The following is a 54,293-nucleotide window of genomic DNA, read 5'->3' as shown; positions in this document are numbered from 1 at the left end:
CGCAAACGCGGGCCCGGCGGTCACGAAGCGCCTGCAGCGCATGGTTGCGCTCGTTCTGGCTGTGCTCGCCCGACAGGGCGACGGCTGCAAATCCGCGATTGACCAGCCGCGCGTGAAGCCGCCGGACATTGTCGCGGGTTGCGCAAAAGAGCATTGCTGTATCGGGCTCATGAAGACGCAGAAGGTTGATCACCGCGCCTTCGATATCGGCGGGAGCGACCGTAACCACCTGATAGGCGATGTCGCCATGCCCGCGGTCTTCGCCTACGGTCGAGATGCGCAGCGCGTCGCGCTGGTAGCGCTTGGCGAGCTGCGCGATCGGCTTCGGGATCGTTGCGGAAAAGAGCAACGTGCGCCGCGACTGGGGCGTGGCGTCGAGAATTTCTTCAAGATCCTCGCGAAACCCCATGTCGAGCATTTCGTCCGCCTCGTCGAGCACAGCGACCCGCAGGCTTTCAAGGTCGAGCGCACCGCGCTCGAGATGATCGCGCAGTCGTCCCGGCGTGCCGACGACGATGTGCACGCCCTGATTGAGATTGCGGCGCTCGCGGCTCGCATCCATGCCGCCGACGCAGGTCGCGATGCGCGCGCCGGCCTTCGCATAGAGCCAGCCGAGTTCGCGGCTGACCTGCAGGGCCAGTTCGCGCGTGGGTGCAATGATCAGCGCGAGGGGGGCGGCGGCGAAGGTAAGGCGGCCGCCCTCCAGGAGCTCGCCCGCCATTGCAAGACCGAAGGCGACGGTCTTGCCTGACCCGGTCTGGGCGGAAACAAGCAGGTCGCGGCCTTGCGCCGCGTCTTCGGTAACCTGCGACTGCACGGGGGTTAGCGCGTCATAACCGCGCGCGCCAAGCGCCTCCGCGAGGACGGGTGAAAGATGATTGAATGACATGATTCGATAGTTCCATACGGCGCTGCATTGCCGTCGATTAATCACCACCCTGAACTTGTTTCAGGGTCCATGGCCGAAGGTCGCAGCGTCAGGCCATGGATGCTGAAACAAGTCCAGCATGACGCGAAGATGGTGTCGGCCTTTTCCTAAAGGGCGAGGCCCGCCGCGTGTCCGCTGGCCCAGGCCCATTGAAAATTATAGCCGCCCAGCCACCCGGTGACGTCCACGGCCTCACCGACCGCATAGAGACCTGGAAGGCTTTTGGCCATCATTGTTTGCGACGAGAGGCCCGCGGTCGCGATGCCGCCTGCGGTGACCTCGGCCTTGGCGAAGCCTTCGGTGCCATTTGGGCGGAAGGTCCAGCGGCGAAGCCTTGCCTCGGCGTCCGCGAGCCTGCGGTCGGTCTGCGCCCCGAGCTCGCCTGGCAATGCAAGCCGCTCGGCGAGCGCCTGCGCGAGACGGTCGGGGAGGATGCTTGCCAGCGCCGCTGTGAGCGTCGCGCGCGGACGCTCGCGCTTCGCCGCGACCAGCCAGCCCGACGCGGCGCCGGGGGCGAAGTCGATCGTTACCGGTTCGCCGTGCCGCCAATAGCTGCTGATTTGCAGGATCGCGGGGCCGGAGAGCCCGCGGTGCGTGAACAGCGCCGCCTCGCGAAACGCTGCTTTGCCCGCGCGCGCCTCGACCGGGGTCGCTATCCCCGACAGGCTGCGAAAGAGCAGATCGTCGCCGCCAAGCGTCAGCGGGACGAGCGCGGGACGGGGTTCGACAATCTTGAGACCGAATCGGCGCGCAAGGTCGTAGGCGAAGCCGGTCGCACCCATCTTGGGGATCGATGGGCCGCCTGTTGCGATGACAAGACTGGGAGCGGCGAAATGCAAGTTGCCGAAAGCGCCGCGAAACATCGCGTCCCCATGGCTGATTTCTTCGACATTCTCGCCGCAGCGAATATCGACCCCGCCCTTCGTGCACTCGTCGAGCAACATGGTGACGATCTGCTTTGCCGAGCCGTCGCAGAACAGCTGCCCCAAGGCTTTTTCATGATAGGCAATGCCATAGGCATCGACGAGAGCAATGAAATCGGCGGGCGTGTAGCGCGCGAGCGCCGATTTTGCGAAATGCGGGTTCGCCGAGAGATAGGTCTCCGCGCGCGCGTGGATGTTGGTGAAATTGCAGCGCCCGCCGCCCGAGATCAGAATTTTCTTCCCCACGCGATCGGCATGATCGAGCAGCAGCACACGCCGCCCGCGCTGACCTGCAGTCGCGGCGCACATCAGCCCGGCCGCGCCGGCACCCAGCACGATGGCATCATAAGTGGCGATGGTCATGGGGGGTCAGTGCAGTTTTGCGATCGAAAGCCCGTCGGTCTTGGCGCGGATCTTCACCGATTCCTCGCTACGGGTCAGCGCCTTGGCGATAGCCTTGAGCGCCATGCCCTTCTTGGCAAGCGTGTGCAGCTTGTCGATCTCGGCGGCGGTCCAGGGCTGCTTGTGGCGCTCGAAGCGATCTTTCATGCCATCACCTCGGCGTCAGCGGCGGCAGAGAGGATCGTAATGGCGTCATCGCGCCCCTGGAACGCGACGGTATCGCCGGCCTCGGCCCCCATCAGCGCGCGGCCGAGCGGTGCGCTAAAGGCAATGCGGAGCGCCGCCGGGTCGGCCTCGTCATGTCCGACGATCGTGACGCAGCGCTTCGTCCCGCCTAGCTGATAGGTCACGCGGCTCCCGATGCCGACGACACCGTCTTCGGGTGCGGCCTGCACTTCGGCGGTCGCCTTGCGCGTGCTAAAATAGCGAAGCTGGCGCAGCAGCTTCCTGCGCGCCTCCTCGTCACCTGCCGCCGCTACCTCCGCCTCGATGCGCGCGACCTCTTCGGCGAGCAGGCGCGCGCCGCGCGGCGTGACGAGGTTCGCGCCGACCGGGATCGGCAGCTCATACTCGGGTTCCTTATGTTCGTCGTCGCTTTCGCGGCGGAACGCTACGCTCATCGTCTTCTCTCAAAAGGATTCTGGGGAATGGCTGCGTCTACACCTCGAAGGTGGCGACAAGAAGGCGCTGTAACCTTGCGCCCTGTCCCAGCGAAGCAGAAGCGATGCGCACGAGCCCTCGATCTGTCATAAGGACCAGCCGATGAGCCTCGACGAACCCTCGGTCGCGCGGCTTATGGCCGCATCGCAGCGCGGCGACCGCGCAGCCTATCGCGCGCTGCTCGGCGATTGCCATACCTGGCTCGGACGTTATTTCGCCCGCCGCTGCGCGACCTACCAGATTGACGATCTTGTGCAGGAAACGTTGGTGTCGCTGCACCGCAAGCGCGCGACCTGGGACAGCGGCCGGCCCTTTCTGCCATGGCTTGCAGCGATTGCGCGATATCGCTGGATCGACATGCTCCGACGCCAGCGGAACGAGATCGAGCTCGGCGAAGGCGACGTCGCGATCGGGGCACAGGACGAGGCCGTGCACGCACGGCTCAGCCTCGACCGGCTGCTCGCACTTCTACCTGCCGGGCAGGCGCAGGCGATTACGCTGGTGAAGATCGGGGGCGCCTCTATCGCGGAAGCGTCGCGGATCAGCGGCCAGAGCGAATCGCTGGTCAAGGTGAATATCCACCGTGGGCTCAAGCGGCTCGCGGGGCTTGTGGAAAGCGAATGACATGAAAGACGCTTCGATCGATGGCCTGATCGACGGACTGGCGGATGACCTTGAACCCGTGAGGCCGCGCCGCATCACGCGCGCATCACTATGGGTGGGCGCCGGCTGGCTTGCTGCGACTGCGTTGCTCCTATGGTTTTTTGGGATGCGCCATGATCTCGCCGCGATGCCGGTGCTATCCATGCTTTCTTTCTGGCTGATTGCCGCGGTCGCGATCGCCGCGATCTGGAGCGCGCTTCGCATGGGTCTGCCCGGCGTCGGGCGTGACTATGGCGGCTGGCGCTGGACGGCGCTCGCCGCTCTCGCATTACCGCTATCGGCGCTGTTCGTCGGGCTCGGCGGCGAGCGCAGCGCCATCGAAGCGGCACGGGCGGGTGTCTATCCCTGCTTTCCCATGGCGCTGGCCTGCGGTCTGGGCGTCGGCGCAGCGCTTTTTATCTGGTTGCGCGCGGGGGCGCCGACATCGCCAGCGCTCGCCGGCTGGGTGATCGGGCTCGGCTCGGGTGCATCGGGTGCAACAATTGTCGCGCTTCATTGCCCCTTGGACGATGTTATCCACATCGCGCTCTGGCACGGCGGCGCGGTCCTGCTGGCAGCGGTTGCCGGACGGCTGGCGTTGCCGCCGCTCCTGCGCTGGTGAGGATCGTTCTGGACAATCGCCGACCTCGTGTGTTACGTGGATAATACACACAAGGAGATTGGCGATGCGATACGGGACGAGGATGACGCTGCTTGCGCTGATGCTGGCGACCGCGGCGGGCTGCAGCGGGGCCGAAAGGACCGATACCGGTCAGAAGAGCGACACGCGTGCGGAAAGCGCCGGTCCGGCGGCCACAAAATCTTTCGCGCTCAGCGGCTTCACCGGCGTCGAGGCAGCGGGCCCCTATGGGGTGACGATCCGCCGTGGTGACAGCTTCGCGATCAGCGCCAAAGGGCCGCAGGCCGAGCTCGACCAGCTCGAGATCGCGGTCGAAGGCTCGATGCTGGCGATCCGCCGCAAGAAAAGCAGCTGGAGTTTCCGCGATCATGACGATGTCGACATCATGATCACCATGCCGCGGCTCAGCGTGGTCAAGCTGACCGGCTCGGGCACGGTCGAGGCTGACAGCGTCGAAGGCGATGCCGCCGAGGCCGCGGTCACCGGCTCGGGCGAGCTCAAGATCGCGAAGCTCAGCGGAACGCGCGTCAAGCTCGACATGTCGGGTTCGGGCGATCTTGAAGTGGCGGGCGGAAAGGTCGGTTCGGGTGAGATCAACCTCACCGGCTCGGGCGACGTCGACGCCGACGGATTGCTTGCCGACACGCTCGATGTCTCGGTAACCGGGTCGGGCGATGTCAAGGCGCAGGCGACCGGCCGCGCCGAGGTGCGCTTGCTCGGGTCGGGCGACGTCAAGATCGGCGGGGGCGCAAGATGCTCGACCCGCAAGACCGGATCGGGCACCGTCACCTGCGGCTGACCCTATGGCGTCGATCCGTGCGCGCGGCTAAGGCGGGATCATGATGCCGCCCTTCCGATGCGCCGCGCTCGCGGCCTCCGCTCTGCTGCTCCCGGTCTGCGCGATGGCGGCCGAGAAACGCTATGGGCTCACCAGCTTCGAGGCGATCGAGCTCAACGCCGACGTGGCGGTCGAAATTGTCACGCGCGCGCCCGTGAGTGCGGTGGCGACCGGACCGGAGGACGCGCTCGACCGCCTGACCGTCGAGGCACGCGACGGCAAGCTGGTGATCGGCGAGCGCCGCTTCGCGGGCGACGAGCGCAAGAGCAGAAGTCCGGCGCCGGTGATAATCCGTATCAACGCCGCCAATCTGCGCTCGGCGATGGTGGCAGGTGCGGGATCGCTGACGATCGGCACGCTGAAGGGTGCGCGCGTGATTGTCGGCCTGCGTGGGCCCGGCCAACTTGTCGTCAAGCGCCTCGATGCTGACCGGCTATCCGTGGCGATGGTCGGCAACGGCACGATGACGCTGGCCGGTTCGGCGCGGCAGGCCAATATGACATTTTCGGGCGGCGGGGCGGTCGATGCAGGCGAACTCGCGGTTGGCGAGCTTATCAGCGACAGCGAGGGTGCGGGCGATCACCGGCTTCGCGCGATCCGGACCGCGGCGATCACCGCTCGCGGCGTTGGCCGGACCGTGGTGCTCGGCCGGCCCGTTTGTACGGTGCGCAATGTCGGGAGCGGCAGCGTGGAGTGCGGCGCAGGCAAATAGATTTGGGGGAGACGCTATGCGCCTTGGGCTCGGCGCCGAAGCGCAGCGAAGCCAGCCCGAAGCTGCACACGCCGCCGGCTTGCTTCCCCCGACAACGGAAAGCCCGCCCTTCGATCGGAGGGGCGTCCCTGTTGCTTGGGGCCGGGCTCTTCAGCAGACGCAGCGCGGCTTCGGTTTCGGTTTCCACTTCTTCTTGGCGACATGGCGTTTGCGCACCGGCACTGTCTCATAATAGGTCCGGGTCGAGGTTTCGACGCGCTCGGTGACTACGGGCGCACCATGAGTGATGATCGTCGTCACGACAACACCGGGCGTGTACCAGCCATAGCCGTAGCCATATCCATAGCCGTGGTGATAGACGCTGGTACCGCCCGGATAATAGCCGCCGGGATAGTAGCGGTCATGATATTGGCCGCGGCTGGCCCACCAGCTCTCGCAATCTTTGCGGTCGGCCTCGCTGCCGATCGCGGCGCCCGCGATCGCGCCCACGGCGCCGCCGATCGCGGTCCCGGCCGTACGGTTCCCCCGGCCCGCGATGCGGTTCCCCGCGACGCCGCCGATCAGACCGCCTGCGATTGCACCGCCGACCGCGTTACCATGTCCGCAGCGGCGCGCCATTTCGGCGTCGTGATCCGGATCATAGCCGCCACGATATTTGTCCTCATAGACCGGTGGAGGCAGATACCCCACGCCAGGGCGGCCCTCGACACTGCCCTCATAATGTCCTTCGTAGCGACGTCCGTCGGGGGTTTCGTAAATCCCGTCCCACCTTCCGGTCCAGCGCCCCTCAGCCTCATAGGTGCCGCTGTAGACCGCGTCGGGCGGCGGAGCGGGGAAGGCGGGACCGTGGCGATATTCGACCTCGCTCGGAATGCGGTCGGGATAGCCGGTGTAAACCCGCGTGTCGGACGCAGTGGGCGTACCATAATCGAGCTTCGGGTGCGCATCATTCCCGAACGCTGTGCCCTCGATCAAATTTACCGTGCCGTGCGATAAGGGCATCGATGCCTCTGCGCGCGATGCAGGTGCCGGCAGCAGCAACGATCCCGCTGCAATTCCCAAGAGCAAGACTGTGCGCATGGCTAACTCCCTGTTTCAGCGGCTCGCGGTTCAGGGGAGCGGCTGGTTAACAGATGGTTTAGCAAAAAGCAGGGAGACCAGCGAATCCGTTAACCCTCAACAGCGTCTCATTCTGGGTCAGTTTGGCCCGTGAGGGAGAGAGCGATGCGTGCGACCAAGGCCTCGGCGCCCGCCTGGTCGTCAGGGGTGAAGCGCGAGGGCAGCGGGCTGTCGAGGTCGAGTACGCCGATCAGCCGGTCCTGAGTAACGATCGGAACGACGAGTTCGCTGCGGCTCGCAGCATCGCAGGCGATATGGCCGGGGAAGGCGAGGACGTCGTCGACACGCTGGCTCGCGCGCAGCCGCGCTGCAGCGCCGCACACACCCTTGTCGAGCGCGATGCGGATGCATGCGGCCTTGCCCTGGAAGGGGCCGAGGACGAGCTCGCTCCCGTCAAAGCGGTAGAAGCCCGCCCAGTTGAGGTCGGGTATCGCCTCCCAGATCAGCGCCGCCACATTCGCCATATTGGCAATTGCGTCGGCTTCGCCCGCGACGAGCGCCTCGGCGGCGTCCGCGATTTCGGCCCAGCGCTCGACGGGCCGGGTGGCAGTGAAGGCGAGGGCAAAGGACATGGACGTCTCTTTCAGCTGGGGGGGGCGATGCCTAGATGGGGGCAGGAAAGGCCGGCGTCAAATCCCCTTGGGCTCGCTGCAGGGCGGCGGAGCGAAGTGGGCGAGCGACGGGGTGTCGCCGCGCCAGCGCAGTTCGACCACCGCATAGGTCGCATTGTGGTCCGAGAGGCGAGGGCCCCGGGTGCCATCGAAGAGGCTCGTCACCGCCAGCGGCGCGATTTCGACCTTTGCGCCGCTTGCGACACCGATCAGATCCTGGAGCGCCGCCCAAGCGCTCTCGTCGCTCATCGCAGCGGGCCGGGCGGCCATTCCGTCCCCTGATTGCGGGGCGATCAGCCGGAAGCCGATATCGCTTGCAAAGCGGCCGGTGCGATCGCCGGCGCGCCGCATGTTGAAATCGCCCGCCGCGATGATCGGACCCGCCATGGTTTGAGCAAGCAGCCGGTCATTCTCCATTGTCTGGATGCGATGCGCAGCTTCGGCGCGCGCGATCGCAACGCCCGAAGGCTCGCGCGAATTGCGGTGGGTGTTGAAGAGCCGGATCGGCTCGGGGACGCCGGGGATGATCAGGGTCGCCACCATTCCGCCCTTATTGGCGAGGCAGTCGTATCCTGCGCAGGCGCCGGAGCTGAAGGGCGCGGTGTGGAGGACAAGGAGCGGCAGGTCGGTCGCGATATAGAGCCCGCTGTCGAGCCACTTGCCGACACCCTCGCCCTTGAACCACCGCGCTCCAGCATCATAGCCAGCAGGGCGCGGCGCTGCCGCCGCCGGGCTGCGCTTCAGATCGCGCGACGGGCCCGGCAATATCCAATCGTAGCCGCCCGCCGCCGTGATCGCGGAGGCGGCGGGGGTAAAAGCCTTGTGCAAAAACACGATGTCGGGCGCCTGCCCCGCGGCGCGGCGGCGCTCGAGCCAGCCCGCGATGCGGTTCAATTGGCCTTTGCGTTCGAGCCGCGCGGGAAAGGGCAATCCTTCGACATTGTAGAGCAGAATGCTGAGCCGCATCGCCCGCTGCCCATCGCTGCGCTCGATAACCGGCGGCAGACGCGCAGGGTCATAGCATGGAGCGTGCCGCTCGATCCGCGCCGCGTCCCCGTTCGGAAGCATCGCCCACAGCAGGAAGGCCGCGAGCGCGAAGATCGCCGCGGCGCGCGCCAGCGCCGGTCCTATTCGACGTTCAGTCCGGTCCATTTCGCGGCGAAGGCGTATTTATCCGCCGCCTCGGCGATGATCTTGTCGGTCGGCTTGCCCGACCCGTGACCAGCGCGCGTCTCGATGCGTATGAGGTGCGGCTTGTCGCCTGCCTTGGCGTGCTGGAGCGCTGCGGTATATTTGAAGCTGTGCCCCGGCACCACACGATCGTCGGTGTCGGCGGTTGTCACCAGGACCGCGGGATATTCGACGTCGTCCTTGATGTTGTGATAGGGCGAATAGGACAAAATGTTATGGAAATCCGCCTCTTTCGAGGGATAGCCATAATCGTCGACCCAATAGCGCCCGGCGGTAAAGCGGTCGAAGCGCAGCATGTCCATCACGCCGACCGCGGGCAGCGCGGCCGCGAAGAGATCAGGGCGCTGGTTGGTCACCGCGCCGACGAGCAGTCCGCCGTTCGATCCGCCCTCGATCGCGAGCTGGCCTTTGCCAGTGATCCCTTCACGGATCAGATATTCACCCGCGGCAATGAAATCGTCGAAGACGTTCTGCTTCTTGTCGAGGCGGCCGGCATCGTGCCACGCCTTGCCATATTCGCCTCCGCCGCGCAGGTTCGCAATGGCAAGGACGCCGCCCTTGTCGACCCAGGCGAGCTTGGTCGGCGAGAAGGCGGGGATCATCGAGACGTTGAAGCCGCCGTAGCCGTAAAGCAGCGTCGGTGAACCTTTGCTGCGGTCGATTCCCTTCTTCATGACCAGGAACATTGGCACCTCGGTGCCGTCCTTCGAATGATAGAAACGCTGCTCGACCGAGAATTGCTTGGGGTCGAAAGTCAGCTTGGGTTCGGCGAAGATACTGCTCGCTCCGGTCGCCGTATCGAGGCGGTAGATGGTCGTTGGCCGTGCGTAGCTCGAAAAGGAGTAGAAGGTCTCGGGATCCCCCGGCTTGCCGCCGAAGCCCGCGGCGGCGCCGATGTCTGCGAGATTGATATTGGCGACGGGCTGGCCCGCCAGCGTCACCATTCGGGCCTCCGACTTCGCATCGCCGAGATAGGAGAGAATGATGCGGTTTCCGACCTGCGAGGCCCCGACGAGCGTCGCCTCACTCTCGGCGACCAACGGCGTCAGCGCCTTCGGCCTGCGGATATCCATTGCGACGATCCGCTGGCGCGGCGCATCCTTGTTGGTGAGGAAGATGAAGAGCGGCCCCTCGTTGCCGACATATTCCCAGTTATTCGCAAAATCCCCGACGAGCACACGGGGCTTCGCGCCCTTCTTGCCGAGCTGATAAAGCGTCACACCATAGCGTTCGTCGGTTCCCTCCGAGGACGTCACGATGAGATATTGCCCATCATCGGTCACCTGGGCGCTATGGTTGAGTGCGGGCTTGTCCGGTGAGGCGTGGATCAGCACGTCCTCGGACTGCGGCGTGCCGAGCCTGTGAAAATAGATGGCGTGATTTTCGTTGAGCGACTGGAAAGCATCGCGCGCGTCGGGCGCTGGAAATCGCGAATAGTAAAAGCCGCTGCCGTCCTTCGCCCAGTCGAGCGCGGAATATTTTACCCATTGCACCTCGTCGGGCAGGTCCTTGCCGGTCGCAACGTCCATCACACGAACGATGCGCCAATCGGTCCCGCCGTCCTGCACCGAATAGAGCAGATAGGCGCCATCCTTCGACGGCGTCCATTCCGCGAGCGCGGTCGCGCCGTCTTTGGCCCACCCGTTGGGATCGATCAGTACCTTCGCTTCTCCCGTCAGTCCCTCGCGGACATAGAGCACCGACTGCGGCTGCAGCCCGTCATTGCGGGTGTAGAAATAGCGGTTGCCCGCTTTTTCCGGGAGGCCGAACCGCTCATAATTATAAAGCTCGCTCATCCGCGTCGCAAAGATGTCGCGTCCCGGCAATGTGTCCAGATAGGCGTCGGTCACCGCGTTCTGGGCGGCCACCCACTCTGCGACCTTGGGATTGACCCGGACATCATCCTCGAGCCAGCGATAGGGATCGGCGACATCAACCCCGAACTGGGTTTCGACGGTGTCGCCGCGCACCGTGTCGGGATAGGTGAGCGAGGGCATGGGAGCCGCCGCCGCCCTTTCGGCAGCCTGCGCATTGGCGGGGGCCGACATCAGCAGGGCCAGCGCCAGCGGGGCGCGAAAGGAAGGTCGGGACATGGCAAGGCGATCCTCATCGTCGGGTAATAATAATGCGCGGCACTGTAAGGATGGAAAAGGAGCGAGCAAGGGGATTCGGGGCGCTGCGGGGCGTTCTCATCATAACCCGCGGAGCCCGGGGGAAGGCGCTCGCCTCGCGCCCCAACGAAAAAGGGCGGCCATCCTATCGGGGGGCCGCCCTTCATGTCCGTGACCGGAGCCCTTGTCAGGCCTCTTCGAATTCATCCTCGGCGTTCACCGGGCCCGAATCCTGGCCCTTGGCTTCCACGTCGCGGTCGACAAACTCGATGATCGCGATCGGAGCGGCGTCGGAAGCGCGGATACCGGCCTTGATGATGCGCGTGTAGCCGCCGTTGCGGTCCTTGTAGCGCTCGGCGAGCACGTCGAACAGCTTGGCGAGCTGGGTGTCGTCCATCAACCGGCTCTGTGCGAGGCGGCGATTGGCAAGACCGCCGCGCTTGGCGAGCGTCACGAGCTTTTCGACATAGGGACGCAGTTCCTTCGCCTTGGCGACGGTCGTCGTGATCTGCTCATGCTTGATGAGCGCAGCCGACATGTTGCGGAACAGGGCCGTGCGGTGCGCGCTGGTGCGCTGCAGCTTCCGGCCACCCGATTTATGACGCATGATATTTTCCTTCGTTTGTCAATGGGGCCGTGCGAGGTACCCCAAGCCAGGTCGATTTAAGGGGCCGACCCTTTTCCCGCCGCTATAGCAGCCCCGGCTTTCACCGGGGCGAATGCGATCTTTAGCCCAGCAGTTCCTGTTCCAGCTTCTTGGCCATCTCCTCGATGTTCTCGGGCGGCCAGCCGGGGATATCCATGCCGAGGCGCAGGCCCATCGACGAGAGCACTTCCTTGATTTCGTTCAAGGACTTGCGACCGAAGTTCGGAGTGCGCAGCATTTCGGCTTCGGTCTTCTGAACGAGGTCACCGATGTAGATGATGTTGTCGTTCTTGAGGCAGTTTGCACTGCGGACCGAGAGTTCGAGCTCGTCGACCTTCTTCAGAAGGAAGCGATTGAGCTGATTGACGTCCGATTCGTCGCTGGCTGCCGAGGGGGCTGCCATGCCGATCAGGCCGCTGTCGTTCATCGCTTCTTCGAAGTGGACGAAGACCTGCAACTGGTCCTGAAGGATGCGCGCGGCATAGGCGACGGCATCTTCCGGCGTGACCGTGCCGTCGGTTTCGACGGTCAGGTTGAGCTTGTCATAGTCAAGCTCCTGCCCGATGCGGGCATTGTCGACCTTGTAGGCGACCTGACGGACCGGCGAATAAAGCGAGTCGACCGGGATCAGACCGATCGGCGCATCGGCCGGGCGGTTGGCGGTAGCCGGAACATAGCCCTTGCCGGTATCGGCAACGAGTTCCATGTTCAGCGTCGCACCCTCGTCGAGGTGGCAGATGACATGGTTGGGGTTCATCACCTTGATGTCACCCGATACCATGATGTCACCCGCCTTCACCGTCGCGGGTCCGGTTGCCGAAAGCTGGAGCCGCTTCGGGCCTTCGCCTTCCATCTTGAGCGCGATCTGCTTCACATTGAGGACGATGTCGGTGACATCTTCCCGAACGCCGGCGAGGCTGGAGAATTCGTGCAGCACATTCTCGATCTTGATCGAGGTGATCGCAGCGCCCTGGAGCGACGAGAGCAGCACGCGGCGCAGCGCGTTGCCGAGCGTCAGGCCAAAGCCGCGCTCGAGCGGTTCGGCCACGAAGGTCGCCTTGCGCTTGCCGTCGCCGCCGGCCTTGATTTCCAGGTTGCTGGGCTTCTTCAATTCCTGCCAGTTCCGGATATTGACAGTCATGGACTTCCCTTTGCTTTGGCGGGACAGGCGGGGGTCGGCCACCGGTCCAGCGAGAGATTTGGTGCAGGCGGCGCCCCGGCGTGGGACGCCCCCTAAAAAGACGTCAGACGCGGCGGCGCTTGGCCGGGCGGACGCCATTGTGCGGGATGGGGGTCACGTCCCGGATCGAGGTGATGTGGAAACCGACCGCCTGCAGGGCACGAAGAGCAGACTCGCGGCCCGCGCCGGGGCCTTTGACCTCGACCTCAAGCGTGCGGACGCCATGTTCGGCGGCCTTCTTGCCCGCATCCTCGGCGCACACCTGCGCCGCGTAAGGGGTCGATTTGCGGCTGCCCTTGAAGCCCATCATGCCGGCGCTCGACCATGCAATTGCATTGCCTTGCGCGTCGGTGATGGTGATCATCGTGTTGTTGAAAGTCGCGTTGACGTGGGCCACACCCGACGAGATATTCTTGCGTTCGCGCCGGCGAAGGCGCTGCGGTTCACGAGCCATGATGCTGAATCCTACCTAATCCATGAAGCGGGCCGGGGCGCAGCCGAAGGGGCGGCCGCCGGCGCGGAAAAACCGGCTTACTTCTTCTTGCCGGCGATCGGCTTCGCCTTGCCCTTGCGGGTGCGCGCGTTGGTGTGCGTGCGCTGGCCGCGAACGGGAAGGCCCTTGCGATGACGCAGGCCGCGATAGCAGGCGAGGTCCATCAGGCGCTTGATGTTCATCGCCGTGTTGCGGCGAAGATCGCCTTCGACCGTAAGGTCGGCATCGATCGCTTCACGGATCTGCAGGACTTCGGCGTCCGACAGGTCCTGGATGCGGCGGCTGTGGTCGATCCCCAGCTTGTCGGCGATGTCGACGGCGGTCTTGCGACCAATGCCGTGGATGTAGGTGAGCGCGATGATCACGCGCTTGTTGGTCGGGAGATTGACACCCGCGATACGAGCCATTGCAAACTTTCTCCTGCTCCACAGGGCGCGCTGGCAAACGGCCCTATCTCAAAGCGTCTGATTTCCAACGCAAAAAACGGACCACGAATTCGCCTTCTGCGATTCGCCGTCCGGTCAGCCTGTCGGAATGGGGTGCAGCTAAGGAGAGTCGCGCCCGATGTCAAGCGATCGGACCGTATTTGTTGGACGATCGAAGGTGTTCAACACTTCGGCCGATGCGCGATACGCCCGCAAGGTCTGACGTGCAAAATCAGGACGTCAGCGCAACCGCGCGGTCGTGGAGGCGGGCGACGGCGGCATCATGGATGCCGGGCGCGCAGGCGATGACGCCAAAGGCCTGCGCCCGCGGCGTGTTGAAGACGAGCGGCGCGCCAAAGGCGTCGGTGACGGTCGCGCCGGCTTCGCTCGCGATCAGAGCCGCTGCTGCGACATCCCACTCGAACCCCCAGCGCAGCGTCGCAACCAGATCGGCGCGGTCGTCGGCAACGAGTGCCATGCGCAGCGCGATGCTGTTCGGCTTCGTTACCATGATGAGATCGCGGTCGATCTTTGGCAGGTTGTCGGCGGGCACACGTGCGCCGCCGAACTGTGTGCGGCGGCTGGCACACAGCGGCTCGCCGTTGAGTTGGGCGCCCTCGCCGCGCTGGGCGACCCACAATTCGTCGAGCGCGGGGGCGTAGAGCACACCAAGTTCCGGCGTGCCATCGACCACGAGGGCGACCGACACCGCCCAGCCGGGGCGGCCCCGGATGAAATCCCGTGTGCCGTCGATCGGGTCGACGCACCACATGGCGCGCCGTGATAGCCGCGCATCACTATCGGCGGTTTCCTCCGACAGCCATCCCGCCTCAGGGACCATTGCGCCAAGAACTGCCTTCAAACGTGCATCGACTGCGAGATCGACGTCGCTCACGGGATTGTCGTGCGACTTGTGCCAAACGTCGATCGCCTGGCCCTCTCCGCGCCAGCGCGCCATCGCCATGTCGCCGACCTCGCGCGTTGCGGCGATTACCGCTTCGAGATTGCGGCCCGGCACGCTTGCCCCCGTCTAGCTGCTCGCGACGGTCATGCCGTCAATGCGCAGCGTCGGGACGTTGGTGGCGTGGCGAAACTCCAGATCATTCGCCGGTTCAAGCGCTGCGAACATGTCGATCAGGTTACCCGCTATGGTGAATTCGGCGACGGGCCCGGCAATCGCACCGTCGCGGATAAGGAAGCCCGACGCGCCGCGGCTATAGTCACCCGTTACCGGATTGACCCCCTGACCGATCAGCTCGGTGATATAGACGCCCTCCGATATGTCCGCCATCAGCGCCTCGGGGGTGATCGTCCCGGGAGCCAGGTGCAGATTGCTTGCGCTCACCCCTGACGCGCCGCCACCTCGGGTCGCATGGCCGGTGGGGGCAAGACCGAGCTGCTTTGCCGAAGCCGTGTCGAGCAGCCAGCCGGTGATCCGGCCTTGCGCGACGATGTCGCGCGCCGCGGTCGGCAGGCCCTCGCCGTCGAAGGCGCGGCTGCGAAGCCCCCGCAGGCGGTGCGGATCGTCGCGAATGACGATGGCGCTGTCGAACAGCTGGCGATCCTCCTTACCGAGCAGAAAGCTTGTTCCGCGCGCGACGGCCGGGCCGGCGATAGCGCCGAGCAAATGGCCGACCAGGCTGCTTCCGACCCGAGGATCTATGACGACAGGCACCTTGCCGACTGGTGCCTTGCCAGGGTTCAGCCGTGCGACGGCGCGCCTTCCGGCGCGCGTGCCGATGTCCTCGGCGGTTTCTAGGTCGGACAGATGATGGGCACTGTGCCAGCCGTAATCCCGTTGCATCGCCGCGCCTTCGCCTGCGATCACGCTCGCCGAGAGGCTGTGCCCGCTCGCGCCATAGCCTCCCGCAAAGCCGTGACTCGTTACGAGCGCGAAGCGGGTGCGGCTATGGTTCGCGCTCCCGCCCTCGCTGTTCGTGACTCCGGTAACAGCGCGCGCTGCCTCCTCGACGGCGAGCGCTGCCACCCGCAGCGCCTCAGGGTCGGCTTCGCTGCCGTCATCCAGATCAAGGTCGGGGAGAGCCCCCTTGAACAGCAGCTCGCCGGGCGCGAGGCCCGCATAGGGGTCCTCGGGCGCCTCGCGCGCCATCGCGACGCAGCGTTCGACCAGCCCTGCGAGTTCGCTTGCATCCATGTCAGCGGTCGACACGCTCGCGCTTCGCTGGCCGACAAAGACGCGAAGGCTGATGTCCTGGCTTTCGGAGCGTTCGACATCCTCGAGCGCGCCGAGGCGCATCGATACGGAGGTCGCGGCGTGGCAGTAATAGAGCGCGTCGGCGGCATCGGCGCCCGCACGGGTCGCGGCGTCGCACAGCATTTGCGCACGGTCGAGGGCTTCGGCAACGGTCAGCATGGCCGCGCCCTAGACCGGGCGCGACGGGTCGTCAAAATTTTAGTCGAGATTCAGTTCGCGACGGCGGCAAGCGCCTGCGTCGCGGCGAGCGCGCCGCTGACCCAGAGGAAGGGGAGCGCGAGCGCTGCGAGCCACAGGCGGCGGACGTCGCGGCGAAAGCGCGCGTGGAGCCCCCAGCTCGCGAGCGCCTGGCGGCTGAGATGATACCAGCGCCGTTCGGTGATCCGCGCGACCGGAAGCGCCAGAGCGAGCAGCATGACGAGGGCGACGATGGTGAACGCCGATGGCGCGCCAGCAGCGATCGCACTCGACACCAGCCAGATCTGCAGCGCCGCAAAGGCAAGCAGAGCTGCCGCCACGTGGACGGTCATCCGCCGTCCCAGGCTACGCGCCGCAGGTACGCTGGGAGTCGAGCGCCCTATGAGGCGCGGTCCGAACGTCGATGCCATCTTTTATCAGCCTCCCCGGCTGGCGATTCCCAGATGGAACCAGGTTTTCAGCCGTTTTTCCCCGAGTCAAGGCAGGATGACGCCGATTCGTTAATTTTCCGCATCGGTTTGTCGAAGATTCGCAACAAAATGGCGTCGAAGCGCTCTCTATGGGCGAAAAGTCGAGCAATTTACTGGGCAAGACGGGGTCGGTGCGTGCCCCCGGGGCGCTGCCAAGAGACTGGTCGCGCAACAGGGCCGGCCGGCATCAAAATGACGGCCTCGCGCCGTCCAGCAGCGGCTGGTCCCGCTTCAGGGAACAGGGGAAGTCCCATGCGTCACCCCGCTCTCATGGCGGCTCTCGCTTTGCCGCTCACGACTGCTCTGGCACAGGAAGCGGCGCCCGCGGCACGAGCCCCGGCCTGCAGCGGTGCGCAAGAAAGGCGGCATTGCGCGGCATCTCGCCGGCACCAACGAAGGGCACGGCTTCGCAAAGAAGGACAACGCCGACGATCAATTCTGGACCTCGCTGCTCTTCGGGCAGCAATATCTCCTCAATTGATGGAGCCGTCTTGACCCGGGCACGGGCGGGGGCCTAGCGGATTTCCCTTCTTTGATCGAATGGGGACTCGATGCGCCGGCCCAAATTGTTCGACACGATGCGCGACTACAGCTGGCGGCTGTTTCGCGCCGACGCATTGGCCGGCATCAGCGTCGCTCTCGTCGCGTTGCCGCTGTGCATCGCCATTGCCATCGCATCGGGCAGCACGCCCTTCGTCGGGCTCGTCACCGCGATCATCGGCGGGTTTGTCATTTCATTGACGAGCGGCAGCCGGGTACAGATCGGCGGGCCGACCGGCGCCTTCATTGTCGTCGTTTATGGCGTCATCCAGGATCACGGGATGGACGGGCTGATCGTCGCGACGATCATGGCCGGACTGATCCTGATCCTTGCGGGCTATTTGCGCGCGGGGCGGCTGATTGCGCTGATCCCGGAGGCGGTGATCAACGGCTTCACCATCGGGATCGCTGCCATCATTGCCGCGAGCCAGCTGGCCGATGCGATGGGGTTATCGGCGGGTAAGGTTCCCGCCGACATGATCCCCAAGATTGAGGCGCTGTGGGCCGCGCGCGGCTCGTTCAGCGGCACTGCCTTCGCGATCACGGCGGCGACAATCGCGGCCATTCTCCTGCTTCGCCGCTGGCGTCCGCGCTGGCCGGTACTTGTGATTGCCGTGGGTGCCGCCTCGCTCGCGGTCTTGTCGCTCAATCTGCCGGTGGATACGGTGGGCTCGCGATTTGGGGCGCTGCCGAGCGGCCTGCCCGCCCCGCACTGGCCGCAGGTGACGATCGAGCGGCTCGTCGAGCTGCTACCCTCTGCGCTGACCATCGCCTTTCTCGCCGGGGTCGAATCGCTTCTCTCGGCGATCGTCGCTGACCGCATGTTTGGCGGCCAGCACCGGCCAAGCGCCGAATTGCTCGCGCAAGGCTACGCCAATGTCCTCACGCCGCTGTTCGGCGGGCTGCCTGTGACGGGCGCGATCGCGCGCACGGCGACCAACGTCCGCGCGGGCGGGCGGACGCCGGTGGCTGGGATGGTGCACGCGCTTGTAATCCTGTTTGTGCTCCTCGTCGCCGGCGGGCTCGCCGGTGCGCTGGCATTGCCTGCGCTCGCCGCGGTGCTGCTCGTGACGGCCGCCAATATGGCCGAACCCGAAAAATGGCGCGAGCATTGGTCGCTGCCTTGGGACGAGCGGCTGCTCTTACTGCTCACCCTTATCCTCACTGTCTTTGCCGACCTGACGATCGCGATCGGCGTAGGGGTGGCGCTTGGGCTCGTCCTTCGCTGGCGGAAAGGGGGGCGCACCGCCCTCTGGACGCCGCGCGAGCGCTAGCGATCAGCCTTGCGGCAGTGCCGGCAGCGCTTCGGCGTCCGGTTCAGCTTCGTCCGTTGCAGCGGCGCTCGCTTCGCCACTGGCCTGCCGCTCAAGCTCTTCGGCTGCCCTCTGGCGCTCGGCGAGCGCTCGCTCCTCGGCAACCACCGCGGCTTCGACCTCTTCGGCTGCCGCGTCGATTCCCGCGAGCCTTTTTGCGCGTTCGTCGGCGATCATCGCCTGCCAGTCGGTCTTGTCGGCTGCCTGTGCCTCGGCCTTTGCGCCGGAGACCAGCTGCTGGGTACAGCCGGTGAAGCCACCAAGCCCGACCGGTGAGCAGCTATCGGTGCCGAAGCGGCCGACGCGCTCCATAGCGACGACGCGGTTCAGCCATGCCTGGTTGCGCGGATCGAGCGGATCGCCGCCACGGAAAATCTGCGGCACGCGGTAGCGATCCGCTTCGGGCAAGCGGTTGCAGACCACGATCTCGTCAGGGCTGCTCGGCTCGCACTTGTCGTTGCCATAGACGATGACCTGATTGACCTTTTCGTTCGGCGCATCCGCGGCCTCCTGCGCCTGGGCGGGAAGGGCGGAGACGCTGCCGGCAAGGAGCAGCGCGAAAAGGGGCAAGCGGGTCATCATCTTTTCCTTCGTCACTATCGCGGTGCCTGTCACCGCGCCCCTGCATCCACGCTGAACGGGCCAGGTTGAAGAGAGTCTATCAGATACGCTTCGACAGGGCGATGGCTGCGCGGCAGCCCGCCCGGATAGCGAGGCTGAGGAGCGGATAGGCAGGGGCGCTTTCGGCGCCGGCCGCGACCGCCGCCTTCTTGTGCTCGAGTTCTTCCGCGCGGAACTCGGCGACCGCATCGGACAATTCGGGGTCGCTGTCGCCAAGTTCGAAAAGCTGCATTTGGTAGTGGCGGTCGATTTCGGTCTCGACCGCGGCAGTGCATGCCATCGCGGCGCGCGGCCCCATCGCGGCGGTCACCGCGCCGAGCGCGAAGCCTGCGACGTCCCAGACTGGCTGCAAGGCGGTAGGTCGCACGCCCCGGCGCGTGATCATCGCGTCGAAAAATTTGCGGTGACGCTCTTCCTGTTCGGCCATATGCGCGATCTCGCGCGCCATGGGATGGCGGTCGCCCATCACCGCGAGCTGGCCGGCATAGATGCGCGTTGCGCCATATTCGCCCGCCTGGTCGACGCGGATCATCGACGCCGTGCGCCGATCGGCCGGTGGTGAAACGCTCGTCATGCCGCAGATGTGGTCCGGCGGCGGAGCAAGGTCAAGACGAGCGCGGCGGCAGCGAACGAAAAGATCGCATTGAAGCCGGCGAGTGAAATGCCAAGCAGCGTCCATTGCGGTACGTCGCAGCGGATGATGGGGGCCGCCATGATCGTGTCGAGGGTGATCGGGCCGCTCTGACCCGTGCTGCACGTCGTCAGCCCCTCCCAGAAGCCATATTCGACCCCGGCGTGAAAGATGCCGATGGCGCCGCTCACCGCAGTCGCAAGCGCGGCGAGGAGAGTCAGCGTTCGCATCGCTCCTTCATTGCGGCGCAGAAGCAGGGCCAGCGCCGCGAGCACCATCGCCGCCTGGTGCGGCCAGCGCTGCCAATAGCACATTTCGCAAGGGTGGAGGCCGAAGCCATATTGCGACACCAAGGCCCCCCCATAGAGGATGAGGGGAGCCAGTAGCGCCAGCAGCGGCGCAGCGTAACGGCTGTTCAGCATAGGACGACTCCGCCGGCTGCGTCAGTTTCGGCGCGCCGGCTTGGCGGCGGGCTTCGCAGTCTGCGCCATGCGCGCGGACACCGGCGCGATGCGCCCGATCGTTTGCAGCGCATAATGGAGCTGGAAATCCTCAATCCCCTTCGCCTTCAGCTCTTCGGCCGTCGCAGTGAAGCGCGGATCGGGCTTTTCGTCACTCTCGATCAGGCTGTTGTCGACCTTTTTCTCGTTGATCAGGTGGCGGCGCAGGTCGCTCTCGCGGAAGGACGGGCGGTTCTCGTAATCGGGGTCCGAAAGCTGCGGTACGCGAATGTCAGGCTCGATGCCGCCTTCCTGCACGCTGCGGCCTGACGGTGTATAGTAGCGCGCGGTCGTCAGGCGGAGCGCGGTGGTGTCGGTCAGTGGCAGGACCGTCTGCACCGATCCCTTGCCGAAGCTGCGCTCGCCCATCACCACGGCGCGATGCTGATCCTGCAGCGCCCCCGCGACGATTTCCGAGGCTGACGCCGATCCTGCATCGATGAGCACGATGACCGGCGCGCCGCCAGCCTGGTCACCGGGCTTGGCGAAATAGCGTTCGATATCGCCCTTCCGGCGCCCGCGCTGCGAGACGATCTCGCCGCGATCGAGGAAGAGGTCGCTGACGCCCACGGCTTCGTCGAGCAGCCCGCCGGGATTCGACCTGAGGTCGAGCACCCAGCCTCGCGGCGTGTGACCCAGCGACTTTTGCACCGCGATCATCGCCGCCTTGAGATCGGTGGTGGCATCGGCCGAGAAACTGCTGATGGTCAGCACGCCGACCCCGTCCTTGACTTCCCATTTCACGGGTTTGAGGTCGATGATCTCGCGTGTCAGCGAGAGCTCCATGGGCTTGTCCTGGCCTTCGCGGACTACCGTGATATCAATCGTCGTGCCGGGACGGCCGCGCATCTTTTCGACGGCCTCATCGAGCGTCATGCCGAAGATGAGTTGCTTATCGATGTGTGTGATATAGTCGCCGGCCTTGATTCCAGCGCGGTCGGCAGGCGTGTCGGCGGTCGGCGCGATCACCTTGACGACTCCATCCTCCATCGTCACCGAGAGGCCGAGCCCGCCATATTCGCCGTCGGTCTGGGTACGGAGATTCGAATAGTCGCGCGCGTCCAGATAGCCCGAGTGCGGATCGAGACTGGCAAGCATGCCATTGATAGCGCCTTCGATCAGCTTGTCGTCGCCGACCGGTTCGACATAATTCGCTTTCACTTCCATGAACACGTCCATGAAGCGCGAAATCTCGTCGGTGGTCGACGCGTCGACAGTCGCCATCGCGCCGGTAGCCAGCGGCACCAGTGCGAGTGTGCTCAGCGCAGCAGCACCCTGCCAAAGGGCAAAGCGGCGCCGGGGTGAAGCGGCGATCTTGGTCGTTTCGGTCATTGGCGTCTTTCGTGTCCTCGCGGGAACTCTCCCGCCCATATAAACCCCGGCGCGCAATCCTCCAATGCATTTGAAGCGGCGTCAAGCGTGCGCCGGACGTCATCAGGGCTATCGCCTTTGACCGAGGATGGTTTTGGCGAAGGTGATGGACCATCCGGAGCGGATCCGCCTTACTGCGAAGGACGCCCAAAGAATCCCTATCAAATCATCGCGCTACTATATTTTTAAAGCGCGATTTGCCTGGGGCGTCACCCGAGCATGGCGGCGACGTCCACCGGGCGGCCTGCGCGGCGCAGCTCGACGGTGATGCGGCTATCGCCGGACCCGGCGCGCCCCACCGGCGCCCCGGCGTCGAGCGTGTCGCCAACCGCTACCGACAGCGCGATCATCCCCGTCAAAAGCGATGTCCAGCCTCCGCCGTGATCGATGATGACGATCTTGCCATAGCCGCGATAAGCGCCCGCGAAACTCACCCTTCCGGGCGCAGGGGCGACGACCTGGCCGCCGGGGCGCGCGGCGATGGTAATCCCGCGCGAGCGCACCCCGCTGTCGTTGACCTCCCCGAGACCCTCGACGATGCGGCCGACGACCGGCAGGCGATAGGCGCCGCGGCTCATCCCGGCGGCAGGGGCAGCGACCGCGGCAGCGGGAATTTCAGCGCTGGCAGGATCGCGCGGCCGCGGAAGCGGTCCGGCCAGCTGCGCGAGCTCGGCCCGTACCGCGCTATCGGCCTCGAGCGAATCCATCAGCTCGACAATGTCGCGTGCCTTTTCTCCCAATCCGAGCGCACGGTCGGCCTCCAGCCGGGCGCTGCTCATCAGATCGCGGGCGCGGAGCCGTCCCTCATTTTCGAGCCGGGTCAACTCATCGCGTCGCACGGCGAGTTCGGCCTTGCTCGTGCCAAGCGCCTTCAGCGCGATCGCTTGCTGCTGCTGCACGCTGCGAAGCTCGGCGAGCTCGCGGCGCACCTCGGCCGTGCGGCTGCGGATCACGGGCATCACCGCATCGAGCACTGCGCGAGCATGTACCATGTCGCGGAGCGATCCCGGCTGCGCGAGCACCGTCACGGGCGGCTGGCGCGTGAGCTGCTGAAGCGATGCGGCAAGCTCGAGCAGGGGTTGTTGCTGCTCGGCGAGCGCGGCCTGTTGTTCGGCAAGGCGCCGGTTCACAAGGGCGACGCGCGCTTCGCCTGCGTCGATATCGGCCTCGGCCGCCTGGATCCGCGCCGCGAGCGCTGCGCTGCGCTTCCTCAGCCGGTCGGCCGCATTGGTCGCCCTTTGCGCTTGGGCTTCGAGCACGCCACTGCGCGCCATGGCTTCGGCCGACTGTTCTTTCGCGCGCAGAAGCTGTCCGCGCTCGCGCGCCGCAATCGCTGCCGGATCGAAGATATCGCTCTGGGCAATGGCGAGCGCGCCGCAAAGGGTTGCAGCGAGCGCAGCGACGATGGCGAGCGCGCGCCTCACTGGCGTCCCTCGCGGTGATAGGGGTGGCCCGCGATGATGCTCGTTGCGCGCCACAATTGCTCGGCGAGCATGGCCCGGGCCATCAAATGGGGCCAGGTTGCGCGGCCGAAGGCGATGACCTTGTCCGCTCCCTTACGCTCCTCCTGGGCAAAACCGTCAGCGGCACCCAGGCAGAAACGCGCCTCGCGCACGCCTGCGTCGCGCCAGCTTTCCAGCAATTTGGCGAATTCAAGCGAGGACATCTGCTCGCCTCCCTCATCGAGCAGCACCGTGCGGCTATGGTCCTGGGGCGCAGGAACTCGCCCGCCGGAATCGGGAAGCTCTGATATCTTGTGCGCCCAGCTCACGCGCTTCATGTAGCGCGCGACCAGTTCGGCTTCGGGGCCGCGCCCGATCCGACCGCGCGCGATAATGTGCAGCAACATATCCGCCGCCTAACCTTTAGGCGGCGAACAGGTCAATTCGCGGCGGCGACCGGCGGCGCGTCGCCGAACGACCACATGCGCTCGAGGTTGTAGAAGCTGCGCACCTCGGGTCGGAACAGATGAACGATCACGTCCCCGGCGTCGATCAGCACCCAGTCCGCATTGGGCAGACCCTCAACGCGGACGTTCCGGCCGGCCTCCTGCTTGATTCGCTGCGCGAGCTTGTCGGCGATCGCCGAGACATGGCGCGTCGAACGGCCGCTTGCGATCACCATATGATCGGCGATGCTGCTCTTGCCGGCGAGCGGGATGGAAATGGTTTCCTGGGCCTGATCTTCCTCGAGCTGGTGGAGGATCAGCGCGTGGAGCGCGTCCACGCTGTCGTTTGCGGGTGCGGCGCCGGGCGCGGCATCCTTTCTGGCGGATATCAAGCGGGTCCTTTCCTATTGCCATCACGCAGGCGCGAATGGGTCAGCGGGTCGCGCAAGCGTCGACCTGCATAGCGTTCGAACCAGCGGGGGTTGGCCTGCCGTATAGCGGTTGCGGATCGCACGTCGGGCGAAAATCGCAGGAACACGAGGGCAGGCGGTCTCCAGTCCGTCCAATCAGCTTTCTGGTCCGCGGGCCGGACGAAGCGCCGGAGCCAGCCCATCGCCTCAGCGGCGTGGGTGCGACCATTATAGCCCGGGCGGGCGATCACCGCAATCGGCATCAAGCGTGCTATTCCGCGCCAGTCGCGCCACCGGGGCAACTGGACCAGATTGTCGGCCCCCATGACCCAGATAAAGCGGCGATTCGGATAGCGGCGTATCAGCGCCCTCAGCGTGTCGATGGTGTAGCGCGTCCCGAGTTCAGCCTCGATCGCGGTCGCGCGGATCGGCGCGCGCCGCGCCATGCGCTGCGCCGAGGCGAGCCGCGCCGCGAGCGGCGCCATCCCGGCGGCTGGCTTGAGGGGATTGCCGGGAGATACGAGCCACCAGAGCTCGTCAAGATCGAGGGCATCGATGGCGTCGAGGCTGATCGCGCGGTGCCCACCATGCGCGGGATTGAAGCTGCCGCCAAGAAGGCCGGTCGTGATCATGGGGAAGGACGCCAATCGCGGCGCTCCTGCTGCACGCACATCATCGCACTTCCATCGGCTTCGACTTGATGGCGAAGGAGATACGGCGTTCCTCGAGCCCGCCATTGGCGCAGCAGCCCATGGCCGAGCGCCGGGTCGGCACGAGGCTGTTCGAGCAAGAAATCAGCGGCATCGAAAGCAGACGCATGAATGGCAAACCCTGGATCGGCCGCCATAAAAAAATCCTCTGTATAAAGGCGATTCAAGGCCGGGTCTGGCCGCTTCCCCGCACCAGCCACTTGTAGGTCGTCAGCCCTTCGAGCGCGACCGGTCCCCGTGCGTGGAGCCGGCCCGTGGCAATGCCGATCTCGGCGCCCAAGCCGAATTCCCCGCCGTCGGCAAACTGGGTCGAGGCGTTGTGCATGACGATGGCGCTGTCGACTTCGGCGAGAAATCGTTCAGCGGCGTCTCGGTCTTCGGTCACGATCGCGTCGGTGTGACGGCTCGAATGGGCATCGATATGCGCGAGCGCCCCCTCCACCCCGTCGACCGCCGCGATCGAGACGATCGCGTCGAGATATTCGCAATCCCAGTCGTTCGCGCTCGCGGGCGTGACATGCGGGCTGAGCGCCGCGATGGCCGAATCGCCGCGAACCTCGCAGCCCGCCCCGATCAGAGCGTCAATGATCGCGCGTGGGTCGGCATAGGCGCGGTCGATCAGTATCGTCTCGGTCGCACCGCAAATCCCGGTTCGGCGCATCTTGGCGTTGACGGCGAGCGCTACTGCCCGATCGGGATCGGCGGCGGCGTCGATATAAAGATGGCAAATGCCGTCGAGGTGGGCGAGCACGGGGACGCGTGCTTCATCCTGTACACGCGCGACCAGTCCCTTCCCGCCGCGCGGTATGATGATGTCGACAAGGCCCTGTGCGCGTAACAGCGCGCCCACCGCAGCGCGATCCTGCGTCGGCACGAGCTGCACGGCATCGGCGGGGAGCTCCGCTTCGGAAAGACCCGCAGCGAGCGCTGCGTGGATCGCGCGGTTCGAATGCACGGCCTCGCTGCCGCCGCGCAGGATCACCGCATTGCCCGACATGAGCCCGAGCGCTGCGGCATCGGCGGTGACGTTGGGGCGGCTCTCATAGATGATCCCGATCACGCCGAGCGGTACGCGGACACGGCTCAGCACCATGCCGTTAGGGCGCGAGGTGCGGTCGATCTCGGCGCCGACAGGGTCAGCGAGGGCGGCGACGGCTTCGACCGCGCCGGCGATTGCGCCAAGGCGGCCCGCATCGAGCCGCAGACGGTCGAGCATCGCCGAGGTCAGCCCGTTCGCCTCGCCCGCCGCCATGTCGCGGGCATTGGCGGCGAGGATGTCGGCCTCGCGCGCGCGAAGTTCGGCAGCGGCTGCGCGCAGGCCGCTCGCCTTCCTGTCCGTCGGCGCGACCGCCATGCGCTTGGCGGCGGCCCGCGCCCGCGCGCCCATATCGGCGATCAGAGCGTCGGCGTCGGAAACGGGCGGATGGATCAGCGTTTCAGTGGTCATGACTTCTGCCCTATCACGCTTTGGCGCGGCGACGAAAGCCCCGTTGCGTGCCGCGGCGGCGCGCTTTAGGCAGGGGTTATGAGCGGGGATATCGAAGGCATTGGTGCGGCGGTGACCGCGGGACTGGCAGCCCGCGCGGTCGAGCCGCAGCACGGCGGCGCTTCGCACCCGCGCGCGGGGCAGCGCTGTCTCAACTGCGGGACGACATTGGCGGGCTCGCACTGCCACCATTGCGGCCAGCGCGCCGATGTGCACCGCACCTTCAGCGCGATCGGTCACGATCTCGTCCATGCGATCGTCCATTTCGAGGGCAAGCTGTGGAATACGCTGCCATTGCTCGCGTGGCGGCCTGGCGATCTCACGCGCCGCTATATCCACGGTGAGCGCGCGCGTTTCATCTCGCCTCTTTCCCTGTTCCTTCTGGCTGTCTTCCTCACCTACGCCGTGCTCTCCTTCGTCGGCAGCGGTTCGCCGGGGAAGGGCTTTCAGGACATGGTGACGAACCAGACCGAAGCGAGCGCGGCGCGCGCGCGGCTCGAACATGAAGTCGAGGCGATCGACACCCAACTTGCTAAAAGCAATATCAGCGAGGAGCAGCGCAAATTGCTCGGCGAGCAGCGCCAGACGCTGATGCACAGCGCCGAATATCTTGGCCTTCTCGACCATGCCGGAACGCCAGGCGAAGGGAAGGAAACCGCCGAGGGGCGCTTCGCGCGCGCCGAGATCAGCACCGGCGTTGCCTTCATCGATCATGGCATCGCAAAGGCGCAGGCCAATCCTGGCCTCACGCTCTACAAGGTGCAGGCGAACGCCTATAAGTTCGCCTGGGCGCTGATCCCGCTGTCCTTGCCATTCCTTTGGCTGCTCTATCCGTTCAGCCGGCGCTTTCACACCTATGACCATTTCGTCTTCGTGACTTACTCGATCAGTTTCATGCTGCTCATGTTCGTCGCGGTGCGCCTGTTCGCGATGACGCCAGTGGCGAGGTGGGTGACGATCTTCGCGGTCTTCTACGTTCCCTTTCACATGTATCGCCAACTGCGCGGCGCCTATCGCTCATCGCGGATCGGGGCGCTTGCGCGCACCTCGCTGCTGCTGGTTTTCGCTGTTGTGGCCGTGACCTTGTTCGTGACGATGTTGCTCGCGCTGGGAGCGATAGGATAGCCGGCGTGCGGGCACAAAGGGGAGAGATGCGATGCATGCGCTGTGGGCGGAGATGGACCGGCGCCAGCTGATCGGGCTTGGCGCTGCGGGGCTTGCGGCGCTGTCGCTCCCGGGCGCAGCCGCCGCGATGATGGCACAAGGCTTCACGCACGGTGTCGCAAGCGGCGAGCCAGGCGCCAATTCGGTGCTGCTCTGGACGCGTTATGCGGCGCCCTCGGACACCATGCTCATCGCGGAGATGTCGGAAACTCCCGACTTTTTGCGCATTGCGGGAGGCGGAGAGGTCGCCGCGACGGGCGAGCGCGATCATATCGCGAAGATCGTTGTCGACGGGCTGCAGCCAGGCCGCTGGTATTTCTATCGCTTCATCGCGCCCGATGGCACGCGTTCGGTGACCGGCCGGACGCGGACGCTACCCGCAGGGCCAACCGCGGCCTTCCGTCTTGCGCTCTTTTCCTGCGCCAATATGCCGTTCGGCTGGTTCAATGCCTACGCTCACGCCGCGGCACGCGCCGATATCGACCTCGTCGTTCATGCCGGCGACTATCTTTACGAATATAGGGTCGGCCAATATCCGGCGCTCCGCGAGGCAGTTCCTGGCCGGTCGGTTCAGCCCGATCAGGAGCTTGTCGCGCTCGCCGACTACCGCCTGCGCTACGCTGCGTATCGCGCCGACCACGATCTTCAGCGGCTCCACCAGCTGTTCCCGATGATCGCGCAGTGGGACGATCATGAGTTCGCGAATGACGCATGGCGGGATGGCGCCGAGAATCATCAGCCGGACGAAGGCGAATGGAGCGCGCGGGTCGCTGCCGCCGAGCGCGCCTATCGCGAATGGATGCCCGTCGCAGATATGCGCTGGCGACACTATGAGATCGGTGATCTGGCGACAATATACCTTCCCGAAACGCGTATCAGCGGCAGGGACGAGCCATTCAGCATCGGACGCATCGCGAGGGATGCAAGCGACCCCGCATCAGCGCTGCGCGAATTTGGCGACACCCAATATCGCGATGCCGCGCGTCAGATGCTGGGCGTGCAACAGGAAAAATGGCTAACCGAGGCGATCGGTACCTCGGTTCGGGCCGGCAAATATTGGCAGGTCTGCGCGCAGCAAGTGCTGATGGGCACCATTTTCAGCCCGCCCGAATCGGCCAACTGGTTCGGTGCGAACGCGCCCGACTATGTCGTCGAGCGGATCAAGGCTGCGCAATTGGGCGCAGCGGCAGGCCTGCCGTTTAATTTCGACGCCTGGGACGGCTACCCCGCAGCGCGCGCCCGGCTGCTCGGCGCGGCGCAGCAGGCGGGGGCCAATTTCGTCTCGCTAGCGGGCGACAGCCACAATGGCTGGGCATTCGACCTGGCGCACGATGGCCGCCCCGCCGGAATCGAGGTCGGCGGACACAGCATCTCGTCGCCGGGGATCGAGGCGGCGGTGAAAGGGGTGAGCGATGCCGATCGCGTCGCCGCGCTCCGCCGCGCGTCACCGCAGCTCCGCTGGGCCAACACCGAGCGGCGCGGCTACACCACCATCCTGCTCACGCCTGAGATATTGACCGCAACATGGCATTTCTTGAGCACGGTGCAAGAGCGCTCGCTGGTGCTCGCCGGCATGCACAGCATGGCGGTGCAGCGCGGGCGCAATGCCTATGATGCCGGCTGACACGAGGCGATCGCGCGATGCTCGCCCGGGCGCACAAAGAAAGGGGGTTCCAGCCTGACAGGAAAACCGCCTATCATGGCGAGAGGTCCAATGTGCCCCATTGGCGAGCCGCTCTCGGCGATGAGCCATGCGCGCCCAGGGTGGGGCATGGCTCCTGCAGGAGAGGGACAGTTGAACTGGAACAAGGCAGTCCGCCAGTTGCATCGCTGGCTCTCTATTCTCTTTACCGCGGTGGTTGCGGGCATTTTCCTCGCGCTTGGCCTCGGGCGCGAACCGGCGCCATGGATCTATTATCTCCCTCTCGCGCCGCTCGCGCTGATGATGCTCACGGGGCTGTGGATGTTCTTCCGTCCCTATGCGGCGCGCTCGCCGCGCACGGAGCGTTAGGATGACGCGCAAGACTCCAAAGCTGCTCTCGGGCGGCAACCCGCAAATCCCGAAGGGCGACGGCGATGGGCCGGTCCAGGCCTATATCGCCGCTATGCCCGGCTGGAAGCACGCGGCCGGAAAACGCCTCGACGCGCTGATCGAAAAGACCGTACCGGACGTGAAGAAAGCTGTGCGGTGGAACTCGCCCTTCTACGGCATCGAGGGGAAGGGCTGGTTCCTGAGCTTTCATTGCTTCACCCGCTATATCAAGGTCACCTTCTTTAAAGGTGCAGCGCTCCGTCCGCTGCCGCCTGTCGGATCGAAGGATCCCGATGCACGCTATTTCCATATCCACGAGGATGAGGAAATCGACGAGGTGCAGGTGGAAAGCTGGCTGAAGCAGGCAGCAGCCATTCCCGGCTGGATCCCCGGAAAATAAGGAAGCACGATGAGCCAATTCGAGGATGGAGCTCAGCTGATCGATGAAAAGATCGCGGCGCTTCGAGACTGGCGCGGCGAGATGCTTGCGAGGATAAGGGAGCTGATCAAAGCGGCCGTGCCCGAGGTCGCCGAGACGGTCAAATGGCGCAAGCCGTCGAACCCCCAGGGTGTGCCCGTCTGGGAGCATAACGGCATTTTGTGCACCGGCGAGACCTACAAGGACAAGGTGAAGCTCAGCTTCGCGCGCGGCGCCGCGCTCGATGATCCAAAGGGACTGTTCAACGCCAGTCTCGGCGGCGGAACGCGCCGCGCGATTGATCTGCTCGAAGGCGACCGGATCGACGCGCCGGCGTTCAAGGCGCTGGTGCGCGCGGCAGCGGCGGCGAACGCCGCCAAAGCGCAGCAAAGACAGGCTGCAACACGCGACCCCGCGCTTGCCCGCGGAAAATGAGCCGCGCGCCGCGGCCTAAGCGCGTCCAACCCTTCGCGCGCTCAGGAAATTCTCGAGCGCTGCGAAGAGGAACCCGCGCCCGTCCTCGCTCAACATTTCGGCGGTGAGCCAATCGAACTGCGCGCCGTCAGCTTGACTGGCCGCCCCGAGCATCGCGCCGAGAAGGGCCTCGTCGTAGGTGAGGCGCGGGCAGCAGGGTGGGGCGACAGCAAAGGGGTCGGGCCAGACGTCGCCGATCGCCACGAGCACCAGTTGAAAGCGCCGCGCCGCAGCCTCAGCCTCCCAGCGCCGCCCGAGCTCGGGCTCGGGATCGCGCCCCGCACGGCGACAGGCGATACAATAGCGTAGCGCCAGAACGGCCTGTGCGGCCCGCTCCTCAAGGTCGCGGACAAGCGGTTGTTCGATCAATTGCTGTATAATCTTGCCAGCCGTCATCGGGCCTCCCGGAAAATATGACCCGCGGTCAATCGATCCCAGGCGGGGTCCGAAAAAGATGCCGGCCGCCGCGCGGGCGCAGCAGCCGGCAGGAGGGGACTGCAAGGAAATGCTATTGCGACTTAGTCGCAAGTGCAAGCGAAAAAGAGAGGCGCCGTGCGAGCGCCTCTCTTGCAAGCCCAAATTTTTTGCTTTCGCTTGAAATCAGTCGTCGCTGGCAGGCTTTGATTGGAGCTGCACATAATTTTCGATGCCCATGCGCTCGATCATGTCGAACTGCTTTTCCAGTTCATCGACATGCTCCTCCTCGCTTTCGAGAATTTGGGCGAAGAGCTCGCGGCTGACGTAATCGCGCACGCTTTCCGCGTGGGCGATTGCGTCCTTGAGCAGGGGGATGGCCTCTTCCTCAAGCGCAAGGTCTGCTCTCAAAATCTCCTCGACCGTCTCGCCGACGCGTAGCCGGCCGAGCATCTGGAAATTGGGAAGCCCGCCGAGGAACAGAATGCGGTCGGCAAGCCGGTCGGCGTGCTTCATCTCGTCGATTGACTCGTGCCGCTCGAACTCAGCCAGCCGCCTGACGCCCCAATTGTCGAGCATCCGGTAATGCAGCCAATATTGATTGATCGCGGTCAGCTCATTCTTCAGTGCCTCGTTGAGGAAATCGATGACCTTCTCGTCGCCCTTCATTGCCTTGTCCTGTTCTGTCTCTCGGGTGGGAAGCGGCACCATTATACCCGCCCGGACCCAATGAGGCCAAGGATGAAAATGGCTGATTTTCTAGGAAAATCAGACGGTCTCGGCGACGTCGCTGATGATATTGCGAGCGAATGACAGGCATTGACCGCATTTGGGTTTGCGACCCAGTTGCGCATAGGCGGCCTTCGCGCTCCGCAATTGCCCATTCTTCGCGACGTCGCGCAAATCCCGTTCTCTTATTGCGTTGCAGACACAGACGACCATATGCGAATCCTTCTCAACAACCCTGCGTGTAAGGATAGTGCGACCGATTCGCAACAAGAAAGATGCGAGCGGTTCGCAATCCGGGAAAAGGATATTTTAAAGGGCGTCACCCTTGCCCACAGGGTGATTCGCGGGCATAGGCGCGCCCATCGTCCCCGCACCCTCTCGCAAAGGTTTGCTTCATGAAAGTCCAGGTCTATGTGACGCTCAAGCCAGGGGTTCTCGACCCGCAGGGCAAGGCGATCCATCACGCGCTGGAGGGACTGGGCTTCAGCGGCGTCAGCGACGTGCGCGCCGGCCGCTTCATCGAGCTCGATGTCGCCGACGATGTCAGCGACGCCGATCTCGACGCCATGTGTGCGAAGCTGCTCGCCAATACCGTGATCGAGAATTATCGGATCGAACGGGCCTGACCGGCCAGGGAGACACGCCATGAAGACCGCCGTCATCGTCTTTCCCGGTTCCAACTGCGACCGCGACATGGCGGTCGCACTCGAGCGCGTCACCGGCCGCGCACCAGCCATGGTCTGGCACCGCGATACCGCGCTCCCGAACGGCACCGACTTCATCGCGCTGCCGGGCGGCTTCTCCTACGGCGATTATCTCCGCTCGGGTGCAATGGCCGCGCGCTCGCCCATCCTGCGCAGCGTTGCCGATGCTGCTGCGCGCGGCGTTCCGGTGCTCGGGGTCTGCAACGGCTTCCAGGTGCTGACCGAGGCGGGGCTGCTTCCCGGCGCGTTGATGCGCAACGCGGGCCTCAATTTCGTGTGCCGCACCGTGCCCTTGACGGTCGAGAACAGCCAGTCGCTGTTTACCGCCGGCTACAGCGCGGGCGAGGCGATCGACATTCCGGTCGCGCATCATGACGGCAATTATTTCGCCGACGCCGAGACGCTCGAACGGATCGAAGGCGAGGGGCGTGTGGCATTCCGCTATGCCGCCCCGGTCAATGGCTCGGCGCGCGCCATTGCGGGCGTGCTGAACGATGAGGGCAATGTTCTTGGCATGATGCCGCACCCCGAGCGCGCGATCGATGCCGCGCACGGCGGCACCGACGGGCTACGCCTGTTCGAGGCTGCGCTCGGCGTCCTCGTCTGAAGGCGCGACAGGCGCTTCGCTTTCGCGGGCCTGCCTTGCGGCAGGCTGCAGCCACCGGCCGATCAGGAGCAGGACCGTCGGCCAGAACATCGTGTTCCAGATGTCGTGCCAATGCTCAGGATCAGGGCGGACGACGGCGTGGCTTCGCTCGGCGGTGATGTCGAGCCATTCGCCGCCGCACGCCATCGCGAGCACAGCCAGCCAGGCAACAAGCCAGCCGCCGCGCCAGCGCCAGATCAGTCGGACAACCACAAACAGCGCCATGCCGAAATAGATATGCAAGGCATCCTTATCGAGTGCGCTTGCGGTCACAATCCAGCTTTTGCGCTCCTCGAAGAGCGAGGCAAGTTCGATCAGGGTCATGGAGGTCAAACCTTGGCGCCAAATGGATTGAAGTCGGTTCCCTCGTCATACACATCGACGCCTTCGAGCCGCTTGAGCAAGTCGACCACGGCATAGGTGACGGGCGTGAGGACCGCTTCCCATCCCACTTTCATCAACCAGTTGGTGATCATCACGGTCACGACAAGATGCGTCGGCCAGATGCCCAGGAAGGCTATGGGGTAGAACAGGAGGCTGTCGAACGCCTGACCAAAGATGGTCGATCCGATCGTTCGCGACCAGAGGTGCTTGCCGCGGGTCCAAAGCTTCATGCGCGCCAGAACGTAACTGTTAACGAACTCGCCCGCCCAGAAGGCCGTGATCGACGCGACGACGATGCGCCAGGTGCTGCCGAACACGCTTTCATAGGTCGCCTGGCAGATGGGGCCCGTTCCCTCTCCGGCCGTCTTCAGCAAAAGAAGGTCCGCGCCTGCGCAGCCCCAGTCGCGGTCGGCGGGCATCGCGACGACGACCCAGCTCATGACAGCCATGAAGATCATCGCGGCAAAGCCGGTCCAGATCACCCGCCGTGCCCTCGCGTAGCCATAAACCTCGGTCAGCACGTCGCCGATTACGTAGCTCAGGGGAAAAAACAGGATCCCCGCGCCAAATGTAACGCTGCCCACCGTCGACAGCTTCGACGCTCCGATGATGTTGCTAAGGAGAAGGATGGCGACGAAAGCCGCCATCACGAGATCGTAATAGCGAAAATGGCGTATCTGCCCCGCGCTGACGGGAGCAGGGGATGACTGGCTCGGCTCGGGGTCTCTCATCGCTACGCTGCTTAACGTGCTTTGCGGCCAGCGCAAACCGCGCTATTCGCCGCAACGGCACAGCCGTGCCGCGCGCTCGTAGCTCAGCTGGATAGAGCACCCGCCTTCTAAGCGGGTGGCCGCAGGTTCGAATCCTGCCGGGCGCACCATTCTCGAACAAAAGAGAGAACTGCGGGCGTGGTTTTGGCCACGCCCCCTGCAGCACTCCGCGCCAGCACGGCTTTTGAGCCGCTGATGCGGATTTCCCTATCATCGACGCGCACCTCACTGAGTAGCAGCCGGGCATAGGCCTGGCGCAGATCAGGCGGACCGTGATGCAGCTTGTCGCGCAGGAGTATTGCCAGCTTCTCGATCTTGGCGGGTGTGATCACCGGCTCGGCCATCGCGAGGCGGCGGGTCAGTTCAGAAATCTGTTCGGCGAGTTCATCACGCCGGAACCGGAGATTGACCAGTCGCTCGCGCATGGATGCGTCCTCGGCATCCATCAGCCCTTTTTCGACCAGTTCGAGCAGTCGGGCGATGCCTGCTTCAGCTTCCTTGTGGTCCTGGCGCATCTGCCGCAGCCGGCCGAGCTGTTCCTCCACCCATTTGCCCGTCATATGTTGCTCGATGTCGACGAGTGTCGGTGTCTGCTGATCCTTGTTGCTCATTTGCCTGATCTCCATGCCTGATGAGGGAGATGATGCCGAACCCGCCGGGCAGTGCAAGAGCGCGCCGAGGTCCCGGAGCAAACCGTGACCAGGGGCACGTCGGAGCAGCCCGGCGGGGTGAAGGTCAGTTTGACATGACGCGATCAAGCAGTTCCGTAAGGACGGCCTCCTTGTTCAGCAGGCCTCTTGAATGTGGAATTGCGCCCGCCGCCAGAAGTGCCCGCTCGAATACGGCATATTGCTCGCTATCGAGGTGGAGGACGATGGTTCTGCCATCGGGGTCGAACTCGTTTCCGCGCAGATACATCTTCAGCTCATGCGCGGTAGCGTCAGCCGCCTTCGCAAGCAGCCTGTCGATGTTGCGCTTGTCTAGATAAGGCGAGAGCAGCGCGAGCTTGGTCCAACCGATCCGCCGCAACCGTTCGATCGGAACTTCGAGGTCTTCGAATGTGCGGCTGATCTGGGCGAGATTGTACGCCTTGCGAATACCGATCTTCAGTTGCTTGGCGACCGACCTGAAGTCCTCGGGATGATTTTTCTGTGTCTCGCGCAGGTGCCGCGCGACCTCCAGGAAATGATCGCCCATCATGTCGGCGATCATCTGAGGTACCTTGGACGTGTTCGATTTTGTCCCTTCCATTGTTCCAAACCTTTGAAGTTGTTGGGAACTATTTCCGATGGAAAAGACACGCCTCGACAAGGGATTTGTGCAGGAAAATGTCTGATTTCTGAGACTTAGGGTCCAGACTGGTTCAGAGCCAGAAGGCGATGGCAGTGGCGAGTGCCACGCCCGATAGGAAGTTGGCCGCAAGCTTGTCGTAGCGGGTGGCGACGCGGCGGAAGTCCTTCAGCCGGCAGAAGGCGTTCTCGATCAAGTGTCTGCCACGGTAGCGGTCCTTGTCGAAGCGGATCGCACGTTTGCGGTTGCGCCGGGCGGGGATGACCGGCGTGGTTCCGGCCTCGCGCAGCGCGCGACGCAACCTGTCCGCATCGTAGCCTTTATCGCCAAGCAGGTAGCGCATACGACCGGCGCGTTCGAGGAGCGCGGGGGCGTCCTTTACGTCGCTGACATTGCCGGCGGTGAGCATCAGTGCATAGGGGTGCGGATTCCAACGATGCCGCCCTTTTATTCCGATCTGATGGCGCCCACTATTCCGAGCCGATGCCGCCCACCTAGCGGAGCCTCTGATCGTCGTGATTTTGTGTCATGGATTTCGGCGCGCGGTCAAGCCTTCAGTGCGGTGGCGCGGCGCATGGATTCCCCGCTGAGCTCAATGCGATGGGCATTGTGGACGAGCCGGTCGAGGATGGCGTCGGCATAGGTCGGACAGCCGATCAACTCGTCCCATTTCGCGATAGGAAGCTGGCTGGTGACGAGCGTGGAACGACGACCATATCGATCCTCGAGGATTTCCAGAAGATGATGCCGGGCATTGGGTTCGAGCGGTTCCAGCCCCTAGTCGTCGAGGATCAGCAACTCGACCTGGCCGAGGCTCTTCAGGCGCGACGCAATGCGGCCGTCACCGCGGGCTAGGCTCAGATCATCGAGCAGCTTCGACAGCCGGGTATAGAGCACCGAGCGATTGTCGCGGCACGCCTTGTGGCCGAGTGCGCAGGCAAGCCAGCTCTTGCCGACGCCTGTCGGTCCGATGATCGCCAGATTTTCATGCGCACCGATCCAGCCGCCCTTGAGCAGGCTTTCCATCATTCGCCGGTCGAGCCCGCGCGGCGACCGGTAATCGATATCCTCCGGCACCGCGAGGTGCCGCAGCTTCGCATGGCGAAGTCGCGCCGCCAGCCGCTTGTCGCGGCGATGCGTCGCCTCATGGTCGAGCAACAGCGCCAGCCATTCGGCATGACCAAGCCCCGCGGCTTCGTCATTGCCGCCAAGATCGGCGAACGCCTTCGCAATGCCATAAAGACCAAGCTGATTGAGCTGGTCGATACCACGGTGAAGTTCCAGTTCATCCGCGCTCATGCTGGCACCTGGCCGGTCAGCGTCATCTGCCGTATGCTCGGTGTGTCGCGCAGCGGCTATTACGATTGGCGCGATCGGCCGCCGAGTATGCGCATGACGGCGAACGCCGTGTTGCTCGGCGATATCCGTCGGATCCAGGCGCGGCATTCCGGGCGATACGGCAGTCCCCGGATGCATGCCGCGCTGCGCGCGGAAGGGCGCGGCTCCAGCCGCGGTCGTGTCGAGCGGCTGATGCGCCGCCACGGCATCCGTGCGCTTGCGGTCGCCGGTTCCGGCCCTCGACGACCGACAGCCGCCATTACCTGCCGATTGCGCCGAACCTGCTCGCGCAGCGCTTCGAAGCAACGGCGCCGAACCGCGTGTGGCTGGCCGATATCAGCTATATCCCGACCGGCGAAGGCTGGCTGTATCTGGCCGCTGTGCTCGATCTGGCGATGCGCAAGATCGTGGGCTGGGCGATGCGCGATCACATGCGCACCGAACTGACGCTCGCTGCGTTGATGATGGCCGCCCAACGGCAGCGACCGCTACGCGGGCTCGTGCATCACTCCGATCGCGGATCGCAATATGCCGCCGGGGCTTATGTCGATCAACTCACCGCGATCGGCGCGACCGCGTCGATGAACCGCACTGGGAACTGTTACGACAACGCGCCGATGGAGAGCTTCTTCCATACGCTGAAGGTCGAACTGGTCCATCAATGCCGCTGGGCAACGCACGTCGAAGCCCGGCAGGCTCTGTTCGGTTATATCGAAGGCTATTATAATCGGCACCGCATGCACTCGGCCCTCGGGCACCTCACCCCCGAACAGGCCGAGCAACGCATGACGGGCTAACCTTGGTGTCCGCGCAATCGGGGGAAGATCACTGTAGAGGGGAGCCATCGCGATAAAACCATAGCGCTTAGCCGTGTGAAGCGCGCTCGCGGGCCGCGACGGATGCGGCCTTTTCAGGATTGAAGACTTTTCTGAATGCCTTGTAGATAGCGAACCAGCGCGGCTTCGAAATGCGCCTCCATCTTCGCGACGGCGGCGCTGATGTCGGTTTCGCCATCCTCAGTCAGCCTGGCAGGATGAAAACTGGCGTAGCTGTCGATCGAATATTTCGTACCGGTCCAACTCCGATGCGCCTGATATGTAGCATGAACCTTCATTTCATTCGGCGCGGTTAGATATTCGGCATACATGCTCAGACGGCGCGCAGTCTTGTCTAATTCTGTGACGCAGCAGATGCGCTCATCGACGACAGCGCCGTCGTGCTCGAGCCGCATTCGAAAGCCGCCCCTGAAATAGACTGGATCGTCAAGGCGTTCGATCGCATAGCCAGCCTCGCTGAACTTGCGCGCGCAGAGATAGTCTTCCAAAATCGCGTCCCACACGCGCCCCGGCGAACAGGAAATGTCGATTGAGACATGATTCACGATTGTGATGGGAACCGATTGGTGATCCATGACCGTGTCCGCTCTTCCGCTTTATGTGCTGGCCGCCGGCTCCCGCTCGCCATCCCAGCTGTCGAACGCATCCTCGAGTACCTCGAGCGGTAGACTGCCCTGATCGAGAATTGCTTCGTGAAAATCGGCGAGATCGAAATCCTCGCCCAATCGGTCGCGGATTCGTTCGCGTATCTCGCGAAACTTAAGGAAGCCCATGCGATAGGCGAGTGCCTGACCCGGCATGTCCGTCGCGTAGCGTAAGGTTTCCGAGGCGATCTGAGCATCCGATTCCATTGTGTTCGCTCGCATGTAGGCGCGGGCGCGCTCAAGCGGCCATCCATAGAAGTTGAGACCCGTATCCACGACGAGGCGCTGAGCCACGAACCGCTGATGGGCAAGCCAGCCATAGAGATCATATGGGTCGTCATAGAGGCCGGCCTCTTCAGCAAGCCCCGCAGAATATTCGGCCCAGCCTTCGTTGAAGGCTGATAGTGAGAAGGTTCGTCTTCGAAGGTCGGGCAAGGCATCGTTCTCGCTTTGGCGCGCGATCGCGATATGGTGGCCCGGCACCAACTCGTGGAAGATGAGCGGCGCGGCATTGAGTTGCATCCGGTCGGGAATTCCGTTGCCGCTATAATGATAGATTCCGTCCGCTCCAGGGGTTGGCGGCGGTTCATAGTAACCGAACGTCATCCCCGCTTCAAGCGCGGGTGCAAGCCGCTGGATTCGAGCGGCTGCCCGCGGCGCCTTCCGCACCAGTCCGGCAAAAACCAGCTCCATCCGCGCAAGGTGCCGCTTGTAGGTGGCCTCGAGTTCCTCCGCAGTCGCCACCTTGGCGCGCGAATCGTTGCGGAGGCGGCTGTGGAACGAAGCCTCGTTGCCACTGTGATCGAATGCTTCAACGCGCACCCGCTTCATCGCCTCGGCGAGGTTCGCGACTTCTGCAAGACCGACATCGTGGATTTTCGAGGGGTCGGCGTCATAGCTCAGGTGATAACGGACCCAATTTCGATAGGCATCGATACCGTCCGGCTGGTGGCACATCCCGGCCTCTTCGGGGGCCAGGCGCTCATATTCATCATCGAGCGTTGCACGAAGCTCGGCGAAGGCCGGGCGGAGGCGTGTCTCCACGAGAGCTTTGATATGTGCGCGTACTTCCGGAGATACCTTACGATTGGGTTCGAGGTCGATACTCGCCGCAGCGGCGGCGGCAATTTCGTCAATTGTATTCCGCCCACAACCAATTGCGGGGCGCGGAAGCCGCCAACCGATGTCGGCCTGCGCTATGAGCCGGTCGCGAAGCGCGACCACTGCCAGGACATAGCCCTCTGCCAGCGCAAGATAGCGCTCCGCTTCTGCCGCGTCTTCGAGATCGATACCCGGAAAAAGCATCTGCGGCATGATCGAGAAGATCGACATCGAATATGGCGTGACGCCGAATCCGGTCCACCAGCGCGATGGTTCGCACGCCTCGTTTTCGAGCCAGTAGCGAAGATGGGCAAGCGTCAGGCGTTCGGTTCGATCCAACTGCGATGAATCGATATGCTTAAGCCGTGCGAGCCGCTCGCGCGCGTTCGCAGCGACGGCTTCCGCTTCCGCAAGATCGCCGCGTGGATATTGCGAAGGCCGCAAGCCCGCCGTCGTCGCCATATAGGGGTCGCGTTCGACAAGTGCTTGCCACACTTCCTCGGCAATGTCGCCGAGCGTTCCGGCGTGCGCATTCATAGCCGGACTTCTTCGCCCCGCTGCAGATAGCGTTCGAAATGTTCGAACATCTTCTTCATTGCCATGTTCTCATGCGCAGTCGCATAGCCGTGGAACTGCTCGGGCATAACGACAAGCTCATGCGCTTTGCCGGCCTCGATCAGCGCATTCGTCATGTTGACCGCGCTATGCCAGACACCAATGTCGTTCATCCCGGCGATGATCATCAGCGCGCCTTCGAGCTTGTGCGCATCTGTATAGAGAAGCGCTTCATCGTAGGCTGCCTTGGTCCTGGGCGATGGTACGCCGCCAAGGTAAGGCTCATAGATAAAGGCCGAATAAGGATCGAAGCCCGGTGCCGAGGCTACCCCGGCACGGTAAAGTTCTGGGTTGTCGAGCATATTGGCGACCGTGAAGTAGCCTCCCCAGCTATGTCCCCAAATCCCAACCCGATCGAGATCCATCCACGGACGCGTCGCTGCCGCGTTGCGAAGCGCCGCCGCATGGTCGGCGGTAACGCTGTAGCGCCAGTTTCCATAAACCTCATCCTGGAAAGCTTTGGAGCGCCGCGGCGTGCCGCGCGCATCCACCACTACGACGATATATCCAAGCTGCGCGAGCGCCGGCAACGAGAACATCCGGCTCGGTGTCAGCGGTTTGAAGCGTCGCGGCACCATGGCGACTTGCGGGCCGCCATAAATGTATTCGATCACAGGATAGCGAAGCGAAGGATCAAAATCACGCGGCTTGAAGAGAATGCCATGAAGCTCGGTTTCGCCATCGGCCGCCTTCACGGCGAATTCCTCAGGAGGTGTCCATCCCGCTGCAATCAAGGCGCTCACATCGGCTTCGGGAAACTCGTGAAGCATCTTGCCATCGGCGGCGATCACACGGCTCCGCGGTGGCAAGCCTGGGCCCTCCACAGTGTCGATAAAGATGGAAAAGTCCGGTGCAAACTGCGCTTCATGCACGCCTGGCGCGGTCGTCAACCGTTCGACCTCACCGCCAGCCAACCGAACCCTTGCGATGTGGAGGTCATAGGGCCTCGCCTGGTCGATCCCGGCGGAAATATAAATCCAGTTCTTCACGGGATCGACACAGAGGACTTCGGCGACCGGCCATTCGCCGTCGGTCAATTGGCGGACGAGATTGCCGTCAAGGTCATAATGATAAAGGTGCTTCCAGCCACTGCGCTCCGATTCCCAAACAAAGCCCTGTTCGTTGGGAAGGAGAGTGCAGCCTGAGCGGCCGCCGATGACCTCATGCTGGATGCGGAGGAAGGTTTCGGCTTCCTCCGAAAACAGAGTGCGGACCGCGCCCGTCGCCGCATCGGCAACGATAACTTCCGCCCGTTTCATATCGCGCGATATACGGCAAAGATAAACGGCGTCCCCGCCCGGGTTCCACCCGAGCAGCAGAATGAAGGCATTGCGCGCATCGACGTCGAGGGCGACCTGCGCTCCGCTGAAGATGTTGATAACATAGGGCGGCGTCTCCGCGAGCGCATCCCCTGCGCGCGCAAACTGCACCTGCTCCACTTCATCGAAGTGCCGTAGGTAGCGGATTCGCAACTGTGGGCGTGAACGGCGCTGGTCAAAGCGCGTGGCGTACAGCCGGCTACTGTCCGGCGACCAGGGATTGACGGTGAGATGCATCAATGCGCCGCTGGAACTGAGGCCCATGCGTACCGATTCTACATCCCAGCCAAAATCAGGTTCGGCATCGAATGTGAGGCGGTCGAGCCGCGTGTCGCTAACCGACCGGATATAGATGTCGCCATCAATGAGCGAAGCGAAGCGGCGACCGTCGGGCGACAGGGTTTCCGGCACGGGCGCCGGATCGGGGAATACATTTGGACGCTGCATCATCTTCGGCGTCATGCGCGACTTGGGATCGGTCCCCAGATGGACGTCAACCAAATTGGGCCCCGGGATGTGCGAAGCGGTACCGGTCGTCGGATCAAAACGATAGTCGTCTCCGTCGAAGGAGAAATTGACGGCACCATCGGGCGTGAAATGGAAGGATTCGAACGGAACCCCGTCATAGGGTAAGGCCTTCCCGGCCGCGGCGGAGAGCGCGGCGCGCAAAACTCCGACGTCGAACAAACTCGTCGCTTCGCGTGTTGCGGGATCGAAAACCTGGATGTTTCGGCACTCGGGATCGCCCTCCACAAACCAGAAGCGGCCGTCGGCGAGCCAGTTCGCCTGAATACGGTCGCCCTCGATAAACGCTCCGATATCGACGAGCGCGTCGTAGGCGGCCCGGTCCGCCGTTCGATTGCGTTCCGCCGCCATGATCTGAGTACCACTCATCGCCTCGCTCTCCTTTTTGTTCACTTCTGTATGCTCGAGATTATAACGCGCATGCTCATCATCACGACTTCTTTTGCAGCCTTCGCCAAAAATATAAAATACATGTATGTATGCAAAACGCAACCAACTGCCATCGGTGACAAATGAATGCAGCGTCTGGCATTAGTGTCCTGGGGGCGCCGATACAGCGAGTGCGCGGACGGTTCTCACATAGGGCTTCTCGGCGAGCCGGAAGAGAAGCGCCGCGCCTGCAAATGCCGCCGCGGAAACGGTCGCTACGATCGGCATCAGGCCAGCGCCAGCTCCGTCCGAAAGGAATCCGATGACCATCGGGCCGCAAGCGCCGAAGGCGGCATAGAGGATCATCGACACCGCGCCGACACGCGCACGGAGCAGCGGCGGAGATAGATTCTGCAACATCGTGGGAGAATAGGCATTACCGCAAATCAGCAGCGTGACGGAAACTCCCGTGAGAAGATAAGCGTAGGTCGGTGTTGCGACCAGCGACAACGCAAGAATCGGCAGCAGTGCGGCCGTGATCATCACCCAAAGGGCGCGCAGGATATGCGCCTCTCCGGCCGCGCGGCGCCAAAAGCCCGCAAGCGCTATTGCACAAATCACGCCGAGCGCTGCCGCAATGGTGAATGTGAGACCATAGTTTACACCCACCGCCTGGGCGGACGCGCCGAGTTCACGGATAATGGCCGCCGGCAGCCAGAGCGACAAGGCGCCAAAGGCAAAGGCGTAGAGGCCGCTGGCTGCAAAGATAGGGCCTACTGTACGCCACTCCGCGCGGAGATAGCGCGACAACGATTTGGAGGCGACGAGCGATTGCGGCGCCGAGGCCGGCCTCGGCGCCCGCCCTGCCGGAACGGGAATGACGGCGAGTGCGACCAATAAGCCTGGAAGCGCAACAAGCAGGAAAGCGATCCGCCATCCGGCCAATTGCCGCAATCCCTCCGGCAACAGGGGGCGCACCGATTCGACGGTTGCGAGCGCTGCACCACCGAGCATGAGAGCGATCCCGACTCCGGTAACTACCGCGCCGAAAAATATCAGATTGGCGAGTTCGTGGCGCTTGCCCCTGAACAGATCGGGGATCAGCGAATAGGTTATCGGTGTAAGGACCGCCTCCCCAACTGCGATCCCGATTGTAAAGATCATCAGTTCGCCAAAATCACCTGCGAAACTCCGCGCGGCGGTGGCGGCCGACCAGAACAGAATGCACGCGATCAGCAGCCAGCGCCGGTCGACACGGTCGGCCAACCAAGCCAGCGGATAGCCTGCAATGACCGCGAATAGCGCAGGACCGAGCCCGTTGATTGCGCCAATCTGCAAATCGCTGAGCGTGAGATCACGCTTTATGGGTTCGACGACAAGGACAATGATCTGGCGGTCGATAAATCCGAAAATCACCGCAACGATGAGAACCGCCAATGCATACCAGGCCCGCACGCTTGAACGGACATTTATGTCTTCTTTCCCAGGCACAAGCGGCATATTTCCCACATCAGGCGCTATTCCTCACTCCACTTTCACTGGGCTTTCCGCTATCGTCGCATCCAAATTCGTTCTTGACACTAACATACATTACTGCATACTCAAGTTGGTTCAAGGGCAATGATGCGCGGCGATTGACCGGGGAGAATTCGAGATGCGGACGATCCAGTTGAAGCTGGCGTGGCTGGCGGGCATTGTCGTCGCGCCGGGCTTGGCGGTCGCGCAGACGCCAGTCTCCACCACGAATCCCGTGGAAGAGTCTGGGGCAGACAAGGAAGCGCAAGCTTCCGAGATCGTGGTGACCGCCCAGCGTTTCGAACAGCGCCTCCAGGACGTTCCGCTGTCCGTGAGTGCCCTGACAGGCGAGGAACTCCAGGCGCGCGGCGTATCGCAGCTCTCCGATCTGCAATATTCGGTACCCGGTCTGTCGTCGTTCGATTACGGTCCCGGCGTGGAGTATATTCAGATCCGCGGCGTATCGAATTCGCTCGGCGCGCCGACTGTCGGTGTGTATCTCGATGAAATGCCGGTTACCTTCGATACCCAGGGAACCGGGCTTGACATCCGGCTGCTCGACATGGAGCGCGTTGAAGTTCTGCGCGGCCCCCAGGCCACCCTCTACGGAGAGGGGGCGATGGGCGGGACTATCCGATACATCGCCGCCTCGCCTGATCTCGGGCGCATCGGAGGCTCGCTCGATGTCGAATATTCTGGAACCGAGGATGGCGCGAGTGGCTATCAGGCCAGCGGTGTTCTCAACCTGCCGATCGTGACCGACCGATTGGGTGTCCGCGTTGTCGCGGGCTACGAGAAAGTCGGCGGTTACATCGACAATGTCGTGACCGGACAGGACGACGTGAACGGAATCGAGGTCAAGACTCTGCGGGCAAAGATACTGGCCCGGCCGAGCGAGGACTTAAATCTCTCGGTCCTCCTGCTTCATCAGGAAGCCGACCAAAACTACCAGAATTTTGGCGTCGATCGCCAGACCATCGCCGCAGTTCCGACCTTCAATCGCGACAAATACGATCACATACAGGTCGTCACCGATTACGATCTCAATTTCGGTACTCTCACGGCTTCCGCGGGATATCTCAGCCGCAAGACGAATACCCAGAACGATGTCTCGCCCTTCTATGTGCCGGTTCTCACTGCACCGCCGCCGTTAGGACTTGGGCTTCCCATCGGCTTTGTCACCGCCGTGCCGCTGACGACCGGTGCGCAATTCGAAGTCTTCAATACCGAACTACGCATTGCATCCCGCCGCGACGGGCCGTTCGACTGGATGCTTGGTGCCACCTACCGCGACCTCGGCGTCAACCTGCGAACGTCAACCTCGACGTCGCCGGGATCCCTTCCATTCGCGTTGATCGAAGCCACACAGGAACGCACGTCACGATCTTTCGCGCTTTATGGCGAGATCGGCTACCAGTTTACCCCCAAGTTGGCGGTACGCGTGGGGCTGCGCTATTTCGAAGATTGCAAGCGGCTCGGTGGAACCAGCGTAAACTTCGGTGTGCCATCGACCGATGTGGGCAAGGACACCTTCGACAGCCTCAATCCACGGTTCAATGTGAGCTACGCCTTCACCGACCGGTCAATGGTCTATGTCAACGTTGCCAAAGGTTTTCGCAGCGGCGGTTTCAACCAGGTTTCGGCGGGCGGCGGCGTGATTCCCGTCGATCCGGTCTATGAACCCGACGCGATCTGGACTTACGAATTCGGCACCAAGCATCAGGTGTTCGGCAACAAACTGCTCCTCGACGCGGCCGTCTATTACAGTGACTGGAGCGACGTGCAGTCCTACGTGTTCGCGCCAGGCAGCGCACTGACGATCATTTCGAACGCCGGTCAAGTGTCGGGTTGGGGCGTCGACTTTTCCGCGACGGCCAAGCCGGTGAAGGGACTGACGTTGTCCGCGAGCTATGGCTGGAACAATCTTGAATATGACGAGGCTACCGCCGACAAAGCCGCTGGTGACCCGGTCGATGGTGCCGTGCGAGAAAGCTATTCGGCGTCGCTGGACTATCGGCATGCACTGAACGGTTCGGCAGAAGCCTTTTTCCGTGCTGATTATCAGCACGGCGGCAGCAGTCAGATAACGCTCCGCAACCTTGGCGGTCAGATCGTGGAGCGTCCGGCACGAGACCTCGTCAATTTGCGTGCTGGCATCTCGATCGGCAATTTGGAACTTTCGGCATTTGCCGACAATCTTTTCGACGAAGATGCGCCGCTGGTAGTCGGGCCCTTCGGCGTTCTGCTGGAGAATGTCGAACAACGACCGCGCGTGACCGGCATCAGCGCCCGAGTGACATTTTAATTCGTCAGACTGGGTCGCGTCTCAACACGCGCATGCGCGGTTGAGACGTTGCGCATCGGTAATCGGATGGCGCGCCGCGCTTGCCTTGAAGTGGATATTCCAGCTGCGTCATGTCAGTTGCCAGCACACGGCACCTCCACGATTTGATGGAAGGCGACGCCAAAAATCGGATCAGCGGGCGGCACGGCGTGGTTTCAACCCTGCAAGCATCTCGTCGAGAGCGGGAGGCGGCGGCTTTCCGGAAAGCACGGCATAATAAATGGGGACGAGACGGAGCCGCTCCTCGAGCGTCTCCCTTACGTCGAGTGCATAATAGCCGATCTGGTGGAAATATGTGATGCGGGCACGCACGAGCGCTTCGTCATCGGAGTAGCCGCTTTGGCAAAAGAGATCGGTCAGCAGGTCCACCCATGCCTTATCAGTGCGGTGGACCACTCTTGCCACGGACGGTGACTTTCGTGCCCACATTCTCACCGCCATGTCGAAGGCCAGGAAACCGGAGTCGTTGCGGAGCCAGGTGGCTGCAATCTCGGTCAGATCGGGCTCATCAAGAGCCCAGCGATCGCGCACCTGCGCGATCTCGACGCCGTTTCTCACCTCCCAGTCGCGCAGAAGTGCGGCGTGCAAATCCTTGCGATCAGCAAAATGATAATAGAAGCTTCCCCGGGTCACCTTCATGCGTCGTGCGAGCCGGTCGATTTTCACATCGTCAATGCCCGACGCCACAAGCGCTTTCTTGGCAATGGCGAGCCAATCTTCGCGCGTGAGGCGGCGTTTTATATCGGCAGGCATGGCGGGATGGTCACTCCTGGGCAAGACGTGCTGATTCCATGTCTCCGGGTCATTTACCATACATTTCCTGTTGTCCAGAAGAACAGAAATGTATGACTCATATCCAATAGGGAACCCTTCGCTTAATCGCAGAAAAGGATGAAGGGTGCACTGCAGTCAGTATACGCCGCCCGCTCGATCGCGTGGCCGTGTCGAGCAACAAGCGTGAGCGCGGCGCGCACTGCCCTCATGGGGCAAGGGTCGAACGGCACGAAACGGGCGGACGCCAAACGGTACGCGCGACCCGCATTAGATTCCCCCCGAGAATGGCGCGAAGCTGATCGTCGCGGTAGCCGAGGCGAATCAGGCGGGTGACAATCTCCTCCAGCGCCTCCGGGGGAACCATCTCGAGTTTGCGCCCGTAGCCAAGTTCTGGGGGAAACCCCTCCTGATCGGCGGTGTTGAGCGCCTCGATCTCGGAGCGGTCGAACACATAGTCCAGGCCAAGTCCAACATGTTCGAACCCGATCAACTCGGCGAGGTAGTCGATATGGCGTACCAGGCTCTCAATGAGATCACCTTCGTCCGCAAGAAAGAGACCGATACCGTTGACGCCCACGACACCGCCGGTCGCGGCGCAAGCGCGAAGTAAGTCGTCGGGCACATTGCGGGGATGATCGTGAACGGCGCGCGGGTTCGAATGCGAGAAGATCACGGGACGGCCGCTATAGGCCATGACATCTCGCGAAGTGCGGTATCCCGTATGCGAGCAACATGCGACCATCCCGACCCGCGCCATTTCGTCGAGCACCTGCTTGCCAAACAGAGTGAGCCCCGCATCGTCGTCCTGACACCCGCCGCCGGCGCGATTGCTTCGATTGTAGGCGATCAGCATCCAGCGGACGCCAAGTTCATAGTAGAGTTGAACAAGGCTTGGCTGGTCAGCAACGGCATTCATGCCCTCGATATCGAACAAGACGGCCAGCCTGCCTGTGCGGCGGGCCAGCTCGATGTCATCTGCCGTCGACGCCATAAGATAGTCGGATGCATGTCGCGCTAACCAGTGCCGGAAATGCGCGATCATTCGGACGTGATCTTCGATGCCCTGCTCGCCGAACCCCACGTTGAGGCTCACCGCTGTCATGCCAGCGGCCTTGTAGCGCGCCAGTCGAGGCAAGAAGCTGTCGTCATGGGGGCGCAAGGGCATGCACCCATGATTGTCCCACACCAGACTGTCTTCGATTAGTGCTCGCGCAGCGGCTTCGCCCATGCCAATTCCTTTCACCTGCGTGGTTGGGTACAACAGATACATTCCTGTCTGCAATAAGTTCTAACAAGAATCCTGGCGCTTCGCCGCGAACACGCGTGATCCATCCGAGAAAAGGCACCTATCCCACGCTGGGGCCGTATTCGCACTTGGGTAGACTTGAATCAGAGCATACAGTTATGTATGCGCGTCTATGGAGGAGTCGACGGCATGACAACGAGATACTCCGCCCTGTCACTGCTGCGGGAGGGATTGAGCGGTCATCAAGGATGGAAGCCTGCGTGGCGCAATGGCGAGCCGAAAAAGGCGTACGATGCGATCATCATCGGCGGCGGCGGCCACGGGCTCGCGACAGCCTATTATCTCGCCAAGCTGCATGGCATGCGCAATATTGCGTTGCTCGAACGCGCATGGATCGGTGGCGGCAATACCGGGCGCAACACCACGGTAATCCGTTCGAACTATTTTTTTCCGGAAAGCACGCAATTCTATGACTTCGCGCTGTCGCTCTACGAAGGACTGTCGCGCGAACTCAACTACAACATCATGTTCTCGCGCCGCGGCATGTGGTCGCTGGCACAGGATCGTCACGGACTGGAGATGCTGCGCCGCTCGGCCAACGCGATGCTGCGCAACGGCGCCGACGTCGAATGGGTCGAAGGTGATGAAGTGCTGCGGCGGATCCCCGGCCTTCGCCCGAGGCGTTTCCCAGTTCTGGCGGGCCTGCTTCAGCCGCGTGCCGGCACCGCGCGGCATGACGCGGTCGCCTGGGGTTATGCGCGCGCCGCCGATTCGTTGGGCGTCGATATCGTCCAGAATTGTGAAGTGCTCGGCTTCGATATCCGGGGAGGCAAGATCCGCGGCGTAAAGACGTCGCGCGGCGATATAGCCAGCGAGCGGGTGGGTATGGCGGTGGCCGGTCACAGCAGCGCCATGGCGAAGCTTGCAGGTTTCCGCCTGCCGATCGTTTCCTATGCGCTCCAGGCGTTCGTGTCGGAGCCGATGAAGCCGGTCCTCGACACAATCGTGCTATCGCCTGCCACCGGAGTCTACGTCAGCCAGTCGGACAAGGGCGAGCTGGTGCTGGGCGGCGCGCTTGATCTGTTTCCATCCTATGCGCAGCGCGGGAGTCTACCCACGCTCGAACAGGTGGCGGGCGGTCTGATCGACATGTTCCCGCAGTTCTCGCGCGTGCGGCTGTTGCGGCAATGGGCCGGCATCGTCGATGTCGTGCACGATTCCACCCCGATCCTGGGGGAAAGCCCGGTCGAGGGTCTCTATCTCAACTGTGGCTGGGGCACAGGCGGATTCAAGGCGATTCCGGGTGGCGGCTATTGCCTGGCGCATGAAATGGCGACCGGCTCGCCCCATTCCCTTGCCACGGCCTTTGGGCTCGGCCGCTTCCGGACTGGCGCGCTGATCGACGAAGCCGCTGCATCTGGCATCGCGCATTGAGGATACTGTCATGATGCTGATCGATTGTCCCTGGTGCGGCCCCCGTTCGGAACGTGAATTTCGCTGTGGCGGCGAGGGTCATATTGTCCGTCCGGAAACCCCCGATGCGGTGGATGACACCGTTTGGGCCGACTATCTCTTCTACCGGGACAACCCCAAAGGTCTCGGCTACGAGCGATGGCTGCATCGTTTCGGCTGCGGCCGTTGGTTCAATGTCGTCCGCAGCACGACAGACCATCGCCTCGCCGCGGTATACGGGATGTCCGATCCACGCCCTGAACTTGGAGGTGACCGATGAGCGGCGGTCGCGTTGCAGGCGGCGTGGCGATCGATCGGTCGCGCACGATCCGCTTTCGCTGGGCGGGCAGGGATTACACCGGCTTTGCAGGCGATACGCTTGCCTCGGCCTTGCTGGCCAACGGGGTCAGCCTGTTCGGCCGCAGCTTCAAATACCATCGCCCGCGTGGGCTCCTCGCCGCCGGGCTCGACGAGCCGAATGCAATCGTCCAGCTCGAGCGCGGCGCAGCGACGATCCCCAACCTGAAAGCCTCTTATGTCGAACTCTACGACGAGCTCTATGCCCAGCCCGTCAATGCCTGGCCCAGCGTCAACTTCGACTTGATGGCGGTCAACGCGCTGTTCAAGCGCTTCATTCCAGCCGCATTCTACTACAAGACCTTCATGTGGCCGAACTGGCTGCTGTTCGAGCCGCTGATCCGCAAAGCCGCCGGCCTCGGCCAATCGCCGAAAAACGCCGACCCCGACATCTATGCGCAACTGAGCGCCCATTGCGACGCGCTGGTGATCGGCGGCGGTATCGCGGGGCTTGCCGCCGCGCTGGCAGCTGGGCGCACGGGGCGTCGGGTCATGCTGGTTACGGGCGGTGCCCATTGGGGTGGACGGTTCGCCGGCAGCGAGGAACTCGTCGAGAGCAAACCGGCGCAGGCCTGGATCGCATCTGCACTGCGTGAACTTGCCGACTTGCCGAACGTCGCCTTGCACAACCGGACCCTGGCCACCGGTCACTATGATGATGGTCTGGTCGCGCTGTGCGAGCGCGTTACCGACCACATGCCACTCGCCGATCGCACCGGCGCTCGCCAGCGGCTGTGGCGAGTACGCGCGGGAGAGGTGATCCTCGCTACCGGCGCGTTCGAGCGACCGCTGGCTTTCGCCAATAACGACCTGCCGGGCATTATGCTGGCGGGCGCAGCGGCGGTGTATTTGCATCGCTATGGCGTATTGGTCGGGCGCCAACTGGTGATCGCCACGAACAACGACAGTGGCTGGCACGCCGCCGTCTCGCTGGCCAAAGCCGGCGCGCGGATCGTGGCGATCGTTGATGCGCGGACAGCGCCGCCGCCGACACTGCTGGCTACCGCCGACGCGATGGGCATCGCCGTGCGCTGCGGCGCCGCACCCGAGCGGGCCGTGGGTGGGAAACGGGTTCGCGCCGTAAAAGTCGCTGCGCTAGACGCGCAGGGCCGTCTTTCCGGCAAGTCCGAACACTTCGCCTGCGACACGCTGCTTATGTCCGGCGGCTGGAATCCGGCGGTGCATCTCCATTCCCAGGCCGGCGGCGGACTGCGGCTCGATTCGGCACTACAGAGTTTCCTGCCCAATCCGCGAGACGGAATTCTCAGTCTCGGCGGGGCGGCTGGGGACTTCTCGATCGACAGCACACTCGTAGCAGCGCGGGGCCGGGTTACGGACCCCGTCAACGCGCCGGTGCGACCGATCTGGTCGCTATCGCGAACCGCCGAACCCGATCCGCTTGCCTGGGTCGATTTCCAGAACGACGTGACCGCAGGCGACATCGCCATCGCCGCGCGGGAGAACTTCCGTTCGGTCGAACACTTGAAGCGCTACACGACGCTGGGCATGGCAACGGACCAGGGCAAAATTTCCAACGTAAGCGGTATCGGTGTCCTCTCGCAGTTGCTCAGCCGACCGATGGAAGCGATCGGGACGACGCGCTTCCGTCCGCCCTATGATCCGACCGCGATCGGCGTCTTTGCAGGGCACCGTGTCGGCGATGGACTGGTTCCGCGCCGCCGCCTGGCGCTTGACCACCGGCACGTAGCGGCCGGAGCCAGGATCGAGGAGTATGGCGGTTGGATGCGCCCGGTCGCCTATCCGCGAGCCGGCGAAACGGAAGCGCAAGCAATCGCGCGCGAGGTTCGCGCTGTACGTACAGGCGTCGGCCTGGTCGAATCCTCTCCACTTGGCAAGATCGAGGTCAAAGGGCCCGACGCCGCCGCCTTTCTCGATCGGATCTACGTCAATACGATCAGCACGCTGAAGCCAGGCCGATGCCGCTATGCCCTGATGCTGAACGAAAACGGCACGATCTTCGACGACGGCATTGTCACTCGCCTTGCCGAAGATCATTTTCTGGTTGGCACGACCAGCGGCCACGTGGCAGCGATCGCCGAGATCCTCGAGGAATGGCTCCAGTGCGAATGGCCCGGTCTTCGCGTTCTGACACAGGACGTGACGACCTGCTGGGCGGTACTGAACCTCGCCGGGCCGAAAGCGCGCGATGTGCTTGACGCGCTCGACAGTTCGATCGATTTCGGTGCTGCGGCCTTTCCGCACATGCAGCATCGCGAGGGCGAGATCGCTGGCATCCGCGCACGCGTGGCGCGCATCAGTTTTTCCGGCGAGCTTTCCTATGAAATCGCGGTTCCCTGGCGCGATGTCGACCCTCTTTGGACGGCGTTGACAGCCGCCGGCGAGCCGCACGGGCTCACCCCGTTCGGGATCGAAGCGCTGATGACCATGCGCATCGAGAAGGGATTCCTGCATGTGGGCTCGGAAACAGACGGTGCCACGCAGCCGCAGGATGTCGGCTTCGCCGCTCTACTGGCGAAGAAGAAGAGCGATTTTATAGGGCGTCGCTCGACCCAACGCCCGGATTCGCTTCGCGACGGTCGACGTCAGTTAGTCGGCATTGCGGTGGACGGAACACAGCCGGCCGAGGTGGGCGCCCATATCGTAGGTGTGGGCCGTAAGGCGGCGATAGGCAGCGATGGCTGGATCACCTCGAGCGCCTGGTCTCCCACCATCGACGCGCCGGTGGCGCTGGCGATGGTCAACGACGGGGCGGCGCGCATCGGTGAAGCGGTGCGGATTTGGGACCTCGGCCGGTGGCGCGAAGGGCGGATCGTCGAGCGGTGTCGTTACGATCCGGAAGGAGCGCGGCTCGATGTCTGAACCAGGGCCGCAACGCTGTTGGCATACCGAAGAGGATTTCGGCATCGGCAAGGTGCGGATCGCCGCGTCCGATGCGGATGTCCGGCTGTCGCTTGCTCTCGGTCTGGAATCCCCGGCGGGAGGGCGGATGATGCGCGACGACCGTCTTGCCTGTATCCCGCTGGGGCCACAGGAATGGACGATCATCGGCAGCGCCGACGCCGTACAAGCGGCACTGACTCGTGTCGCTGAGGCGTTTCGCGAAGATCTCGCGCTCGTACTGGATATGAGCCATGGCGCAGCGCTGCTACGCTTGTCGGGTCCCCAGGCGATCGGTCGCATCGCCGCCTATTGCGACCTCGATCTGCATCCGGCGAGCTTTCCCACGAATCACGCTGCACGCACCCGGTTCGGCGACGTCGGAGTGACGCTGGCACGGCTCGATGATTGCCCCAGCTTCTGGCTCATCGTCGACCAGAGCTACGCTGAATATCTGACGTTGCTGCTCGACCATGATGCGCCGGCAACGTGAACCATCCACGGAGACGATGATGGATGCCGTAAACGCTGCCGCTTCCTGTGTGTTGCGGTTCCGCTGTCCGGATCGCCCCGGCATACTCGCACTGGTAACACCGTTTCTCGTCGAGAGCGGATGGGACATCCGCGAAGCGTCGATCTATGGCGACCCCGAAAGCGTTGCCTTCTTCGTTCGTATCGAACTGGCGAGCGGGACCGCGAAAATCGCCGAGCTCGAGGCGCGCATGCCCGAGCTCGCAGCGAAGCTGAAACTCGATTGGGAAATCCACGACCTGCAGCGCCCCATGCCGGTGTTGATCGCGGTATCCAAATTTCACCACTGCCTGATCGATCTGATTCACAAAGCCGAAATCGGCCAGTTGCCGATCCGTATCGTCGGGGTCGTCTCTAATCACGAGACCGCCCGCGCGTTGGTCGAGTGGCACGGACTCGCCTTTTATCACCTCCCGATCGACCGTAGGGATAAGTCTGTACAGGAGGCGCGCTTCCTCGCTCTCATCCGCGAGAGCGGGGCCGAACTGACTGTGCTTGCGCGCTACATGCAGATCCTCTCCGATGATTTTGCCGACGCGCTTGCCGGACGATGCATCAATATCCACCACAGTTTTTTGCCCAGCTTCAAGGGTGCCAAGCCTTATCACCAGGCGAAGAGCCGAGGCGTAAAGCTGATCGGTGCGACCGCCCACTATGTCACAGCGGAACTGGACGAAGGTCCCATCATCGAACAGGATGTGCGTCGCGTGACCCATGCGACGTCCGCCGAGGAAATGGTCGCCATCGGGCGGGAGGTCGAAGCATCTGTGCTATCCCGTGCCGTGCGCTGGCACGCAGAGCACCGCGTGCTGCCCAATGGCAACCAGACGGTGGTGCTCGCGTGAGCCAGTGGCTCTCGGCACGAGCGTGCAACGCCAAACGAAACGCTAGAGCGGATTCCGTTCACTCTGGTTCGTATCCACATGAGCTGAAGTAGTTTGCACATTCGTCGGGCTGGAAGAAGTCGACGAGCCTGCCGATCAGATCCCAGAGGTCGGACACGGTTCGCTCTTCTGCCTTGCGGAGCATCGCCTTGAGCCGGGCGAAGGCCTTCTCGATCGGGTTGAAGTCGGGACTGTAGGGCGGGAGGAACAGCAGCGTTGCTCCTGCCGCCTCGATCAGCTCGCGTGACCGGCTCCCACCGAGTGGTCCGCGGGGATTGTTAGTGCATTGACGCCTCCCTCGCCAGTGTTGTCCGTAGGTGGAGCGAAGCGGAACCGGAGGGCGACACTGGCGATGGAACGGCCTCTGGCGCTGGTGGTCGGTATCCCAGCGAGCTGTGCGGCCGGACGGTGTTGTAATGACGCCGCCAGGCCTCGATCGGTATCTGGGCCTCGGCGAGCGAGTAGAAGGTACGCCTCCGTTAGCGGTCGCCTTGTGGGATTAATCGAATAATCTGAGATGGCACTGGTGCAAGCGCTGGTGTTTGCAGCAGTGTTAGAGACGGTGCGATGGGTCAGGTAACGATAATGTCTGTAGCGCGACAAACTGGATGAGAAGTTGCGGCAATCAGGATGAGAAGATTCTGACCGCGACAGTTCCGTTTTGGTGTGTTTGATTGTCGCTGGC

The 54,293-nt window shown here is 63.6% G+C and carries 58 protein-coding genes, 1 tRNA gene and 4 pseudogenes (1 of these 63 running past the window's edge); 22 read left to right on the top strand and 41 right to left on the bottom strand.

Features of this window, described 5'->3' with window-relative positions; all coding sequences use genetic code 11:
• From B5X69_RS13040 to B5X69_RS13025, 4 genes are all read right to left on the bottom strand, one after another.
• Nucleotides 1-889, bottom strand: the 5' portion of a protein-coding gene (locus tag B5X69_RS13040; RefSeq protein WP_079639145.1) for a DEAD/DEAH box helicase. The gene continues 887 nt to the left of window position 1, outside the view; the window shows 889 of its 1,776 coding nt (coding positions 1-889); it begins with the start codon at nucleotides 887-889; its stop codon lies off the left edge, out of view.
• 146 nt (nucleotides 890-1,035) lie between these two features.
• Complete coding sequence (locus tag B5X69_RS13035) at nucleotides 1,036-2,214, bottom strand: BaiN/RdsA family NAD(P)/FAD-dependent oxidoreductase (protein WP_079639144.1); 1,179 nt, start codon at nucleotides 2,212-2,214, stop codon at nucleotides 1,036-1,038.
• A 6-nt stretch (nucleotides 2,215-2,220) separates the two neighbouring features.
• Complete coding sequence (locus B5X69_RS13030; protein WP_079639143.1) at nucleotides 2,221-2,400, bottom strand: hypothetical protein; 180 nt, start codon at nucleotides 2,398-2,400, stop codon at nucleotides 2,221-2,223.
• On the bottom strand, nucleotides 2,397-2,873 hold the full coding sequence (locus B5X69_RS13025; protein ID WP_079639142.1) for a GreA/GreB family elongation factor: 477 nt from the start codon (nucleotides 2,871-2,873) through the stop codon (nucleotides 2,397-2,399). Before B5X69_RS13025 ends, B5X69_RS13030 begins: the two co-directional genes overlap by 4 nt.
• 142 nt (nucleotides 2,874-3,015) lie before the next feature.
• On the opposite strand from B5X69_RS13025, the gene B5X69_RS13020 reads away from it, so the two are divergent.
• From B5X69_RS13020 to B5X69_RS13005, 4 genes are all read left to right on the top strand, one after another.
• Entirely contained in the window at nucleotides 3,016-3,537 is a 522-nt protein-coding gene (locus tag B5X69_RS13020) for a sigma-70 family RNA polymerase sigma factor (protein ID WP_079639141.1), read from the top strand.
• A 1-nt stretch (nucleotide 3,538) separates the two neighbouring features.
• Nucleotides 3,539-4,177, top strand: a complete 639-nt coding sequence (locus B5X69_RS13015) for a DUF1109 domain-containing protein (protein ID WP_079639140.1) — start codon at nucleotides 3,539-3,541, stop codon at nucleotides 4,175-4,177.
• A gap of 64 nt (nucleotides 4,178-4,241) precedes the next feature.
• On the top strand, nucleotides 4,242-4,994 hold the full coding sequence (locus B5X69_RS13010) for a head GIN domain-containing protein (RefSeq protein WP_079639139.1): 753 nt from the start codon (nucleotides 4,242-4,244) through the stop codon (nucleotides 4,992-4,994).
• A 40-nt stretch (nucleotides 4,995-5,034) separates the two neighbouring features.
• Entirely contained in the window at nucleotides 5,035-5,745 is a 711-nt protein-coding gene (locus tag B5X69_RS13005) for a head GIN domain-containing protein (protein WP_079639138.1), read from the top strand.
• 150 nt (nucleotides 5,746-5,895) lie between these two features.
• Here B5X69_RS13005 and B5X69_RS13000 read toward each other — a convergent pair whose 3' ends face one another.
• The 11 genes from B5X69_RS13000 to B5X69_RS12950 form a co-directional block, all read right to left on the bottom strand.
• Nucleotides 5,896-6,825, bottom strand: a complete 930-nt coding sequence (locus B5X69_RS13000; RefSeq protein WP_079639137.1) for a glycine zipper 2TM domain-containing protein — start codon at nucleotides 6,823-6,825, stop codon at nucleotides 5,896-5,898.
• Nucleotides 6,826-6,932: 107 nt separating this feature from the next.
• Entirely contained in the window at nucleotides 6,933-7,436 is a 504-nt protein-coding gene (locus tag B5X69_RS12995) for a GAF domain-containing protein (protein ID WP_079639136.1), read from the bottom strand.
• Between the two features lie 57 nt (nucleotides 7,437-7,493).
• On the bottom strand, nucleotides 7,494-8,627 hold the full coding sequence (locus B5X69_RS12990) for an exonuclease/endonuclease/phosphatase family protein (RefSeq protein WP_139375783.1): 1,134 nt from the start codon (nucleotides 8,625-8,627) through the stop codon (nucleotides 7,494-7,496).
• Nucleotides 8,603-10,759: a prolyl oligopeptidase family serine peptidase gene (locus B5X69_RS12985; protein ID WP_079639134.1), complete on the bottom strand. Its 2,157-nt coding sequence runs from the start codon at nucleotides 10,757-10,759 to the stop codon at nucleotides 8,603-8,605. The genes B5X69_RS12990 and B5X69_RS12985 overlap by 25 nt, the downstream gene beginning before the upstream one ends.
• Before the next feature lie 205 nt (nucleotides 10,760-10,964).
• Nucleotides 10,965-11,384 carry a 50S ribosomal protein L17 gene (rplQ, locus tag B5X69_RS12980; RefSeq protein ID WP_079639133.1) on the bottom strand — a complete coding sequence of 140 codons (420 nt, stop codon included), beginning with the start codon at nucleotides 11,382-11,384 and terminating at the stop codon, nucleotides 10,965-10,967.
• Between the two features lie 121 nt (nucleotides 11,385-11,505).
• Nucleotides 11,506-12,564, bottom strand: a complete 1,059-nt coding sequence (locus tag B5X69_RS12975) for a DNA-directed RNA polymerase subunit alpha (RefSeq protein WP_053554921.1) — start codon at nucleotides 12,562-12,564, stop codon at nucleotides 11,506-11,508.
• A gap of 103 nt (nucleotides 12,565-12,667) precedes the next feature.
• Complete coding sequence (gene rpsK, locus B5X69_RS12970) at nucleotides 12,668-13,057, bottom strand: 30S ribosomal protein S11 (protein WP_003040416.1); 390 nt, start codon at nucleotides 13,055-13,057, stop codon at nucleotides 12,668-12,670.
• Between the two features lie 77 nt (nucleotides 13,058-13,134).
• Complete coding sequence (gene rpsM, locus B5X69_RS12965; RefSeq protein WP_079639132.1) at nucleotides 13,135-13,503, bottom strand: 30S ribosomal protein S13; 369 nt, start codon at nucleotides 13,501-13,503, stop codon at nucleotides 13,135-13,137.
• A 250-nt stretch (nucleotides 13,504-13,753) separates the two neighbouring features.
• Nucleotides 13,754-14,539, bottom strand: coding sequence for an inositol monophosphatase family protein (locus tag B5X69_RS12960; RefSeq protein ID WP_079639131.1), 786 nt, complete (start codon nucleotides 14,537-14,539; stop codon nucleotides 13,754-13,756).
• A 12-nt stretch (nucleotides 14,540-14,551) separates the two neighbouring features.
• Nucleotides 14,552-15,895 carry a TldD/PmbA family protein gene (locus tag B5X69_RS12955; protein ID WP_079639130.1) on the bottom strand — a complete coding sequence of 448 codons (1,344 nt, stop codon included), beginning with the start codon at nucleotides 15,893-15,895 and terminating at the stop codon, nucleotides 14,552-14,554.
• Nucleotides 15,896-15,945: 50 nt separating this feature from the next.
• On the bottom strand, nucleotides 15,946-16,266 hold the full coding sequence (locus tag B5X69_RS12950; protein ID WP_245798731.1) for a hypothetical protein: 321 nt from the start codon (nucleotides 16,264-16,266) through the stop codon (nucleotides 15,946-15,948).
• 487 nt (nucleotides 16,267-16,753) lie between these two features.
• Between B5X69_RS12950 and B5X69_RS22260 the strand changes: the two genes are divergently transcribed.
• On the top strand, nucleotides 16,754-16,885 hold the full coding sequence (locus B5X69_RS22260; RefSeq protein WP_281250934.1) for a hypothetical protein: 132 nt from the start codon (nucleotides 16,754-16,756) through the stop codon (nucleotides 16,883-16,885).
• 70 nt (nucleotides 16,886-16,955) lie between these two features.
• Nucleotides 16,956-18,218 carry a SulP family inorganic anion transporter gene (locus B5X69_RS12945; RefSeq protein ID WP_079639128.1) on the top strand — a complete coding sequence of 421 codons (1,263 nt, stop codon included), beginning with the start codon at nucleotides 16,956-16,958 and terminating at the stop codon, nucleotides 18,216-18,218.
• A 3-nt stretch (nucleotides 18,219-18,221) separates the two neighbouring features.
• Here the strand turns inward: B5X69_RS12945 and B5X69_RS12940 are convergent, their stop codons facing one another.
• The 10 genes from B5X69_RS12940 to B5X69_RS12900 form a co-directional block, all read right to left on the bottom strand.
• Nucleotides 18,222-18,836, bottom strand: coding sequence for a hypothetical protein (locus B5X69_RS12940; RefSeq protein ID WP_079639190.1), 615 nt, complete (start codon nucleotides 18,834-18,836; stop codon nucleotides 18,222-18,224).
• Between the two features lie 82 nt (nucleotides 18,837-18,918).
• Nucleotides 18,919-19,452 (bottom strand): demethoxyubiquinone hydroxylase family protein, encoded by a 534-nt coding sequence (locus tag B5X69_RS12935; protein WP_079639127.1) that lies wholly within the window; start codon nucleotides 19,450-19,452, stop codon nucleotides 18,919-18,921.
• Nucleotides 19,449-19,931, bottom strand: a complete 483-nt coding sequence (locus B5X69_RS12930) for a disulfide bond formation protein B (protein WP_079639126.1) — start codon at nucleotides 19,929-19,931, stop codon at nucleotides 19,449-19,451. Before B5X69_RS12930 ends, B5X69_RS12935 begins: the two co-directional genes overlap by 4 nt.
• Before the next feature lie 21 nt (nucleotides 19,932-19,952).
• Nucleotides 19,953-21,341, bottom strand: a complete 1,389-nt coding sequence (locus tag B5X69_RS12925; RefSeq protein ID WP_079639125.1) for a S41 family peptidase — start codon at nucleotides 21,339-21,341, stop codon at nucleotides 19,953-19,955.
• Nucleotides 21,342-21,589: 248 nt separating this feature from the next.
• Nucleotides 21,590-22,804 carry a murein hydrolase activator EnvC family protein gene (locus B5X69_RS12920; RefSeq protein WP_079639124.1) on the bottom strand — a complete coding sequence of 405 codons (1,215 nt, stop codon included), beginning with the start codon at nucleotides 22,802-22,804 and terminating at the stop codon, nucleotides 21,590-21,592.
• Nucleotides 22,801-23,229 (bottom strand): 23S rRNA (pseudouridine(1915)-N(3))-methyltransferase RlmH, encoded by a 429-nt coding sequence (locus tag B5X69_RS12915; protein WP_079639123.1) that lies wholly within the window; start codon nucleotides 23,227-23,229, stop codon nucleotides 22,801-22,803. Before B5X69_RS12915 ends, B5X69_RS12920 begins: the two co-directional genes overlap by 4 nt.
• A gap of 32 nt (nucleotides 23,230-23,261) precedes the next feature.
• Nucleotides 23,262-23,660, bottom strand: coding sequence for a ribosome silencing factor (gene rsfS / locus B5X69_RS12910; RefSeq protein WP_053554907.1), 399 nt, complete (start codon nucleotides 23,658-23,660; stop codon nucleotides 23,262-23,264).
• On the bottom strand, nucleotides 23,657-24,310 hold the full coding sequence (locus tag B5X69_RS12905) for a nicotinate-nucleotide adenylyltransferase (protein ID WP_079639122.1): 654 nt from the start codon (nucleotides 24,308-24,310) through the stop codon (nucleotides 23,657-23,659). Before B5X69_RS12905 ends, rsfS begins: the two co-directional genes overlap by 4 nt.
• Before the next feature lie 40 nt (nucleotides 24,311-24,350).
• Complete coding sequence (locus tag B5X69_RS21510) at nucleotides 24,351-24,497, bottom strand: hypothetical protein (protein WP_176141597.1); 147 nt, start codon at nucleotides 24,495-24,497, stop codon at nucleotides 24,351-24,353.
• Nucleotides 24,498-24,551: 54 nt separating this feature from the next.
• Nucleotides 24,552-25,835, bottom strand: coding sequence for a glutamate-5-semialdehyde dehydrogenase (locus B5X69_RS12900; protein ID WP_079639121.1), 1,284 nt, complete (start codon nucleotides 25,833-25,835; stop codon nucleotides 24,552-24,554).
• Between the two features lie 78 nt (nucleotides 25,836-25,913).
• Here B5X69_RS12900 and B5X69_RS12895 point away from each other — a divergent pair, with 78 nt between their 5' ends.
• The 5 genes from B5X69_RS12895 to B5X69_RS12875 all read left to right on the top strand — a co-directional run bounded on the left by B5X69_RS12895 (nucleotide 25,914) and on the right by B5X69_RS12875 (nucleotide 29,923).
• Nucleotides 25,914-26,999: a DUF3667 domain-containing protein gene (locus B5X69_RS12895; RefSeq protein WP_079639120.1), complete on the top strand. Its 1,086-nt coding sequence runs from the start codon at nucleotides 25,914-25,916 to the stop codon at nucleotides 26,997-26,999.
• A 31-nt stretch (nucleotides 27,000-27,030) separates the two neighbouring features.
• On the top strand, nucleotides 27,031-28,662 hold the full coding sequence (locus tag B5X69_RS12890; RefSeq protein WP_079639119.1) for an alkaline phosphatase D family protein: 1,632 nt from the start codon (nucleotides 27,031-27,033) through the stop codon (nucleotides 28,660-28,662).
• A 147-nt stretch (nucleotides 28,663-28,809) separates the two neighbouring features.
• Complete coding sequence (locus tag B5X69_RS12885) at nucleotides 28,810-29,049, top strand: hypothetical protein (RefSeq protein WP_217699123.1); 240 nt, start codon at nucleotides 28,810-28,812, stop codon at nucleotides 29,047-29,049.
• A 1-nt stretch (nucleotide 29,050) separates the two neighbouring features.
• Entirely contained in the window at nucleotides 29,051-29,470 is a 420-nt protein-coding gene (locus tag B5X69_RS12880) for a DUF1801 domain-containing protein (protein WP_245798730.1), read from the top strand.
• 9 nt (nucleotides 29,471-29,479) lie between these two features.
• A complete protein-coding gene (locus tag B5X69_RS12875; protein ID WP_079639117.1) occupies nucleotides 29,480-29,923 on the top strand; it encodes a DUF1801 domain-containing protein in 444 nt (147 codons plus the stop codon).
• A 15-nt stretch (nucleotides 29,924-29,938) separates the two neighbouring features.
• Here the strand turns inward: B5X69_RS12875 and B5X69_RS12870 are convergent, their stop codons facing one another.
• The 3 genes from B5X69_RS12870 to B5X69_RS12860 form a co-directional block, all read right to left on the bottom strand.
• The gene (locus B5X69_RS12870) at nucleotides 29,939-30,358 is read right to left on the bottom strand and encodes an addiction module antidote protein (protein ID WP_079639116.1); all 420 of its coding nucleotides are present in this window, start codon (nucleotides 30,356-30,358) and stop codon (nucleotides 29,939-29,941) included.
• Between the two features lie 204 nt (nucleotides 30,359-30,562).
• On the bottom strand, nucleotides 30,563-31,045 hold the full coding sequence (gene bfr, locus B5X69_RS12865) for a bacterioferritin (protein ID WP_079639188.1): 483 nt from the start codon (nucleotides 31,043-31,045) through the stop codon (nucleotides 30,563-30,565).
• Between the two features lie 99 nt (nucleotides 31,046-31,144).
• Nucleotides 31,145-31,318: a (2Fe-2S)-binding protein gene (locus B5X69_RS12860; protein ID WP_079639115.1), complete on the bottom strand. Its 174-nt coding sequence runs from the start codon at nucleotides 31,316-31,318 to the stop codon at nucleotides 31,145-31,147.
• Between the two features lie 182 nt (nucleotides 31,319-31,500).
• Here B5X69_RS12860 and purS point away from each other — a divergent pair, with 182 nt between their 5' ends.
• Nucleotides 31,501-31,731 (top strand): phosphoribosylformylglycinamidine synthase subunit PurS, encoded by a 231-nt coding sequence (gene purS, locus B5X69_RS12855; RefSeq protein WP_079639114.1) that lies wholly within the window; start codon nucleotides 31,501-31,503, stop codon nucleotides 31,729-31,731.
• Between the two features lie 19 nt (nucleotides 31,732-31,750).
• Entirely contained in the window at nucleotides 31,751-32,416 is a 666-nt protein-coding gene (gene purQ / locus B5X69_RS12850) for a phosphoribosylformylglycinamidine synthase subunit PurQ (RefSeq protein ID WP_079639113.1), read from the top strand.
• Here purQ and B5X69_RS12845 read toward each other — a convergent pair.
• Nucleotides 32,378-32,779 carry a hypothetical protein gene (locus tag B5X69_RS12845; RefSeq protein WP_079639112.1) on the bottom strand — a complete coding sequence of 134 codons (402 nt, stop codon included), beginning with the start codon at nucleotides 32,777-32,779 and terminating at the stop codon, nucleotides 32,378-32,380. The two genes, purQ and B5X69_RS12845, sit on opposite strands and share 39 nt — an antisense overlap.
• Nucleotides 32,780-32,784: 5 nt before the next feature.
• Nucleotides 32,785-33,570 carry a queuosine precursor transporter gene (locus B5X69_RS12840; protein WP_079639111.1) on the bottom strand — a complete coding sequence of 262 codons (786 nt, stop codon included), beginning with the start codon at nucleotides 33,568-33,570 and terminating at the stop codon, nucleotides 32,785-32,787.
• Nucleotides 33,571-33,642: 72 nt separating this feature from the next.
• On the opposite strand from B5X69_RS12840, the gene B5X69_RS12835 reads away from it, so the two are divergent.
• Nucleotides 33,643-33,719 (top strand) — tRNA-Arg (locus B5X69_RS12835).
• Between the two features lie 165 nt (nucleotides 33,720-33,884).
• The gene (locus B5X69_RS12830) at nucleotides 33,885-34,241 is read left to right on the top strand and encodes a hypothetical protein (RefSeq protein ID WP_079639110.1); all 357 of its coding nucleotides are present in this window, start codon (nucleotides 33,885-33,887) and stop codon (nucleotides 34,239-34,241) included.
• A gap of 103 nt (nucleotides 34,242-34,344) precedes the next feature.
• Here the strand turns inward: B5X69_RS12830 and B5X69_RS12825 are convergent, their stop codons facing one another.
• From B5X69_RS12825 to istB, 3 genes and pseudogenes are all read right to left on the bottom strand, one after another.
• The gene (locus B5X69_RS12825) at nucleotides 34,345-34,860 is read right to left on the bottom strand and encodes a hypothetical protein (protein ID WP_139375782.1); all 516 of its coding nucleotides are present in this window, start codon (nucleotides 34,858-34,860) and stop codon (nucleotides 34,345-34,347) included.
• 112 nt (nucleotides 34,861-34,972) lie between these two features.
• Nucleotides 34,973-35,356 carry an IS5 family transposase gene (locus B5X69_RS12820; protein WP_245798734.1) on the bottom strand — a complete coding sequence of 128 codons (384 nt, stop codon included), beginning with the start codon at nucleotides 35,354-35,356 and terminating at the stop codon, nucleotides 34,973-34,975.
• A gap of 89 nt (nucleotides 35,357-35,445) precedes the next feature.
• Nucleotides 35,446-36,198: pseudogene (gene istB / locus B5X69_RS12815) on the bottom strand (IS21-like element helper ATPase IstB).
• Here istB and B5X69_RS12810 point away from each other — a divergent pair.
• A pseudogene (locus B5X69_RS12810) lies at nucleotides 36,163-37,034 on the top strand (IS3 family transposase); the annotation flags it as partial. The pseudogenes istB and B5X69_RS12810 overlap by 36 nt on opposite strands.
• A gap of 113 nt (nucleotides 37,035-37,147) precedes the next feature.
• Here the strand turns inward: B5X69_RS12810 and B5X69_RS12805 are convergent.
• From B5X69_RS12805 to B5X69_RS12790, 4 genes are all read right to left on the bottom strand, one after another.
• Nucleotides 37,148-37,648, bottom strand: coding sequence for a hypothetical protein (locus B5X69_RS12805; RefSeq protein ID WP_079639107.1), 501 nt, complete (start codon nucleotides 37,646-37,648; stop codon nucleotides 37,148-37,150).
• A 21-nt stretch (nucleotides 37,649-37,669) separates the two neighbouring features.
• Nucleotides 37,670-39,355, bottom strand: coding sequence for a DUF885 domain-containing protein (locus B5X69_RS12800; RefSeq protein WP_079639106.1), 1,686 nt, complete (start codon nucleotides 39,353-39,355; stop codon nucleotides 37,670-37,672).
• Nucleotides 39,352-41,646, bottom strand: coding sequence for a S9 family peptidase (locus B5X69_RS12795; RefSeq protein ID WP_139375781.1), 2,295 nt, complete (start codon nucleotides 41,644-41,646; stop codon nucleotides 39,352-39,354). The genes B5X69_RS12800 and B5X69_RS12795 overlap by 4 nt, the downstream gene beginning before the upstream one ends.
• Before the next feature lie 162 nt (nucleotides 41,647-41,808).
• Entirely contained in the window at nucleotides 41,809-43,083 is a 1,275-nt protein-coding gene (locus tag B5X69_RS12790) for an MFS transporter (protein WP_176141596.1), read from the bottom strand.
• A 217-nt stretch (nucleotides 43,084-43,300) separates the two neighbouring features.
• Between B5X69_RS12790 and B5X69_RS12785 the strand changes: the two genes are divergently transcribed.
• Nucleotides 43,301-45,466 carry a TonB-dependent receptor gene (locus B5X69_RS12785; RefSeq protein WP_079639103.1) on the top strand — a complete coding sequence of 722 codons (2,166 nt, stop codon included), beginning with the start codon at nucleotides 43,301-43,303 and terminating at the stop codon, nucleotides 45,464-45,466.
• A gap of 171 nt (nucleotides 45,467-45,637) precedes the next feature.
• Here the strand turns inward: B5X69_RS12785 and B5X69_RS12780 are convergent, their stop codons facing one another.
• Nucleotides 45,638-46,258 carry a TetR/AcrR family transcriptional regulator gene (locus B5X69_RS12780; RefSeq protein ID WP_176141595.1) on the bottom strand — a complete coding sequence of 207 codons (621 nt, stop codon included), beginning with the start codon at nucleotides 46,256-46,258 and terminating at the stop codon, nucleotides 45,638-45,640.
• A gap of 226 nt (nucleotides 46,259-46,484) precedes the next feature.
• Nucleotides 46,485-47,507: a dipeptidase gene (locus tag B5X69_RS12775; RefSeq protein WP_176141594.1), complete on the bottom strand. Its 1,023-nt coding sequence runs from the start codon at nucleotides 47,505-47,507 to the stop codon at nucleotides 46,485-46,487.
• A gap of 207 nt (nucleotides 47,508-47,714) precedes the next feature.
• Here B5X69_RS12775 and B5X69_RS12770 point away from each other — a divergent pair, with 207 nt between their 5' ends.
• The 5 genes from B5X69_RS12770 to purU are packed head-to-tail and all read left to right on the top strand — an operon-like array spanning nucleotide 47,715 to nucleotide 53,569.
• Entirely contained in the window at nucleotides 47,715-48,959 is a 1,245-nt protein-coding gene (locus B5X69_RS12770; protein WP_079639187.1) for a sarcosine oxidase subunit beta family protein, read from the top strand.
• A 10-nt stretch (nucleotides 48,960-48,969) separates the two neighbouring features.
• Nucleotides 48,970-49,257 (top strand): sarcosine oxidase subunit delta, encoded by a 288-nt coding sequence (locus B5X69_RS12765; protein WP_079639099.1) that lies wholly within the window; start codon nucleotides 48,970-48,972, stop codon nucleotides 49,255-49,257.
• Entirely contained in the window at nucleotides 49,254-52,175 is a 2,922-nt protein-coding gene (locus tag B5X69_RS12760) for a sarcosine oxidase subunit alpha family protein (RefSeq protein ID WP_079639098.1), read from the top strand. The genes B5X69_RS12765 and B5X69_RS12760 overlap by 4 nt, the downstream gene beginning before the upstream one ends.
• Nucleotides 52,168-52,686 carry a sarcosine oxidase subunit gamma gene (locus B5X69_RS12755; RefSeq protein ID WP_079639097.1) on the top strand — a complete coding sequence of 173 codons (519 nt, stop codon included), beginning with the start codon at nucleotides 52,168-52,170 and terminating at the stop codon, nucleotides 52,684-52,686. Before B5X69_RS12760 ends, B5X69_RS12755 begins: the two co-directional genes overlap by 8 nt.
• 19 nt (nucleotides 52,687-52,705) lie before the next feature.
• Nucleotides 52,706-53,569, top strand: a complete 864-nt coding sequence (gene purU / locus B5X69_RS12750) for a formyltetrahydrofolate deformylase (RefSeq protein WP_139375780.1) — start codon at nucleotides 52,706-52,708, stop codon at nucleotides 53,567-53,569.
• Between the two features lie 58 nt (nucleotides 53,570-53,627).
• Here the strand turns inward: purU and B5X69_RS12745 are convergent.
• Both B5X69_RS12745 and B5X69_RS12740 read right to left on the bottom strand, forming a co-directional pair.
• A pseudogene (locus tag B5X69_RS12745) lies at nucleotides 53,628-53,852 on the bottom strand (transposase); the annotation flags it as partial.
• Nucleotides 53,853-53,886: 34 nt separating this feature from the next.
• A pseudogene (locus tag B5X69_RS12740) lies at nucleotides 53,887-54,075 on the bottom strand (integrase core domain-containing protein); the annotation flags it as partial.
• Between the last annotated feature and the right edge of the window lie 218 nt (nucleotides 54,076-54,293).

Origin of the sequence: Sphingopyxis flava (assembly GCF_900168005.1) — a bacterium.
Lineage (GTDB): Bacteria > Pseudomonadota > Alphaproteobacteria > Sphingomonadales > Sphingomonadaceae > Sphingopyxis > Sphingopyxis flava.
Note: the sequence above shows the minus strand (reverse complement) of the source record. Positions and strands in the feature narration are given on the sequence as shown.

Coding starts and splice junctions, on each gene's coding strand:
- B5X69_RS12985 (WP_079639134.1), bottom strand. CDS start 10,759: ATGTCCCGACCTTCCTTTCGCGCCCCGCTGGCGCTGGCCCTGCTGATG.
- B5X69_RS13010 (WP_079639139.1), top strand. CDS start 4,242: ATGCGATACGGGACGAGGATGACGCTGCTTGCGCTGATGCTGGCGACC.
- B5X69_RS12895 (WP_079639120.1), top strand. CDS start 25,914: ATGAGCGGGGATATCGAAGGCATTGGTGCGGCGGTGACCGCGGGACTG.
- B5X69_RS12870 (WP_079639116.1), bottom strand. CDS start 30,358: ATGACGGCTGGCAAGATTATACAGCAATTGATCGAACAACCGCTTGTC.
- B5X69_RS12765 (WP_079639099.1), top strand. CDS start 48,970: ATGATGCTGATCGATTGTCCCTGGTGCGGCCCCCGTTCGGAACGTGAA.
- B5X69_RS13005 (WP_079639138.1), top strand. CDS start 5,035: ATGATGCCGCCCTTCCGATGCGCCGCGCTCGCGGCCTCCGCTCTGCTG.
- B5X69_RS12770 (WP_079639187.1), top strand. CDS start 47,715: ATGACAACGAGATACTCCGCCCTGTCACTGCTGCGGGAGGGATTGAGC.
- B5X69_RS12885 (WP_217699123.1), top strand. CDS start 28,810: ATGGCTCCTGCAGGAGAGGGACAGTTGAACTGGAACAAGGCAGTCCGC.
- B5X69_RS13020 (WP_079639141.1), top strand. CDS start 3,016: ATGAGCCTCGACGAACCCTCGGTCGCGCGGCTTATGGCCGCATCGCAG.
- B5X69_RS12890 (WP_079639119.1), top strand. CDS start 27,031: ATGCATGCGCTGTGGGCGGAGATGGACCGGCGCCAGCTGATCGGGCTT.
- rpsK (WP_003040416.1), bottom strand. CDS start 13,057: ATGGCTCGTGAACCGCAGCGCCTTCGCCGGCGCGAACGCAAGAATATC.
- B5X69_RS21510 (WP_176141597.1), bottom strand. CDS start 24,497: ATGCGTCTGCTTTCGATGCCGCTGATTTCTTGCTCGAACAGCCTCGTG.
- B5X69_RS12990 (WP_139375783.1), bottom strand. CDS start 8,627: ATGGACCGGACTGAACGTCGAATAGGACCGGCGCTGGCGCGCGCCGCG.
- B5X69_RS12845 (WP_079639112.1), bottom strand. CDS start 32,779: ATGACCCTGATCGAACTTGCCTCGCTCTTCGAGGAGCGCAAAAGCTGG.
- B5X69_RS12860 (WP_079639115.1), bottom strand. CDS start 31,318: ATGGTCGTCTGTGTCTGCAACGCAATAAGAGAACGGGATTTGCGCGAC.
- B5X69_RS12975 (WP_053554921.1), bottom strand. CDS start 12,564: ATGACTGTCAATATCCGGAACTGGCAGGAATTGAAGAAGCCCAGCAAC.
- rplQ (WP_079639133.1), bottom strand. CDS start 11,384: ATGCGTCATAAATCGGGTGGCCGGAAGCTGCAGCGCACCAGCGCGCAC.
- B5X69_RS12795 (WP_139375781.1), bottom strand. CDS start 41,646: ATGAGTGGTACTCAGATCATGGCGGCGGAACGCAATCGAACGGCGGAC.
- B5X69_RS12940 (WP_079639190.1), bottom strand. CDS start 18,836: ATGACCCGCTTGCCCCTTTTCGCGCTGCTCCTTGCCGGCAGCGTCTCC.
- purQ (WP_079639113.1), top strand. CDS start 31,751: ATGAAGACCGCCGTCATCGTCTTTCCCGGTTCCAACTGCGACCGCGAC.
- B5X69_RS12945 (WP_079639128.1), top strand. CDS start 16,956: ATGCGCCGGCCCAAATTGTTCGACACGATGCGCGACTACAGCTGGCGG.
- B5X69_RS13030 (WP_079639143.1), bottom strand. CDS start 2,400: ATGAAAGATCGCTTCGAGCGCCACAAGCAGCCCTGGACCGCCGCCGAG.
- B5X69_RS12925 (WP_079639125.1), bottom strand. CDS start 21,341: ATGACCGAAACGACCAAGATCGCCGCTTCACCCCGGCGCCGCTTTGCC.
- B5X69_RS12995 (WP_079639136.1), bottom strand. CDS start 7,436: ATGTCCTTTGCCCTCGCCTTCACTGCCACCCGGCCCGTCGAGCGCTGG.
- B5X69_RS12905 (WP_079639122.1), bottom strand. CDS start 24,310: ATGATCACGACCGGCCTTCTTGGCGGCAGCTTCAATCCCGCGCATGGT.
- B5X69_RS12955 (WP_079639130.1), bottom strand. CDS start 15,895: ATGCTGACCGTTGCCGAAGCCCTCGACCGTGCGCAAATGCTGTGCGAC.
- B5X69_RS12900 (WP_079639121.1), bottom strand. CDS start 25,835: ATGACCACTGAAACGCTGATCCATCCGCCCGTTTCCGACGCCGACGCT.
- B5X69_RS12830 (WP_079639110.1), top strand. CDS start 33,885: ATGCAGCTTGTCGCGCAGGAGTATTGCCAGCTTCTCGATCTTGGCGGG.
- rpsM (WP_079639132.1), bottom strand. CDS start 13,503: ATGGCTCGTATCGCGGGTGTCAATCTCCCGACCAACAAGCGCGTGATC.
- B5X69_RS12775 (WP_176141594.1), bottom strand. CDS start 47,507: ATGGGCGAAGCCGCTGCGCGAGCACTAATCGAAGACAGTCTGGTGTGG.
- B5X69_RS12880 (WP_245798730.1), top strand. CDS start 29,051: ATGACGCGCAAGACTCCAAAGCTGCTCTCGGGCGGCAACCCGCAAATC.
- B5X69_RS12780 (WP_176141595.1), bottom strand. CDS start 46,258: ATGCCTGCCGATATAAAACGCCGCCTCACGCGCGAAGATTGGCTCGCC.
- B5X69_RS13035 (WP_079639144.1), bottom strand. CDS start 2,214: ATGACCATCGCCACTTATGATGCCATCGTGCTGGGTGCCGGCGCGGCC.
- B5X69_RS13025 (WP_079639142.1), bottom strand. CDS start 2,873: ATGAGCGTAGCGTTCCGCCGCGAAAGCGACGACGAACATAAGGAACCC.
- B5X69_RS13015 (WP_079639140.1), top strand. CDS start 3,539: ATGAAAGACGCTTCGATCGATGGCCTGATCGACGGACTGGCGGATGAC.
- purU (WP_139375780.1), top strand. CDS start 52,706: ATGGATGCCGTAAACGCTGCCGCTTCCTGTGTGTTGCGGTTCCGCTGT.
- B5X69_RS13000 (WP_079639137.1), bottom strand. CDS start 6,825: ATGCGCACAGTCTTGCTCTTGGGAATTGCAGCGGGATCGTTGCTGCTG.
- B5X69_RS12785 (WP_079639103.1), top strand. CDS start 43,301: ATGCGGACGATCCAGTTGAAGCTGGCGTGGCTGGCGGGCATTGTCGTC.
- B5X69_RS12805 (WP_079639107.1), bottom strand. CDS start 37,648: ATGGATCACCAATCGGTTCCCATCACAATCGTGAATCATGTCTCAATC.
- B5X69_RS12825 (WP_139375782.1), bottom strand. CDS start 34,860: ATGGAAGGGACAAAATCGAACACGTCCAAGGTACCTCAGATGATCGCC.
- B5X69_RS12950 (WP_245798731.1), bottom strand. CDS start 16,266: ATGACCGTCCACGTGGCGGCAGCTCTGCTTGCCTTTGCGGCGCTGCAG.
- B5X69_RS12800 (WP_079639106.1), bottom strand. CDS start 39,355: ATGAATGCGCACGCCGGAACGCTCGGCGACATTGCCGAGGAAGTGTGG.
- B5X69_RS12915 (WP_079639123.1), bottom strand. CDS start 23,229: ATGTTGCTGCACATTATCGCGCGCGGTCGGATCGGGCGCGGCCCCGAA.
- B5X69_RS12755 (WP_079639097.1), top strand. CDS start 52,168: ATGTCTGAACCAGGGCCGCAACGCTGTTGGCATACCGAAGAGGATTTC.
- B5X69_RS12760 (WP_079639098.1), top strand. CDS start 49,254: ATGAGCGGCGGTCGCGTTGCAGGCGGCGTGGCGATCGATCGGTCGCGC.
- purS (WP_079639114.1), top strand. CDS start 31,501: ATGAAAGTCCAGGTCTATGTGACGCTCAAGCCAGGGGTTCTCGACCCG.
- B5X69_RS12875 (WP_079639117.1), top strand. CDS start 29,480: ATGAGCCAATTCGAGGATGGAGCTCAGCTGATCGATGAAAAGATCGCG.
- bfr (WP_079639188.1), bottom strand. CDS start 31,045: ATGAAGGGCGACGAGAAGGTCATCGATTTCCTCAACGAGGCACTGAAG.
- B5X69_RS12840 (WP_079639111.1), bottom strand. CDS start 33,570: ATGAGAGACCCCGAGCCGAGCCAGTCATCCCCTGCTCCCGTCAGCGCG.
- B5X69_RS12935 (WP_079639127.1), bottom strand. CDS start 19,452: ATGACGAGCGTTTCACCACCGGCCGATCGGCGCACGGCGTCGATGATC.
- B5X69_RS12930 (WP_079639126.1), bottom strand. CDS start 19,931: ATGCTGAACAGCCGTTACGCTGCGCCGCTGCTGGCGCTACTGGCTCCC.